Origin of the sequence: Thalassotalea sp. G20_0 (genome assembly GCF_017744175.1) — a bacterium.
In the GTDB taxonomy this organism is placed as follows: Bacteria; Pseudomonadota; Gammaproteobacteria; order Pseudomonadales; family Endozoicomonadaceae; genus Endozoicomonas.
Genome location: NZ_JAGHQV010000033.1, coordinates 1 through 57,671 on the forward strand (window position 1 = coordinate 1; position 57,671 = coordinate 57,671).

Genomic DNA, 57,671 nt, shown 5'->3' on the forward strand with positions numbered 1-57,671 from the left:
GGTTCCTGGTATCAAGGCATCGTGGGAACTGGTCGGCGATCAGCTGGAAGGTCAGCGTTCCATTGTGGGCTATCAGCGGGAGGAATGGGCGGTTCCTGAAATTGGCGAGGTCTATAAGCTGATTACATCGGATGAAAAAATCAGCCAGTTTATCCGTATTACTGCTTTCAGGTCAGGGTACGGAAACAAACGATGATTTTACGCTACAGATCCGGGGGGATGCAGACTGATGCCTGTTACTTTTTACTCTTCAGAAGATCCGGGAGCGCCACAATTTGTTTATTCAGGGTCGAGCGGCAGCTATAAAATAGGAATGATTGAAATCCTGGATGCGATTCTTGTTAATGGCTATAGCGGCAAGACAGGTCTTGGCTGGACAAAAGTAATGACCAGTGCCGTTGCAGGGAGTGATCGCACCGTTTACAGAAACCAGTCAGCTTATGAATCGGATTGTCATTTGTTAGCCGAGAGCAGTCCAACTAATGGCGGCTGTTTTAAAATGCAGATTGCTGATGTTGTATCAACTCCTGAAGATTACTCCGGCTATAGTCAGGTGATTAATACTTATATAAGTGGCTACAAATGGATGGCTGTTGGCGATAAGCGGAGTTTTATTTTCATTGCATTCCCTTCCTCATACACAACCTTTAGCAGCAGTTTCCACCTTGTTGTGCCTTTGCCGTGAAAGAAAAATTGCCACGGAGACACAGGGGCACGGAGACAAGACAAAGTTTTACCTCTGTGTCTCCGTGCCTCCGTGGCAAATCTTTCATACCAGAGGGTGACGAACAATCGTCATGAGTATTTGTGGTTAAGACAAAATATTACCGCAGGAGTATTAAGGCACTGGCCAGGTTTCTGGCTGCCCGGATCAGGTTCTCCTCACCTTTGGCCAGGGCCTCGGAAAGTGGGACTGCACCGTGAACAATCGGGAACAACGCATCAATGCCACAGTCATAGACCGCGTCAACATCGGAACCCACAGAGCCAGCCAGAGCAATCACCGGAAGATTGAACTGTTTGGCAATCCGGGCAACCCCCACGGGTGTTTTTCCCTGTGCGGTTTGTCCATCAATCCGGCCCTCTCCGGTAATCACCAGATCAGCACCGATCAGTTTCTCTGCCAGGCCGACGGCGTCCATGACGATGTTTATACCCGGTTTCAGTTCAGCGTCCAGAAACGCCAGCAGGGCAGCACCCATGCCTCCGGCAGCGCCTGCTCCGGGCTGTTGCCCAACATCTTTACCAAGGTCCCGTTGCAGAACGCTGGCATAGTGTTTCAATGCCTGGTCCAGTTGTTCGACCATCTCAGGAGTAGCCCCTTTCTGGGGACCAAACACTGCTGAGGCACCATTGGCTCCGGTAAGCGGATTGTCCACATCGCAGGCCGCAATAAACTCGATGGTCTGGAGTCGTCTATCCATCGGGCCGGTGTCAATGCGACACAGACGTGACAGCGCTGCACCACCCCGGGGCAGATCCCGGCCATCAGCATCCAGAAGTTTTACCCCCAGTGCCTGCATCATACCTGCGCCACCGTCGTTAGTGGCACTGCCGCCAATACCGACGATGATGCGTTTAATGCCCTGGTCCAGAGCGCTGAGAATCAACTCTCCACTCCCCCGGGTGGTACTGACCATCGGGTTGCGTTGATCCCCGGGTATCAGCTCAATCCCTGAAGCCCTGGCCATTTCAATGACAGCGGTTTCACCATCACCCAGCAGGCCGAAGCAGGCCTGAACGGTCTCTCCCATTGGGCCGGTTACCGCAACATCCATCAGTGTGCCACCGGTGGCGTCCACCAGTGACTGCAGCGTACCTTCGCCACCGTCGGCAACCGGAACCTTGATACACTCTGCATCCGGCAGAACCTGCTGCAAACCGGTTGCAATGGCCTTTGCTACTTTGGCTGCGGTAAGACACTCCTTAAAGGAATCGGGTGCAATAACAATTTTCATGGTCTGTTCCCTGAGTATTGAAGAGTGCCGTAAATCAGTGTGGCGGCCCCGGAAAAGCAGCAAAAATAGTGCCTGCCTGGTCCATGACATTGACATTATACAAGGGGAGAATCATAGTCCGTTGGACGATCTGTTGAGTTACAGGCTCCGTAGAGAAGTTTCTATAGAAATAATCGGTTAAACGCAACGCCATTCAGCCTGTCTGCCTGAGGCTGTCTTCTAAATAAGGTTTTCTACCCAGATATATGGAGTGCTCCATGACAGAATTGAAACTGGACTCATTTGCCGAGGGCTTGCATGTTGCCGTCATCGGAGCCTCCGGTGCCATCGGCAAAGCCATGGTCCATTGGCTGGAGCAGTTACCAACAGTCACCAGAATTTATGCCTTATCACGCAGTGAGCCTGAGTTTGACCAGGTGAATAAAACCGTTTTTCACCCCATGGATCTTCTGGATGAAAACAGTATTGCCAGGGGTGCGGAGCAAATTTCGGAGCCGTTGGACCTGGTGTTAGTCACCACCGGTATCCTCCATGAGGGGGAGAGCCTGAAGCCGGAAAAATCCATCAAGGATTTCCAGCCCGATCACTTTGCCAGAATCTTCGCCGTCAATACCACCGGACCCGCCATGGTGGCCAAATATTTTCTTCCCAAGATGGCCAGAAACCGTAAGAATGTGTTTGCCGTGTTATCCGGCAGAGTGGGCAGCATTTCTGATAATCAATTAGGCGGCTGGTATGCCTACCGGGCATCAAAGGCAGCGCTGAATATGATTATCAAAAGTCTTGCTATCGAAATTGCCAGAAAAAACAAAGCATCGATTATTGCTGCATTGCATCCGGGCACGGTGGATAGTCATTTGTCCATGCCGTTTCAGTCTGGCGTGCCTGAGGGCAAACTCTTTTCGGCGGACTATTCGGCAGAACGGCTCCTGCATGTGATTGATCAGTTGACACCAGCGGACAGTGGTCACATGTTTGCCTGGGATGGCGAAAAGCTGCCTTTTTGATGGTGCAGAACCTAAGGAGATAAGATGGTTATTATTCACTGGTTTCGTCAGGATCTCAGGTTGTCTGATAACCCCTCTCTGTTTGAGGCGGCTGGCAATGGCCAAGTGCTTCCGGTGTTTATTCTGGACGATCACTCTGCCGGTCAATGGGCTCCCGGCAGGGCCAGCCGCTGGTGGCTGCACCACTCACTGGCAGCATTAAACGACGCCCTGAATGGCCGACTGCTGGTGCTTCAGGGCGACGCAGCAAAAGTGCTCCCGGAAGTGGCGGCGGAATATAAGGTGGATGCCGTTTATTGGAACCGCTGCTATGAACCCTGGCGGATACAGCGGGATCAGCACATCAAGAAAGCCCTGCGAAATGACGGGCTGGAAGTCAAAAGCTTCAATGGTTCCCTGCTCTGGGAACCGTGGACAGTGCTGAAAAAGGATCGTACGCCCTACCGGGTATTTACGCCTTACTATCGCAAAGGGTGCCTGGTAGCTGAACCGCCCAGGGAGCCATTGCCGGTACCGAAAAAAATCCGGTGTGTTGCTACCACCTCGAAAAGTGACATCAATGACCTTGACCTATTGCCAGCCGGAGGTTTTGTTCCCTCCCAGAATCCTGAGTCTGCCGGTGAGGCAAAACAGGTGCGCTGGGACCATAATCTCTACGCCTACTGGTGTGAGCAGGGCAGAGGGGTCGGTGAGACAGCGGCAAACAACAAACTTCAGGATTTTCTGGGCGAGGGGCTGAATGGGTATAAAGTAGGGCGTGATTTCCCTGCCAGACGCAGCATTTCACAACTGTCTGCCCATCTTCATTTTGGCGAGGTATCCCCCAATCAGGTCTGGTACGCATCGGCGGCTGCAGCAACCGACAGTAATGTGGAGACAGACCTGGACTGTTTTCACTCAGAGCTGGGCTGGCGTGAGTTTTCTTACTATCTGTTATACCACTTCCCAACACTGCCGGAGCAAAATTTTCAGCCAAAGTTTGACGGCTTTCCCTGGCAGGATGATCCCGAAAAACTCAGGCGATGGCAGAAGGGACTGACCGGCATCCCCATTGTGGATGCCGGGATGCGCGAACTCCGGCAAACCGGGTTTATGCACAACCGGGTGAGAATGATTGTCGGCTCATTTCTGGTCAAAAATCTGCTGCAGCCATGGCAGCATGGGGAAGCCTGGTTCTGGGACTGCCTGGTGGACGCTGATCTGTCCAGCAACTCGGCAAGCTGGCAATGGGTGGCAGGTTCAGGTGCGGATGCGGCACCCTATTTCCGGATTTTTAATCCGGTTACCCAGGGGCAGAAGTTTGATCCTGAAGGGGAGTATATACGTCGATATGTACCTGAGCTTTCCGGGTTACCGAATAAGTATCTGTTTGCGCCCTGGGAAGCCGACGACAATGTCCTTTACCAGTCAGGTGTTATCCTGGGGGAAAATTACCCATCGCCTGTCGTTGATTTGAAAAAGTCCCGGGCTAAAGCGTTAGAAGCATGGCAGGCCATTCGCACTCAATAAGCTTGCCTTGAATAGGAGCATCTTCATTTTGAATAGCTTCTAACTCAAATGGCTTCTAACTCGTATGAACGCGTTTGTGTCTTTCCAGATTTGCCTTTCTGATAAATCCTTTATTGCAAATCTCACATTCATACGGCCTCTCCCCTGTATGAGTGCGTTTGTGTCTTGTCAAACATCCCTTTCTGATAAATCCTTTATTGCACATCTCACATTTATGCGGCTTCTTCCCTGTATGAGTGAGTTTGTGTATGTCCAGATCACTCTTCTGGATAAAGCGTTTATCGCAATTCTTACATTCAAACGGTCTCTCCCCCGTATGAATGCATTGATGTCTTTTCAGATCAGACTGATAATAAAATCTGCTATCACAACCCTCAAACCCACATTTAAATGGCCTTTGACTCAGATGAGTGAGCTGGTGTCTTTTCAGACGATTATTCCTGGTAAATGTTTTACCGCAGCCATCGAATAAACATCGATGAGTCTTGCGCTTTTCTGATGGCAGGGCTGCTTTACTGGACTGCTGGAACTGCTGTTCATTAGTTTGTGAGTTGTGACCGTAAAACCCAGTCGGGTGATAAAATTCGACATGTTGACTTGCCTGATCTGGCCCTGAAGGCTGTTGACCCTGTCCGCCAGCAACCTGGTTTTCAGGGGTGGTTAATTTGCACATTCTCTCCCTGAGGTCATGAGCGACAGACCTTTCCTCCCCCTGCTTTGGTTTTATGCCCAAGTCAAGAGGCTGGCCTTGATGAACTCTTACCTCTCTGTGAGAGGACGTTGTGCCCGATACTGGTTGCTCAGAACTGGCTCTGGTCAATAAATATGAGGCTATAACCTCAATTTTTGCACCTGAAGCATTTAAATGTGCTGAATTCATGTGTTTATCATTTGTATGATAATCCTCCCGGGAGGCTGACCAATTTAATGTCGCCGCAGTAGGGTAGTCTATTATCGGTCAGCAACCCGGCTTTGACATATTTGTAGGTTTATGGTTCCCGTTCCCAATCGTTCATTTGATTATATTCAGATACCTGTTTATATATTAAAAATGATTGCCCTGTAATTTATTACACGTCTTAAGGCGTGTATTTAGCTGGATTAGATGATCAAAGGGGCATTTGATGAGATGTCTTCACTTGGGACATCGTACTGACAGGGAAGTTTAATGAGGTGGGTGACTTTTCTATTGCTCATGGTTTGAATTTTGCCGCCAGATTACTGGCGGCCATCTTTATAGTTACAGATTATCAACGGTGTTAAATAAGGTTCTTAATTGTGCGTCAAGTTCGTTAAAGTGACCAATGTCCGCCTTAGGAACTTTTCCACCGGGTTCTGGTACATATTTGAGATTGCAAATGTCCCTGAAGTAAGGGGCATCAAATTCAAAACGACTTTCCAGTTGATGACCGCAGAGTTGCCATTTGTCCTTGTCAGCAGATTTGGTAGCAATCAGCTGATTAATTGTATGTTGTATAAGCTTAATGGGTTTAACTGAGTCATGAAGCTTATATTTTTCAGGACGAGTAGTATGGATCAATGATTCAAGCGGTTGCTTAAATTCTTTTATAATTTTGATAAACCCAGCATTGTTTGGTTGAGAATCTGGCGGAATATAAAAGAATTTATCACTAAAACCTAAATCCAGAGTTTTGTTAACTTCCTTTAAAATGATAATAGCCTTGTCAATGTTTTTCCTTTTGATTTTTGCAGGATCAACCTCAAGATTACTGGAAATGATATTTTTGGCAATAAAGATATAGTAGGCCTTTTGTTTTAACTCTTCTAAAAGATTCAAGTAAAGGTTTAGGCAGTTTGTAAATGAGGTGTGCAAATTTTCAAACACATCATCTTCTAGCTTTTCAGTTGAAACCGTACCAGTTGAAACCGTGCGTGAGTCCAGGGTTTTGTTGGGAGCTTGACTCTGTTCGGAGTTGTCTGATCTACAGGACAGGTAATTAAAGGCAGACGAAATCGCCTTTACGACCCTGCCGAAGCAATAGCCGATCAGTTTAAACGGAGCTTTAATCGCCTCAAGCAATATATTTCCGGCGGAAGCTGCAATTTCAGAAATACTTTTCATAGCTTGTTTTCCCTAAGTTATTTTCCATTGTCGTAGACTGAAATTTCAATAAATTTCATACAATGCATCGATAGAGATGCGATAGTTATATCCTTTGGACATCGTTCTGATAAGAAAGTTCCATGCAAGTTGATTCATCAGAGATTATCAATGGTGTCAAATAAGTCGCTTAATCGCGCTTCTAGATAGATAAATTGACCGCTGTCCGCCTCTGGAGCTCTCTCATCGGGTTCTGGTACATATTTGAGAGCGCAAAGTTCCCTGATGTAAGGCTCATCGAAGGCAAATTGCTCCTTCAGTCTTTCACCACAGCGTTGCCATTTATCCTTGTCGGCACAGTTTGTTTCAGTAAGCTGATCAATTTCCTGTTGCAATAACCGAACAGGATAATGAGAGTTAAAATGTGAATATTTGTCTGGTCTGTTAGTAGGGAGTAACGATTCAAGCTGCTGCTGAAATGTGGTTAGAATATTGATAAACTCAGCATTGTTTGATGGAGAATCTGGCGGAATAACAAAGAATTTATCGCTAAAACCTAAATCCAGAGTTTTGTTTACGTTCTTTAATAGGGTAATAGCCCTGTCAATGCTGTTCCTGGTGATTTTTTCAGGATCAATATCAAGACGGCTGGAGATGACGAATCTGGCAGTATGGATCTGGTAGACCTTTTTATCCAATTCTTCCATAAGATTCAAGTAAAGCTCCAGGCAGTATTCAAATGCGGTCTTCACATTATCTGGCACTCCTTCTTCCAGCTTTTCAGTTGAAATTTTGCCGGTTGAATCAGTGCCAGTTAAATCAGTATTAGTTGCAACCGTTCGTGAGCTGAGGGTTTTGCTGGCAGCCTGACTCTGTTCAGCATTGACTGATCTACCGGACAGGTAATTAATGACCGACGAAGTGACCTGTACGAGCTTGCCGAAACAACGGCCGATGAGTTTAAACGGAGCTTTAATTGCTTCGATAAACCTGGCACCGGCGGAAGCAGCTATGTCGGAAATACTATTCACAGGTTGTTTTCCCTTGGCTATTTTTCATCTGGTTAGATACATAAGTGGGTATCTGATGCAATAACTATCTATATAGCTTCATATTTTTGAATCAGGGAACTTTTGGATAACTTTTCGACTCATAATATAAGATAAATAACTAAAATAATTAACAAGTAAGGATAAACTGATGCCTCCATGCTTAAAATTACACTTAACCTTAAACATATCGCTTCCTGCAACCTCTGGCTTGTACTATGAAATGAATCAAACCGATTTCACGGGTTATTTCCCGGGACTCGGCAAAACCTGCGCTGGCCGCATTGATAATAAACTGCCAGTTATGGGTAAGCCTCCCTCTTGCGATTATTCAGGGGGTGTTAAACTTGCTGATCGAACAACGGCTGAAAACAGTAACATGACCTCCCGGCTCAAAAATGTGTTACTGCAGACAAGTCGAGGAAAAGAAACGCTCAGTAATAAAGTGCTGCTGGAAAGGATATTGCTTGCAGAAGATCCCTGCTCAGAAACTCAACTCAAAACAAGTCTTGGTTTCTTTAAGCAGTACAAGCAAGATCGATTGGTAAAAAAAGCAGTGAATGATTTCTTCAAAAATTCAACCCATTTTTCGCCTGTTGACTTAGTTTGCGATGCACTGCCACAAGCCGAACAGTTGCTGGATGCGTTTGTCCAAACGCAATCTACTCAAAGGCTGTACAGAAAAGCCGTTGCGAATAACCTGGTGAACCTTGAAAGTATTTTGAGAAAGGCGGGTGTGGATATCAATCATCAAAGCCTTAAAAGTGGTAACACACCAATAATGGCCGCAGCCCGGGCAAAACACTGGGAAATGGTTAGTTTATTGCTCGATAAAAAAACCTGCGTGGATACACACAACAAATCTGATTATCATTTATTGGAAATAATTTTTTGCGCCAGGGATAAGAAAAAGATTACCGATCAGCAGCAATATGAACTTACTTTAAAAGTGCTTCAGCGTCAGCCTGATGCCAGGATTAAGGTTGCACAAGGCAAGGAGGAAATGCTACTTGCCCTTTATGCCTTTAAATATGCAATCTCGGAAAAGAATTGGCCATTATGTGATGCTTTACTGGAACAAAACGAATGTCTGGTCACCGAATTACAACAAGAACCGATAAGATCCAAGATTATCATGGATGTAGTGACGGGCTATTATGATCGGCCAATAACAACGAAGTATCTGGCTAATTTGAAAAATAGTAAAGGGCAGCCATTGTTAAATCTCAACTGTAAGACAGCTCGTGGCGAAACGCTCCTGATGCTGGCATTAAAAAAAGGCAAAACCCAAACCGTGAGATCCCTTCTTAAGACCCCGGGTGCTTTGCAAAATATTAATGATACCGTCTATTTTCAATCAAAAAATCCTAATAGGTGGTCAGCATATACTTATGCTCATTACTACAGTAACTACTATCAAAACGGCTTTCTCCTCGATGAGCTAGAGCGTCTTGGAGCATTGCCGAGACGTGCCGGTTTTTTGAAAAAAAGACCATCAGATAATAACCATGGTCATTCCAACAGTTTCGGTGTCCTTGTCCTTGATGATGGTGATTGTGATGGCGGCGGCGGTGGCAGCTGTGATGGCGGTGGCGGTGGCGATGGAGGTTGTTAGTTTTTTTTCGAAAAACTGTGATGATACTCAGGTTATTTTGGACTGGTGATTTAGACCGTGAGTCATAAAAGCTAAGGTGCCATATCTCTTACGGAGAGAGACCTGACGCCTGATTTCATTTGGTTAACTACTCAGGCTGGTATCACCCGCGCCTACTAATTCAGACAACTCCAGGCCTGTATCAGGGTTTGCGGTGGAAAAACGCTGACTTATGGTTTCTTTGATCCGGGTAAGCGGGTAGATGGCCAACGCTTTACCTTTTAACCCTTGCCAGTAGCCCTGGTACCACTGGTACAGGGCATAAAGGGTCACACCACCGGCAATCATCCCCCCGGCCACAATGCCTCCGGTCAGGGCTGTTGGAAATTCAACGTCAACTTCCTCGCTGTTATTATGAAGGGCTGAAGCCGTGCTGTTGACGGTCCCGTTACCGGCCGCAGCAGATAATGACGGCCCATTTTGCCGGGAGGGTATTACGGTTGACGACAAGTGTTTAATGGTGCATGGTATCCGGTCACTGGTGGCTACAGTAACGATGTCGGCTCTGTCGGTTGCGGGGCAACTGGCATTATCGCAGGCAAGATTTACCGTGGTGCTGATACCATCAGCAAAACTGGTTAACTCAGTATTGCAGGCAAATGTGCCGGACAAGCAGCGATCAGGATCAACAGCTGCTATGCCGGCGCGATACCCTTTGATGGTACTGCCGCAGTCCCTGGTATCGCTGATCCTGGCAAAGTTATCCTGGCGACCGGCAGCAACACCGACCGCCGCACTTCCTGTATAACTGTTCGTGTTTTTTTTCCAGGCGAATAGTTCACAGTCAACGGCGGTTGTTCGGTGGACTGTGGTGTTAGCATTGTTAAACGCCACAACAATTGCAACGGAGCTGTTGTACGTTTCAGCAGCGATTTTCGTTCCTATGGCAGTTGTGTTATGAATGCTACAGCCTTCGGCAACAGCCGCAGCAACGGCCGCATGGCCTCCCGAACCTCCTCGAATGCTGCTGGACAACTCCAGATCAGAGTCGATGTCCAGGGTATCTTTGATAATACTATTGTGACAATCTGCGGTAACGATACCAACATGATGTGCCGGTAAGTAAGTTTTAGCGGTTGTCAGCTGCAGGTGGTTGTAGCTGGTGTTAGTATTCAGAATTGTGCAATGACGGGCATCAGCAACCACCATTGCGATGCGTCCATCAATTACTTTGGAATGATATTGAATTTTGTTTTGATTGTGGGCCTGCGTATCTTCAATACGGGCAAAATCGGCCCTGCCGGCAACACCACCGATATTGGCCGCCCAAATGCCCTCAGAGCTTTCAATTCGGTTATGAATCAACGTTGAGTTTTTAACGACCACATTGTTATGTTCGTTACCAACCATTTTCCCTGCGATCAGGCCGATGTTGATATTGGTCTCGGCCCGGGACCTCTTCAAGATAAGCCTGCCGCTGCCAAATCCTGAGAGGTCTACCTTGCAGTTTTTAACCTGGTTGCTGTCGATGGTGGCTCTATCCAGTGCTTGCCCGGCCAGCATGCCGACGTCAATACCACTGCCCTGAATAGCAATTTTGACGTTATTGATCTGGTTGTCCTTGAGTACGGCGCTGTCGTTCATCTTGCCCGCCAGCATCCCCAGCTGTCTATGTTGTTTTACATCGGGTTGTTCAGCTGTGACATTGATCTTTGAATTTTCTACGACGATGTTTTCCTGCCTTGAGCCCCCTGACATAGTACAGGCAACCAGTGCTGCACTGCCTGTGTCGTTAGCCCCGGGCAGCCCTGCACGGTCAATATGGCCATTAGTAATTGCGAGATTGCGGACTGTTCCATTACCTTCCAGGCTGTTAAACAGGCAGCCCTTGAGGTTGCTGATGGTATTGCCGTTACCGTTGTACTCACCGGTGAAGTGCGGGATAGGCGAGTGGTTGCCAGCATCAATATCAGTGGTCTGTGTGTAGTTACCACTGGCTGGATAACAGGAGTCCTTTCCGACTTTGGCCAGGACTGCGGCTCCATCAACAGGAATCGGTTCGCCCCTGCAGCCCGGTGGGGCGGTTGAGGCTGCCATGGTGGGTGCTGAACTTGTGTCAGGACTGCTGGCCCGCGTTGTTGGTTTGTTACTGCCGGAGGCTTTACCAGTGGTGTTGGCTGTGGCCGAACCATGAGTGCTGGCAGGATTGCTGCCCTCTGATGAAGCCCCGCCACAACCGGGCAGGCTGGCCAGCGCCATACAGGCCATGACGAGTTGATTAATGGTATTCAGATAGCTATTGGCCGGTATGGTTTTCTGGACCAGGCGGAAAGCCAGCTCTCTGGGTTGAATATTCAGTTGTATCCATGGGGTATCCGGCTGATCAGGCCCTTGATGGGGGTCAAAGCCCGGGTGGATGGATTTAGCTATCGACTTACTGACATTCCAGTAGCGTGACCAGCCAGAAGCCTGCTCCGGGCCGGGGTTGCTATCAGTGCCAGCCGGATCAGACGTTGGCGTCATGGTTATACAGGAAGTAAGTATAGGGGGCATTGCATGTATTCCCGGTTGACAAGATTCTGATTACAAATGTAGATAAAAATAAGAATGATTAATTTTATTTTTGCAGTTCCGGGATTGTGATAGTTCTTGCTGCCGATGTTCCGGAACTGCTAAAGAGCTGAAACGAGAAATCAGTGAAACAATTTCGTTCTTTGGCGGCAGGAGGCATGAAAGCTGTTGAAGAACTAGTTCACGGTTTCAATGCAATTGATGGATTTATTTATTAACCTCCAAACTCCGTTCGTCTTGAGCGGAGTCGAAAGGCGTAAACTCCATGCACTGAATACTGTGCCAATCACCGTGCATCCTGAGCGGAGCCGAAGGACGCTCAGGATGAACGGGGATAATAGACATCAAACTCATTGAAATGATGTATTAATGTACTATTTAGACGGTTTATTGTTTTAACAGATATTTGTTGGAAACCACTTTAAAAGAGATTCTTTCCTCCGGGTCGTTGCCGTCGAATACATAGACCAGACCTTCTCGTTTTTTCTGATTGTTTATCTTTGATTTTCCGTCAGCATCCACCAATACCTCATCAACAGTTGCAGCCAGCTCCTTGCTATTGGAAACAACAGGGCAGGTGGGTAAACCTATTTCCTGGCATATTTTTTCCATTTCATCCTTTTTTATATATGACTGTTTGTCAATATCATAGATATTAAACACAAAAAGCTGGTGTTCCTTGAGTTCGTATGGATTAGCTTCTATTTTGGGACCAACGACTTCAGCCTGTATCGCTATATTTTTTCCCAGGCTCCTGAGTTTTGATTCAATGTCATTCTTACTTGCTACCTTACCTAGTGGGTGATCTCTATCTGTTTTCAGTTCGTAGTTCTTTGAGCAAATACCGAAATCGTTATTTCTCAAATAAAATGTTGAACTTGTTCCGTTCAGTTTCTCTGAGACATAGAAATTTTTATCTTTGAGGGAATGAAAAACAGATGGCAGGTTTTGTATTCTTTTTTCATCGGTCTTTGGAATAAAAAAGGGAAAGTAACCTTTGATAAAGTCACGGTCCGATAAGCTTCCCGGCCGTTCATATTTTTTAATATTGAGATTTGCGGTTACATCATCCCCCAGATTAACAGTTACATCATTTCCTAATGTTGAAAGCGGCAGCACCAGGCCTTGTGACAGCTGACCAAGGAATTTCATGGTTTTCAGGCGAAAACCTTTACTGCCATCAGGCAAGACTATATGGGAGGTTTTCTTGAGAAACTCGAACTCCTTCCTGTCCGGCAAGACGCTATCAATTTCGCAAAAAATAACCGGTTGGCCCGGTTTAAATTCTGATTTCTCAACAACTACTTTCCAGCCATCGACCGTAGCAACTTCAATCTTATCGGCATTTTTAATAGGCTGTATGTCTGAAATGGTTCTAATGGTTGCTAACTGTCTTTCTTTATCAGGGATGCCCGTATTGGCCGATAGCTGGGGAGCGTCAGACTGACTTGCCGCAATCGATCGATCAATAATAGACGTTGACTCTTTTGGAGTGTCTGGTGCAAAACCCGGGGGCTCCGTGTTGACCGGTGGCAATTGTGGTAAAAATTCACCTTTCTGACCAGAATCAACTACGGTCTTGCCAGAAAAAGTCGAATTGTTTGCAGAAGCACTGCTATCAATATTCGATTGCACGGAATTACTGCCGGGAACAGCAAAGTTTGCAGCACCTCTGGTGAGGCTATCGGAGGGCAAGGACACTGGATAATACTCCTGATAATTAATTGATCGGGTTTTCTGACATAATTTGACCATTTGTTTTAATAAAAGTTTCCTTTCCATGCCGTTGGGATCAATTTCCGAAAGCCTTCTGGTTAATTTGTAATGCCGGTGCTTTGCCACATTGATCCAGAAATTCAGCCCAGATGGTGGTGTGGTGCCTAATGCTCTGTTCCAGCTGATACCAGGGGCTGTGAATGTTTGACGCTTGCGTGATCAGGCTGAGATAGCGTTGAATGTCATCCCGGGGTGCAGCTGGCAAGAGGGAGAGCAGACGCTTGAAGTCATTCCGGATAATGATTCCTTCCTGGTCAACCCTGGCAAGATAGGGCTGAATCTTTTCCCGATAAAACAGTCTAAAGACATTGTGAAGCCTTTCTGCTTCCGCCGGGTCAGCAGCAGGGCAAACAGGCCCTTTTTCCAGACGAAGCAGCAGTATATTGGCAGCATGGTTTAGCGTCTGACTTAACAGGGTGGCTGAGTAAATGAGTTCTCCCAGGTACCGGCTGGCGGCAACCTGTTGCAAGTGACGTTCCAGATCAGTGGAGGTGTAGGGGGGGGCAAGTAATTGATCGGGCAGTAATCGGGTGAGGTAGTTAAGTGCTTCGCGGGTTCCCTGAAAATTCGCCTGATCGTCAATGGCGAGCAACCTGCCCTGACTGTGCAACTGTTTGCTGAATTCGGTATTGGCAAATACCAGATTCCACTCAATGGCTGGAAACGTTGCCTGTTTTTCGCTGAGTATCTCTTGAAGTTTGGCAATGACTTCCCGGTTTTCATCGGTTTGTCGTAAAGAGCCGATGCATTGGGGAATCAATGATAACAGGGTTTTCTCATAGAAATAGTGTTGCGAGGGGAGCATCTGCTTGCCCAGGCTGCTGTTTCTGTAGGCCACAGACTGGCTGAGGGCAGGGCATTTGAGCAAATCCAGTGCTTCCAGTGCTTTTATACGGAGATCTGGTGCCGGGTAAGCACGTTGTCTTAATGGGGGCAGTGTGGGTATAGCGATCTCTGGTTCAGGGATATCGATACCGGTAACCCGGCTGAGTCGATGGGTGTATTCCTCAAGAAAATACTCAGGCGAGGTGTGGTCTGAGCATCCGGATAGCATCAGGGCAAAGACAAATAACAGGGTTGGAAACCGGTCTACCGTTATCTTGATCACTGGACCCTCAGGCAGGGATGCTGTTTTTGAGGCTTTCATGTTGGTATAACATAGCCAGTTTATTATTTTTAGCTTTTTTTAAGGTTCAGCGCTGGCTGTTAATGACAACAATTTTATGAAACATCGTGTATGAAAATAGTGGCTGATGAAAATATTCCCTTGCTGATGGAGTGCTTTGGGGCGATGGGGGAGGTGGTTGCTCTGCCTGGCCGGAACATTTCACCGGAGGATGTGCAGGATGCGGATGCTTTGCTGGTACGGTCGGTGACTAAAGTAAGTCGGCAACTGGTGGAAAACAGTTCACTGAAGTTCGTCGGCACTGCCACAGCAGGTTTTGATCATATCGATCGGGAGTATCTGGTCAGTCGGGGAATTGCTTTCAGTCATGCGCCGGGTTGCAATGCCACGGCAGTGGTTGAATACGTTCTGGCTGCTTTGGATATTCTGGCAGAGCGTGACGGTTTTGAACTGCATGATCGAACAGTCGGTATTATTGGCAAGGGGCAGGTGGGTGGTCGTCTGTATCAGACGATGGAGCGGCTTGGGGTAGAAGTGTGTGCCTGCGATCCCTGGCTGGCATTGGCAGAAGGCAACAGTGGTCGTTATGTCAGTGTTGATAAACTGATTGCATGTTCGGATGTCATTTGTCTGCATACCCCACTGATAATGGATGGCCCTTATCCAACCCATTATCTGATCGGTGAGCAGCAGCTCAAGGCAATGACACCGGGAACGGTGTTAATTAACGCTGGGCGGGGGCCTGTGATTGATAATGTCGCTTTAAAGCAGTGTCTGGGCGAGCGTGACGATCTGACAGTTGTGTTGGATGTCTGGGAGCATGAACCCGATGCCGACCCGGAGCTGATGGCTCGGGTCGATATTGCTACCCCACATATTGCCGGATACAGCCTGGATGGAAAGATTCGCGGTACGGAAATGATTTACAAGGCACTGTGCCAGCACTTTGGGTTTCCTGCCAGGGTTCGTCTGCCTGCGATTACGCCACTGCCGGTACTGAAACAGATGAAGTTCAGTGAGGGAATGACTTTTTCGACCACCTGTTCCAGGGCGATCCGTTCTGTTTACGACATTCGTCGTGATGATGCGGCGATGCGCAAAGGGCTGATAAGGGCTGAGGAGTCTCAACGTAAGCTGACGTTTGATTTGCTGCGTAAGGATTACCCGGAACGTCGGGAGTTCAGTACACTGCGAGTGGAGTTGAAAGACTGTGCAGCAGAATTAGTGCATATCTTTCAGGCATTGCAGTTCAAGATTGGTGATGAGCTCTGAATGGAGTTCATTCTGCCCTACTGACTTCAGCACTAAATATTCAGAAAGTCCTGCCAGCAAACCAGAAGGGTTTTAAAGTCATCCAACCCACAGTGGCTGATGGATTCATGGTCGTAATAGTCCAGGTCTTCCATCTCTTCACAGTCCATTTCGGTATCCAGCAGGGCGGCCCGAACTTCGGCGTGATCCCGGGTCAGATGAAGGCGATAGTCTGTGCCATCATCAAAATATTCCCAGCGCTGTCCTTTCTCCAGACTTTCAACCACCAGTAACAGGTGCTCCAGCTGTTGCCTGTTACTGCCCAGCTCATCGGTCAGCCAGATGCCCATTGCTTCATGGTCCATGGAGAACTGAGCTTCGGGACGACCGGAAAAGTTGCGCTGGAAATGATAGTCCATAGTTGTGTGATATCAGAGAAACCAATAAAAGCGGGAAAGCTATTTTAGAAGGCTGCGCAGGTTTGCCAATAAGTAGTTCAATCAAAGTTAATCAATATAATCTATATTTGTGACATGTTTTCATAATGACTTGCTATTGCTGCCCGGGCCTGGCCGGAAGTCCTAGGTTTCGGGTGATATCGGTCCTGGCATCCTGAAGAGCAAAAACAACCTTTCCCTGGTCACTGTGATATTTCCCCCATATATCCGCCAACTGTTGTGCTGCTTCAGTATTCCCGAGCAGAACGTGGTATGTGGTTCCAGCTTCAATCAACTCGATCAGATCCCGTGGGGAAATCGCCTGCAATGTACTACCTTCCCCGAATTTCCCGTACCGAGAGAGATGGGCTTCTACTTCGGCCAAATTTACTGTCACCTCTTCTGTAAGCCCGTTAACCGCGTCGGGTGCCAGATGCTGCAAGGCTCTGGCAAAAGCGACCGGATACCGGTCATCGCCTTTAAAGTGAAGCTGATACCATTTCGGCATACTGTCAATGAGTATTTTCTGTTTTTTGCAGGCAGTCCTAAGCTTCATGCGTACCTTGCCACACACACTGTCAAAGTCTTCGAGCACTCTTTTGCATGGCTTGCCGGGGGTAGCCGTAACTTTCCTGTCGATTATGTTCTTTACGGAAGAATCAGAGCGATAGCCCTCATCTTCAGACACCTGACTCGTGTAACGAACGAATTCAGTCGGCTTTGGAGACTCCCGCTCTTTATCAACACTATTATCACCCTGGTGCACTAATGGTTTTGGGCCAATACCCGGGGCCGAATTGGCCATGTCAACACTCCCTGTATTTTTTGCCAGCAAGCTTGCACAACACCGTATCAATCAGGTTTTGATCGACCTGAATTCCCTGAAACTTTAAAAGCCTGCCGGACAGATTCCTATGGGCCAGGTCAACTGGCAAGCGGGTGTGAGTACTGAAGCGTTCTTTTGCAGTAATGCCTCAAACCGGTGTGATGCACCAGAATTATTCCCTGAATGTCGTTCACCTGCGTTTTTGGTCTTATTTTGGTGCATGGATTATCGATGACCGGAAACCTGAGAGCATTTTGCCACCGGCAACAGGCTACCGGTCCGGCAAATCCTGTTGTGACAGCACTTTGCGTGTTTTGGCATATCCCCTGCATGTGGGGAGGAAGAATTTGGTTCATCAAAAGGGGAATTAGCCGAAATGAGCGGGAAACAAACCCTGGTAGTGGTCGGTAATGGCATGGTCGGCCATAGCTTTATGGAAAAGCTGGTGGCTGCTGGTGGATTAGAGCAATACCAGGTGGTTGTTTTTGGTGAAGAGCCCCGCCCTGCATACGACCGTGTTCATCTGTCCGAATTTTTCAGTGGTCGAAGTGCAGAAGACCTGTCCATGGTGCCTGAAGGTTTTTATCAGAAAAACGGCATTGACTTGATTCTGGATGAAGCGGTTATTGCCATTAACCGTGATACCCGGGAATTAACCACCAATAAAGAGAGAAGTATTCATTACCACAAGCTGGTGCTGGCTACCGGTTCTTATCCTTTTGTGCCGCCGGTACCGGGACATGAGCGGGATAACTGTTTTGTCTATCGCACCATTGAGGATTTGCAGGCCATTGCCAAAGCGGCTGGCAGCAGCAAGGTTGGCACCGTGGTTGGTGGCGGGCTGTTGGGGCTGGAAGCCGCCAAAGCGTTAAAGGATCTTGGCCTTGAAACCCATGTTGTTGAGTTTGCGCCCCGGTTGATGGCGGTCCAGGTGGATGATGGCGGTGGTGCCATGCTGCGACAGAAAATTGAAGCGTTGGGTGTGCAAATCCATACCGGCAAGAATACACGGCTGATTACGGATGGTGAGGGGGCTGTCCACCAAATGCAGTTTGCTGATGGTGAGGTTTTAAACACCGATATTGTGCTGTTCTCGGCAGGTATTCGCCCTCGGGATGAACTGGCAAAACAGGCCGGGCTGGTGATGGGTGAACGAGGGGGGATCGTTATCAATAATGACTGTCTGACCTCGGATGAGTCGATTTACGCCATCGGTGAGTGTGCGTTGTGGGATAACCGGATTTTTGGCCTGGTCGCTCCCGGTTACCAAATGGCCCAGGTGGCCGTTGATCATATAACCGGTAAAGGCAGCAGCCAGTTTGCCGGCGCAGATATGAGTACCAAGCTCAAATTGATGGGGGTGGATGTTGCCAGTATTGGTGATGCCCATGGCAATACGAAAGGCTCGCTCAGCTATCAGTTTATCGATGAGGAAAAACAGGTTTATAAAAAACTGGTGGTTTCCAAAACCAAAAAGCGGGTCTTGGGCGCGGTGCTGGTGGGTGATGCAGACGACTATGGCACGTTATTGCAAATGATGTTGAATGGCATTGTGCCACCGGCCAATCCGGCTGAGTTGATTTTACCTCAAAGCGATGGCAGTGCCAGTGCCGGACTGGGTGTTGCGGCACTGCCGGAGACTGCCCAGATCTGTTCCTGCTTCAATGTCAGTAAAGGCGATCTGGTCGGTGCAGTGGCCGCAGGTTGTCAGGATATTGCCAGCCTCAAAGGGTCAACCAATGCCGGAACCGGCTGCGGTGGTTGTGCGCAATTGGTAAAGCAGGTGCTCGACCATGAATTGACGCAGCTGGGTGTCGAAGTCAAAAAAGATATTTGTGAACACTTTCCCCATTCAAGACAGGAGTTGTATCACCTGGTCAGAGTGGGTGAGTTGACAACGTTCTCTCAGGTGATCGAAAAGCATGGTCGTGGAATGGGCTGTGATATCTGCAAACCAACCATTGGTTCCATACTGGCTTCCTGCTGGAACGATTACATTCTGAAGAGTGACCATGCTCCGCTGCAGGACACCAATGATTATTTCCTGGGGAATATCCAGAAAGACGGCACTTACTCCATTGTTCCACGGGTGCCCGGTGGTGAAATTACCCCTCAGAAGCTGATTGTTATTGGCGAGGTGGCCAGAGACTTTAATCTTTACACCAAAATCACCGGCGGGCAGAGAATTGATCTGTTTGGTGCCCGGGTGAATGAGTTGCCCGCTATCTGGCAGCGGCTGGTGGACGCCGGGTTTGAAACCGGACATGCCTATGGAAAATCCCTGAGAACGGTTAAATCCTGTGTCGGCAGTACCTGGTGTCGTTATGGTGTTCTGGACAGTACCAGTATGGCCATTGCCATTGAGCACCGTTATCGCGGGGTGCGTTCACCCCATAAAGTCAAAATGGCCGTTTCGGGATGCACCCGGGAATGCGCTGAAGCCCAGAGTAAGGATGTGGGCGTTATTGCCACCGAGAAAGGCTGGAATCTTTATGTCGGCGGTAATGGCGGTATGAAACCCAGGCATGCTGACCTGTTTGCCACCGAACTCGATGATGAAACCCTGGTGAAATATATTGACCGTTTCATGATGTTTTATATTCGCACCGCTGACCGGCTCCAGAGAACCTCGGTCTGGCTGGATAATCTGGAAGGCGGTCTGGATTATCTCAAGTCAGTGATCATGGATGACAGCCTTGGCATTAATCAGGCATTGGAAGATGAAATGACCCATCTGGTGGGCACCTATCAGTGTGAGTGGAAAACGACACTGGAGAGCCCTGAAAAACTCAAGCGTTTCAGCCATTTTATCAACAGTGACCAGCCAGACAGCAATGTTGTTTTTGTCGATGAAAGGCATCAGATACGACCAGCAACAAAGCAGGAAAAAATACAGCTGAAGGAGGTTATCTAATGAGCCAGTGGACGACGATCTGCCAGGATGAACAACTTTCTGCAAACCTTGGCATCTGCGCCCTGGTGGGTGCTTATCAGGTGGCGGTATTCCGGGTAAAGGATCAGGTGTTTGCCCTGGATAACTTTGATCCATTCAGTGGTGTCAATGTGATCTCCCGGGGCATTGTCGGGGATCTACGAGGGCATCTTGTTGTGGCGTCGCCTATTTACAAACAGCACTTTGATTTAACCACCGGACAATGTCTGGAAGATGATACCGTCAGCCTCAATGTATTCCCGGTGCGAGTCCATGAAGGTGCCATACAGGTGCAGCCTGCACCGCTGGTAAGACCAGTTGCTGAGCAGGTTGCCTGATGAGCCATTATCAACAGCCGGATGGTCGGCAAAAACTGGTGGTTATTGGCAATGGCATGGGCTCGGTCCGCTTTCTTGAACATCTATTTAACGGTGGTCAGTGCCCTTTTCATGTGACCGTACTTTCGGAAGAGGGCTGCCCGGGGTATAACCGGATTCAGCTGTCCAAATTGTTGGCGGGCAGTGTCGATCTGGATGGGATTCAGCTGAAAAGTGCCGCCTGGTATCAGCAGCTGGGTATCGAGCTACTGATGGGCGAGAACTACAAAGCTGTCCGGATTGATCGGTCATTAAAGCGGGTAGTCACCCACGGTGGTGATACGTTTGACTATGACCGTCTTGTTCTTGCCACTGGTTCTTTGCCCAATCAGATTCCGGTGCCAGGGGCGGACCTTCAGGGGGTTCTGGCCTTTCGCAGTCTGGCCGATGTCAATCTGATGCTGGAAGCGGGTCAGGGTCAGGCCGTGGTGATTGGCGGTGGTTTGCTGGGGCTGGAGTGTGGCAGTGGTCTGGCCAAACGGGGTATGTCGGTGACCATCGTCGATAATATGCCCATTCCCATGGCCCGTCAGCTGGATCAACATGCCGGTGGGCTTTTGCGCAAGGAACTTGAGGGCAGAGGCATTGCTTTTCGCAGCAGTGCCACGTTGCAATCTTACCAGGGCGTTGATGGTCGGGTTTGTGGTGTGCAGATTGACGGGGAATATCTACCCGCATCGCTGGTGGTGGTGACTGCCGGTGTCCGGCCTAACATACAACTGATGCAGGAGGCGGGCCTGAAATGCGACCGTGGGGTTCTGGTCAATGAACGGCTGCAGACCTCTGATCCGGATATCTTTACCGTGGGTGAATGTGCGCAGATGCAACTGACTGGCGGGCAGGAAACGCAGTCATTGTTGTTTGGTCTGGTTGCTCCGGTGTATCGGCATGCGGAAATTGTTGCTGCATCGTTGCTGGGGGACCATGGTCAAACGTTTACGCCAGTCCCCATTCCCACCAATTTGAAAGTTGATGGTATCAACCTGTTTTCCAGTGGTGAGTTCATTCCGTCTGACTCTGATCAAGTGATGACACTGGATGCTTCAGACGCTGGAATCTATCGCAAACTGGTACTTCAGAATAATCGCATCAAAGGTGTGCTCCTGTATGGTGATGTAACTGATGGCCTTTGGTACCAGGAGTTGATGGAGTCAGGCACTGATATCTCATCCATCCGGCAACAACTTATTTTCGGGCAGCGTTTTCTGGCTGCATGACGGTTCTGATTCAGGCAAACATCATGGCAGTAAATCAATTGGCAAAGGCTATCAATACAACATGTGCCTACTGTGGTGTGGGTTGCGGTATTTCCGCCAGGGTGGTTGATCCTGAGCTGCACCTGGTGGAGATTACCGGGCGGGAAGATCATCCTGCCAATTATGGTCGGCTCTGTTCCAAGGGCAGCGCCCTCGGGGAAACGGTATCACTGGACGGGCGTCTTCTTTACCCAAAAGTTCATGGTCATCAGGTAGTCTGGTCTGAAGCCCTGGATCAAGTGGCCGCACGGCTCCAGGAAACCATTGAACAGTATGGGCCGGACTCTGTGGCTATTTATGGGTCGGGTCAGCTGCTGACAGAAGACTACTATGTCGCCAATAAACTGATGAAAGGGTTTATCGGCAGTGCCAATATGGACACCAATTCGCGGCTCTGCATGGCTTCCACCGTGGCTGGCCAGAAGCGTGCGTTTGGTTCGGATACCGTACCGAATACTTATCAGGATTTGGAGCTGGCTAATCTGCTGGTGCTGGTGGGCTCCAATACGGCCTGGTGTCACCCGGTGTTATTTCAGCGTATCCGGGCGATGAAAGAGCAGCGGCCGGACATGAAAGTGGTGGTGATTGACCCGAGACGCACAGAAACCTGTGATATTGCTGATCTGCATCTGGCGATAAAACCGGGGGCGGATGTATTGCTGTTTAATGGTCTGCTTACCTGGCTTGCCGATCAGGGTGCTTTGGATCAGGACTATATTGATCAACACTGTCAGGGCTTCGATCAGGCGCTGGAAGCGGCCAGAGCCAGTGTTGGTGATATACAACAGCTGGCGGATGCCTGTAGTGTAGAGCAAAACGAACTTATCCAGTTTTATCACTGGTTTTGTACCACCGATAAAACTGTGACGGCCTGGTCGCAAGGGGTAAACCAGTCAGCAGCCGGGACGGATAAAGTGAATGCCATGATCAACTGTCATCTGGCTACCGGCCGTATCGGCCGTCCCGGTAGTGGTCCATTGTCACTGACCGGGCAGCCCAATGCCATGGGTGGCAGGGAAGTGGGTGGGCTGGCCAATCAGCTGGCTGCGCACATGGAGTTTACGCCTGATGATATCGCCAGAGTCGGGCGTTTCTGGCAGGCAGCCAATATGGCGCAGTCTCCGGGCAAGACGGCGGTTGACCTGTTCAAGTCAATGGATCGGGGTGAAATACGTTTTGTCTGGATTATGGGGACTAACCCGGTTGTCAGTTTGCCGGACAGTAATCGGGTGATAAAGGCTCTGAAAAAGTGTCCGACAGTGGTCGTTTCAGACTGCATCGAACACACGGATACGGCTGAATTTGCCGATATTTTGTTGCCAGCAGCACCCTGGAGTGAAAAGGATGGCACGGTAACCAACTCTGAGCGGCGAATTTCCAGACAGCGCGCGTTATTTCCCACGGCCGGAGAAGCCAGGCCGGACTGGTGGATGATCAGTGAAGTGGCAGGCCGTCTGGGGTTTGCCGAGGCGTTTAACTATTCCGGCAGTGCCGATATTTTCCGTGAGCATGCGGCACTGTCAGGCTATGAAAATAACCGGGAAGGAAAAGTCCGGGATTTTACCATTGCCCCCCTGGCCAATATCACTGACTCAGAATATGACGCTTTGGAACCGTTTCAATGGCCATTCTCAGCGGTTCAGGGTGATGGTTCCGGGGCGCTGTCTGATACGCAGCCAGTAATATCAACAACAGCAAGCAAGGCACGATTTTTTAAGGATGGCGGTTTCTTCACCGGGAATGGTCGGGCCAATTTTATTGCCACTGATGTTCTGCGCCCCCTGAATGCTCCCGGAAAGTCTTATCCACTGTTGCTGAATACCGGACGGGTGCGTGATCACTGGCATACGATGACCCGATCCGGGCTTTCAGCCCGGTTGAATCAGCATACCGATGAGCCGTTTCTGGCCATACATCCGAAAGATGCTGAAAATTACCAGTTGCGTGATCAGGCGTTATGTCAGATTTCATCGGAATTTGGCAAAGCGGCGGTGCGAGTGCAGGTTTCTGAAGCTCAACGGCCTGGTGAAGTGTTTATGCCCATGCACTGGACACGCCAGCACAGTGAGACGGGCTTTTCCGGGGTGCTGGTGAATCCGGTGCTTGATCCTGTGTCCAAACAGCCGGACCTGAAGTATACGCCGGTGGCTGTTGAACCTTACCACACTGAGCAGTATGGCGTGCTTATCACTCGGGAGAGAGTAGCTTTTGGCGACATTGGTTATATGACTGAGGTCCGTATTGAAAATGGCTATCGCTATGAAATGGCGGGTAGCAACCTGGACCAGTTATCACTGTTCTCAGGGCTCAAGGGCTATCAAAAGGTTGAATTTACCGACAATACCGTTGGTGAGCGTCGGATGGCCTGGTTCAGTGATGCTCAGCTTCAGGCTATTTGGGTATCAAGTCAGGCGATATCTTCCTGTGATCGGCAGTGGTTACAGTCTTGGTTTTGTCAGGCGGCCTCAATTGAGGAAGCCTGGTGGGTTCTGTCCGGCAAGCCTCCCCGGGGAGAAGATGCCGGCAGGCAGGTTTGTGCCTGCTTTGGAGTTGGTGAGAAGACCATCTGCCGGGCCATTGCTGAACATGGGTTGACCGATCCTGTGCAAGTGGGAAGTCATTTGCAGGCGGGAACGAACTGTGGGTCCTGTATTCCTGAAATCAGAGGGTTAATCAAGAGAGGTTGATAATAGCCTTTTCCACTTGTTTTACATCCGGCAAAATCCCTGGGCACCCCTGGTATTGCCGTACCGGTTATTACAGTCGACTGAGCCAGTATCCTCACGTCGCGTATTAGCCTTGGAATTCCGGACATAGGTGCAACAACAAAACAGGTAACAGGGCATGGAACTAAAAGACCTTTGGTTAGTCTCATAGCAATAAGGATAATCCGCAACAGGATTGCGCTATTGAGAGAACTCAAGAGGTTTATAATTATGAGTAACCCTTTAAATAACCCACCATCACTATACATTGGGAGTGCATCGCCACGTCCACCGGGACCGGGCCGACCTGATGGCGCGGCAAGAGGAGCAGACCCCGGATTCCCCGATAGAGCCCAAGATGGTATTCCCCGAAATTTTCGCGGCAGAGGTATTACCATCGCCGAGCAACACCCATCATCGGTAAAGCGAGGGAAATTGACAATCGGTAATGAGGGAGGTAGTTACATTGGTACTCATTTACCAACCGGCCCTATGGCGTTCTTTCCACCAGATCGCGTCATCCGTGAAATTAACAACCCTTCTTGGCTGACCAATTCTCCCAGTGCCGTTTATACACCAGAATCTGGAGCAATGGCTGGACCTTCCCGTAACCCTGATGCCCCCGGCTTCAGTTCTGAGATTCAGGTGCCGGATCATTGGGTGAATCCGGGGGGTATGCAACCGTTTGCGCCTCCTTCCGATGGTCCCAAATTACCAAAACCCAGAACTCTTTAGAAAAGTTACAAGCCCTGCCATGCTCAATTCTAATAGCTGTCGGTGTTTTTAACACCAATTGCATTTTCTAAATATCTGTTGGTTTATGACTTGTCAGACAGTGATAGAATAAATGGTACGGGCTAAAAACAAATAAAAATACGGATATTCCTGTGCCTGAATGGGCATGGAAAAACTATAAAAATGAAAATTTACTTGGAAACAATCCAGGATATAAAAGTACTTGTTGAACAGAATGAAATCAGAGACAAGCAGGATATTGCACAATATCTGGACCGCTGTTCAGAGCTTGATCCTGTGGCAGAGGGTGTTTATGCCACGGTTTATAACCTGCCCGATGAGCCGGATAAGGTGGTCAAGGTGTGCCCTGACAAAAAAGATGGCTATTACCTTTTTGCCCGATGGTGCATGACACCGGAAAACCAGAGCAACCCACACCTGCCTGTTATTCATCGTGAAGATGTCATTACCTTACCCTGCGGGATGGTGGTTCGGGTTTACGTGGTGGAGCGTCTGTCAGACTTTATGGATGATGGGTCGCGGGCAACAGAACCCCGGCACTTTCATGACTATGACTTTGGCCTTTTATGGGGTTCCTGTAAGGCGGTCATGCAGTCTTTTGGTGTGGATAACAGTGAGTTTCCCGAGGAAATCAAAACTCTGGAAGTGTTTGTTGAAAAGATAAAAGTATCCAGTTCTGATTTGGTGCAACGAGCAGGCAACAATATCTCCGATGTGGTTGATGACGGTATCATTGAATCCCATGAAGACTTTCTGCAAACACTCTTTGATGTATTGACCCAACTGTCAACGGTGGGCTCAATGGACCTTCATGGCGGTAACTTTATGCTTCGTGGTGATACGGTTGTGATTACTGACCCAATTGCCCACAGGTATTAAGTGCTGTTCTGAAAACTGAAGCTGAACTGAAGACGATAATATTGACATATTGAGCTGATAGCGTGTTCTGCTTTAGCCCTGATACTCTCAAACTCCTCTTTAGTTGGCAAAGTATCGTTATGAATGGTTATCTCTACATTGACCCATAACCATCTGCCGAGCCAGATCATGCTGATATTGATTTGCTGAGCGTCCCACTGCGCTGCAATGACTTTTTTTGTCGATTCTAACAACTCTGGTGTTACCACATCTTTTAACAGCAATTGTTTAAAGTTTTTGTGCAGTGTCTTGAGGGGGAGCCCGACCAGAAACAGCAGTAGCGCTATGGTGAGTATGGAGTCAATAAAGGGGGTGATCGGGTGACTATTTCCTAACCGGTAAGCTATGGCAAACGCTGCCGTAGCCGCTGCACTGACGGCAGAGTCAACCAGCCACTCCTGACATTCAAAATAGATCAGCGGGGAAGGTTTTGAACGATGAAGCAGAAAAAACAGTGTGGCTGTGGCTCCCCCGATGATCATTGAAAAAATCTCATAAGCCAGGGCAAGGTCAAACTCCGGTATATACCCACCCGTAATAAGTTTGCAGATGGAAAAAGACAGTAAGGCAAGGCAAAGTCCCAGTAAAATAATGCCTTCAAAAAATAGCATTAATGGCTCAAGGGTTGGATAGCCATAAGGGCTTTCAGGGGATGGCGGCAGCTTGACGATCTGGGATATCCTGACATTTGCCATCATGGTCAAAGTACAAAGCAGGGAATAACAGCCATCCAGCAGTACAGCGTTTGAGCGGCTGTAGAAGGCTACGAGAATACCGGTCACTCCAAAAAAAAGCTCCAGCACGACAGAATAGCGCAGGATGTTGAGCTCATTTAGCTGTAGCCAGTGATACATATTGTGCTCATCGTACATCTTTCAGGAGCGTTAGAATCTGCTCTTTACCATCTTTGTCGATGACTAAGCTATGAGACATTGCGCAGTCTCGAATGAAGGCATTCCTTCTCAGATTTTTAATTTGGTAATTACCAGGATTCGCTTAAAGGTAATCATGGCAAATCAGGTATGATTTATAGCAAATCACAGAGCCACGTGTGCTTTAATCTGTGCCGAAAAGCAGGGAGTTACATTATCCCTTCAGGTGTCTCAGCTTCAGGGATTAAGGGATAACTCTCCACGTTGGGTAGCTGGTAGTGCCACCACTCGGTTACCAGGGGCTTAAAACCGGCAATATTCATTACGCCTGCCAGCATAAGTCGGTTGCGCTGTGCTTCTTCTGAAACCAGAGCGTTACCATGATGGGCCAGCGGACGAAAATCATCAAATTGGCTGCCCATATCAAGTTCTTTGCCAAAACGGTCGGTGATGGTGAGATCTACCGCAACGCCTCTGCAATGAGGGCAGGGGTCGGATTCCGGGTTGCCAACATAGTCAGGGTTCGGCATATGTTGAAACAGGATTTGCTGTGCCGACAGTGGACGAAAGGCATCCCAGATTTTGAGCCGGAGATTCAGTGGTCTGAGCAGCTCGGTCGCTTTCAGCAGGCAAGTCAGTGCGTCAATATGCAGAAAGCATTGGCTGCTTTGGTAAATGGGCTTGCCGGTAAAGTTGTTGCTACTGGCGTAGGTAATATCAAGGGTAACGGGGTGGTGCTTTTCGCTAAGTAGAACCAGATTGCCATTACTATTTATTGTCGTCACTGGAGTCTCCATACCAAGGCAAATAGCAAGCATAGTCACTGTTTCACAGGTTTCCTGTATTTTTAACGGGATATGGGGATCTGTTCGTCCTGAGCCTGTGGAAAGGGGAGAACTCCGGCCCCTCATCTTGCCACTACCAGATAAACCAAACATATGAACTATCAGTAAATAAATCTGTCTTGTATGCAAAACCCTTTATTCAGGTCAGCATGTTTATGGAAAGTCTTCACCAGTCAATTCCCAGGTGTACGCCACTGACTCGTTGCGAGCAGAACTTTGATTTGCAATGGGGTCCACAGTGCAAGGTTTATGCCCTGGCCGTTGTGCACCATGTTTTATGTGCCTGCGGCCAGCTGCTGCCCTACAAAAATGGTGATGCGAGTGCATTAAGCGCACGTAAAATTGCCAAGTCCTGCGGTTCGGCCATCGGTGAGATTACCTCGCCCGAGCTGTTCCAGAAAGTGGCCTGCCGGATGGGAATGGCCACCAGTTTACGTGAATATAAAGACTCGGTTGAGATGGTGTCGCTGCTTGACCATGCCTTTCGAGCGGGACGCCATGTCATCGTTTTTGTCCAGATGGACCAGGATACCTACAGTCGCCCGGCCTCGTCCGACTGCCACAGTCAGTGGCTTGAGCACGCCATTGTGGTTGTCGGTTGGAGTTCAGACACTCTGACAACGCTTAAAGCCGAGGGTGGTGTCAGTAAAGTGGAGTACAAAACGCTCAGCGTGACCTGTTTTAACCGATCCGGTGGTATAGAAGACATCAGCCTGTCCGAGATCTACAACAGCTCCTGTCAGGTGGCGGAACAGAGAAAGCCTGAGCGTTTCTACAAACATTTGACTGTCAAGGATCATGTGCCAGATCGTACTATCAAGGACTCCTGGCTTGGCATCTGCGATTCATATCGCAAAGGTAGGGGGTCTTGCTACTGGCACGATTTTGATTCCAGTTACCATCTTTGCCTCAAGCTTCATCGCGAAAAGTATCCGGATTTGTACATATCCTACGACTCGGATGCCTTGTTCGACAGGGCTGCATCCGGTCTTATTCCTGAAATTGTTACCCGCGAATCGTTTTCGGACAACGGCAGTTTCAGAAAGAAACTGGTCGTTGTCTCCTTGAAGACGACAGATGATACCCATCGTGCGTTCTGACTCCCGTGATGGGCATCGGATAACTTTGACGCTTGGCCGGGCTTTTGGCGTGCGTTATTAAGCTTGTATCGATTATCAGCTGCGCTGGTCGAAAAAAAACTGAAGATATACAAGATCTTCAGGTGCCTTTATGGATGGCGTATCCGGGAATGGGAGCAATCGGCCTGTGGATGTTGCCGGTCAGGATAACAAACCGATTTCATCGGGACAGCAAGTTGGGAGCGTGGTGGATAATGCTGAAAAGGCATTACCTGAGTCTGAGCTCCATCACCATGAAACGGGTTTACTGGCACGAAGCGTAGCCGGGACGGATCTCTCTGTGGGTTGGTCTAGCGCAGATGAAGATGCCTCCAGCGGGGATGAGGGCAACTCTAGCGGGGGTGAGGACAGCGCAGACAGTGTCAACGGTGATGAAGGTTTTGCTGATGTTGAGATTCCCGGTCTCAACAGTGGTCTGGATTCATCTCCCCAGGCAGATGACGACGATAACGATATCATCTTCAGAGATGACAACTCATCCGGGATTGGAAGTGCACCAACGACTCCCAGCGAGAAACCTGAAGCCCCCTGGCCGGTGCCTGCCAGCGCCAAAGAAAAGTTACCCGGGCCGGTCTCCCTGGGGGAAAATCCAGATAAGTCCAACGCTACTGCCAGTGAAATCAGCTGCGATAATAATGCTGAACCTCCAGCCTGCGAGACGCTCGTGGTCAGGTACTCACCCCGTGCCCCGGCAAAGAAGCCATGGATAATCCGAAGTCGCAGTATTGATGCCAGTGATGAAGAGGCTAGGGCGGTTTATGAGGCCGATCATCATGAGGCTCTGTTGCTTAGGTCGCTGAGCAGTGATTTTATTATCGGTTTTATTGGCTTTAACGGAATCATTGACACGAAGGACTACACCACGGAGCTGGTTCTCCAGGATGGCGGACTCAATATGGCCCGGGCGATCACTCAGGTGCTTCCGGATGAACGCGTCCCGACCATCGTTTCCTGGCTGTATGATCTGGCTCGTGGTCTGACAGTACTGAAACAGAACCGCATTTTACACCGGGATATCAAACCGGAGAATCTGCTGGTTGATATGACTGCGAACCGTCTGCGGATCGCCGATTTTGGAAATGCCCACCGGGTGGTTGAGGACCGCTTTCCCCGCGATGCCTCCGGTTCTGCCCGCTATTCTGCGCCAGAAGTGAAAGAGTGCAAGCGACAGAATTACAGTGCTGATATTTACTCCGCTGGCATCTCATTTGTTGAGATTATGATGGATGCAGACTTGTTAACCATGCATACCTGGCAGGAATTTTACCGGCAGAACTTACCGGTAACACTTGCTGAACCTCATTGTCAGCATCGGTCAGCTCCCGAGCTGACGAAATTGGTCAACAGGATGATTGAAAAAAATCCCAATCGGCGACCCTGGGCGGAAACGATTGTGCACACACTGCAGGAGCATGGTTTGCAACCATAAGTAGTCAGTAAATGAAACCGTGTTTTCTGATTAAGTGAGGATGAGGTTACGTCAGTGTCGATGGTTTCTACTCCGGTTTAATAATCGGGTAGCTTTTAGCCTCCGGCAGTTGATAGTGCCACCATTCGGTATCTAAAGGGTCAAAGCCGGCAAGATTCATGACACCTGCCAGAAGCAAACGGTTGCGCTGCGCCTCAGCAGAAATCTGGTCATTGCCATGGTGTGCCAGGGGGCGGAAGTCATCAAATGGGGTTCCCATCTCAAGCTCATGACCAAAATGGTCAATAATAGTGAGGTCGATTGCTATCCCACGGCAGTGGCTGCACAGGCCGCTCTCCGGGTCGGAAACGTAATCAGGATCAGGAAAAAAACGGAATAACTCTGCCTGAGCCGTTATTGGCCTGAAAGCATCCCATACTTTCAGTTTCAAATTCAGTGGACGTAACAGCTCTGAAGCTCGTTTGATGCCTTGCGCAGCCAGTGGGTGAAGATAACAGTCGTGGCTTTTATAAATCGGATGTCCGGTAAAATTATTGTTGGTCGCATACGCCATGTCGATATCAATACCAAACTGTTCTGCAGTAATGAGTTTCAGTTCTGTGGGCGCTTTCATTAAGACGATCTCACGTTTAATAACAGGAGAATTGGCTGTGACCAGATAGAAAGAATGTATTGAACTCAGTATTGGTTTTATACCGCAGGAGTTATTATTTATCTGAGTTTAGACGATGGGCTGAAGGGGAATAAGGTGTATAAGCCCGGTATCACTTTGCGAGAAATACCGGGATAGAAAAGCAGCTGAGGATTAACTGCGATCAGCTACAGCTATGTAGTCACGTTTCGTCTCACCGGTGTATAGCTGACGAGGACGCCCAATACGGTAATCACCGCTGATCATCTCATGCCAGTGGGCAATCCAGCCCGGAGTTCGACCGGTAGCAAAGATTACTGTGAACATCTCGGTTGGAATACCCAGGGCCTTGAGAATAATCCCGGAATAGAAGTCCACATTGGGGTAGAGCTTCTTCTTGATAAAGTACTCATCCTCCAGGGCGATTTTCTCCAGACGCTTGGCAATCCGGAACAGAGGGTCATCTTCAAGGCCCAGTTCCGTAAGCACTTCATCGCAGGTTTGCTTCATTACTTTGGCGCGAGGGTCAAAGTTCTTGTAAACACGGTGTCCAAAGCCCATCAGGCGGAATGGGTCGTCTTTGTCTTTTGCCTTGGCAATGTATTCATCGATATTGGCTTCATCCCCAATCTCGTTCAGCATAACCAGCACAGCTTCATTAGCACCGCCATGAGCAGGGCCCCAGAGGGCAGCGATACCGGCAGCAATACAGGCAAATGGGTTGGCTCCGGAAGAGCCTGCAAGACGAACGGTGGATGTGGAGGCATTCTGTTCATGGTCCGCATGGAGCAGGAAAATGCGATCCATTGCCTTGGCCAGAACAGGCTTGACTTCGTACTCTTCACAGGGCGTGGCAAACATCATGTGCAGGAAGTTGCCACCGTAGCTCAGGTCATTTCGTGGATAAACAAACGGCTGACCAATGGAGTATTTGTAGGCCATGGCAGCAAGCGTAGGCATTTTGGAAATCAGGCGATAGGCGCAGATTTCGCGATGCACTTCATTGGTGATGTCCAGTGAGTCGTGATAGAACGCAGACAGGGCTCCGACAACACCACACATAACCGCCATTGGGTGGGCATCACGACGGAATCCGGAGAACAGGTCGCTCATCTGTTCATGCAGCATTGTGTGACGCATGATGGTGTTTTCGAACTTTTCCTTTTCCTGACGGTTTGGGAGGTCTCCGTAAAGCAGCAGGTAGCAGGTTTCCAGATAATCAGACTGCTCGGCCAGCTGTTCTATTGGATAGCCACGATGCAGGAGGATACCTTTGTCGCCATCGATGTAAGTGATTTTTGACTCACAGGATGCAGTGGAAACAAAGCCCGGATCGTAGGTAAACAGACCGTTGGAAGTCAGCCCCCTGACATCAACAACATCAGGCCCGAGAGAGCCTGAATAAATGGGTAACTCCAGTGTCTGGTCCGTGCCGTCAATGGAGAGTAGAGCTTTCTTGTCAGCCATTTATGGCCTCCTGTCATGCCGTTTGGTCTCGTTATAGTTACTTTAGATGGATGCTTTTTACAAAATGAAGCCGGAAAAAATCACAAATAAAGCCGGGAGTCTGTTTAAAAAATATTCAAATTCGTTGTAAGTAGCTCCCTTTTACGGTTTGACCACTATAGAGACATAAATTTTTTTGTCAAACGAACTGGTTATGAATGTAATCCGTAACAAAGGTATGAAAAACGGCTTGGTTTTTAGGGGTAATTGCTTAATAAGGTGAGCAATTGTAATTACCTGTTAGAGTGTATATACTCCGATCCGAAGCCGTATGGGTTGGTTCTTCGGTCCACCGGCTTTAATTTGAGGGGAAATCGTATATTTCGCATTTAGCATTTCTCCACTTGCTTGTCGTAGGGTCCAGAGAACCTGGATGTTCTTGCTGATTCTGCTGTGTACGCCACCGAGCGTTGGGGCAAAAGAGTGAATAGCAAAAGACCTGTCAATCTCGATATAACAACAATCAAATTACCCCTGCCTGCATACACTTCGATCTTGCATCGCATATCGGGTGTCATCCTGTTTATTGGTCTGGGTTTTCTTCTGTATGGGCTGGAATTGTCGCTTGCTTCCGAGGAGTCATTTGACGCCCTCAAAGCCTTGCTGTCAGCTCCCCTGGCAAAATTCATAATCTGGGGCATTCTGTCTGCCCTGATTTATCATTTGATTGCCGGAGTGAAACATCTGTTGATGGATGTGGATGTGGGTGATGGTAAGGAGTCAGGAAGCCTTGGAGCTATTGTGACTCTTGTTCTGTCAACAGTGCTGATTATCCTTGCGGGGGTTTGGGTATGGTAACCAATATCACCAATTTGTCCCGCAGTGGGCTTTATGACTGGATGCTGCAAAGGCTGACGGCAGTAGTTCTTGGTGTCTATTCGGTGTTCCTTTTGGGCTATCTGGTCATCAATCCCGGTCTCCAGTTTGGCCAGTGGGCTGAGCTCTTTGATGAAACCTGGATGCGGATTTTTACCCTGCTGGCGCTGATTTCTATCCTGGCTCATGCCTGGATTGGTATGTGGACGATTACTACTGACTATTTTAATGACCGCGCTTTTGGCAGTAAGTCGGTTCTTATCCGTTTTCCTTTGCAGATAGTGTGCTTTATTGCCCTGTTCAGTTATGTGATCTGGGGCGTGCAAATTCTTTGGGGGCTTTAACCGATGTCAGCACTTCGTACCCTGACCTATGATGCCATCGTTATAGGTGGTGGGGGAGCAGGCATGCGTGCCGCGCTCCAGCTTACCCAGGCCGGAATTAAAACGGCCTGTGTCAGTAAGGTATTTCCTACCCGTTCTCACACGGTATCCGCTCAGGGTGGTATTACCTGTGCAATTGCCAGCGCAGACCCAAAAGATGACTGGCGCTGGCATATGTTCGATACGGTGAAAGGCTCCGACTATATTGGTGACCAGGACGCAATTGAGTATATGTGCTCGGTGGGTCCGCAGGCGGTTTTCGAGCTGGAGCATATGGGCTTGCCATTTTCCCGGACTGAAGAGGGTCGAATTTACCAGCGTCCGTTCGGAGGCCAGTCCAAGGATTTTGGCAAAGGAGGTCAGGCTGCCAGAACCTGTGCAGCGGCAGACCGGACTGGTCACGCACTTCTTCACACGTTGTATCAGGCTAACCTGAAGGGCGGCACCACCTTCCTTAATGAGTGGTATGCCGTTGATCTGGTGAAGAATCAGAAAGGTCAGGTTGCCGGTGTTATCGCCATTGATATTGAAAGTGGCGAAACCGTTTATATCAAGGCAAAAGCCACCGTTATGGCCACCGGCGGTGCAGGCCGTATTTACGCTTCCACTACCAATGCCCTGATCAATACCGGTGACGGTATCGGTATGGCTTTGCGTGCCGGATATCCAATGCAGGATATGGAAATGTGGCAGTTCCATCCTACAGGCATTCATGGTGCGGGCGTGCTGGTGACAGAGGGTTGCCGTGGCGAAGGTGGTTACCTGATTAACAGTGAAGGTGAACGCTTCATGGAGCGTTATGCACCTAACGCCAAAGACCTTGCTGGTCGCGATGTTGTTGCCCGTTCTATGGTTATCGAGATTCTCGAAGGACGTGGTTGTGGTCCCAACAAGGACCACGTACTGCTGAAGCTGGATCATCTGGGTGAAGAGACGCTGAACCTGCGTCTGCCTGGTATCTGTGAGCTGTCTAAAACCTTTGCTCATGCAGACCCTGTGAAAGTGCCGGTACCTGTGGTGCCCACCTGCCATTATATGATGGGAGGGATTCCCACCAATGTTGGCGGACAGGCTCTGCGTCAGGATGGGGCCGGTAATGATGAAGTGATTGAAGGCCTTTATGCCTGTGGTGAAGCGGCCTGTGTTTCTGTTCATGGTGCCAACCGTCTGGGTGGTAATTCTCTGCTGGATCTGGTGGTCTTTGGTCGCGCTGCAGGCCTGCAGATTGAGAAAAACCTGAAAGATGGCTTTGACTCTGTGGACGCCTCAGACAGTGATGTGGAAGCAGCCTTGTCACGACTTGATCGCCTGAACAAATCAAGCAGTGGTGAAAGCGTTGCCAAAGTGCGTGCTGATCTGCAGAACACCATGCAGCTCTATTTTGGTGTGTTCCGTGAAGGTGAGAGCATGCAGAAAGGTCTCAAGCTTCTGGATGAGCTGGGTGAGCGGCTGGCCAATCTTCATCTGGAAGACAAGAGCCAGGCATTCAACACCGCCAGGGTTGAAGCACTTGAGTTGGAAAACCTGTATCAGGTGGCTTATGCAACAGCTGTTTCCGCCGAAGTCAGAACAGAGTCCCGTGGTGCTCATGCCCGTAATGATTACCAGGAACGGGATGATGAAAACTGGCTGGCACACTCGCTATACTCACCGACTGATCAATCAGTAAGTAAGCGTGCTGTTAACTTTGCCCCGGCAACCATGGAGGCATTTCCTCCCAAGGCAAGAAGCTACTGAGGGAGAGAGGCTTATGAAGGTAAGTATCTATCGCTATAACCCGGAAGCCGACAAAAAGCCCTATATGATGGACTTTGATGTCGATATCCCGGAAGGCCGGGACCTGATGGTTCTGGACGTTCTGAATCTGATTAAAGAGCAGGATCCAACGCTGGTTTACCGACGTTCCTGCCGAGAGGGTGTTTGTGGCTCCGATGGCTTGAGTATTGGCGGTACCAATGGTTTGGCCTGCATTACCCCTTTGTCAGAAGCTGTCAGGGGAAATAAACTGGTGATTCGTCCGCTGCCCGGGTTGCCAGTAATCAGGGACCTGGTCGTTGATATGAGTCTGTTCTACAAACAGTACGAAAAGATCAAGCCATACCTGATTAACGATACGCCAGCGCCAGCCATTGAACGGCTCCAGTCCCCGGAAGACAGGGAGAAATTGGACGGGCTTTATGAGTGTATTCTTTGCGCCTGTTGCTCAACAGCCTGCCCTTCCTTCTGGTGGAACCCTGATAAATTTGTTGGCCCCTCCGGCCTGCTGCAAGCTTATCGTTTCCTTGCCGATAGCAGGGATACAGCGACAGAGGAGCGTCTGGCAGATCTTGATGACCCGTTCAGTGTTTTCCGTTGCCGGGGGATCATGAATTGTGTCAATGTCTGCCCTAAAGGCTTAAACCCGACACGGGCTATTGGTCATATCAGGCAGATGTTGTTTAAGAGTGCAACATAGTATAGCTGTGGGTCATTCCAACCTGTCGTTGCTGTTTGGTGGTAAAAAAAGTGCCCCTGTGAAGTCTTTTTTCGGGGTACTCAAGATCCATAGAGCTGAAAAGTCAGCTATGCTCTGTCAGGAGAGTGCAGGCGACCTCTGACAATACAAAGCCTGTAACTAAATATATTTTTAGACTTAATAAATTGTGCTGCTGCCATCCGGAATTATGGGGCCGCAATAGCTTGAACCAGCAGGGGCGGTCGGAAAACATCCGACCCTATCTGAGGGGGATTGTTCACTGACTGGCTATCGACATCATCAGTGATCTTTGTTTTTCAGCCATTCAGGGTTGTAAAAGCAGATTTCCCGGGATAAGCCCCAGACTCACGGGGTAAAGATCATGCAAGAAGGTGTAATGCAGCGGATGTGGAGTTCTTCCCACATTGCAGGGGGAAATGCTGCATACGTCGAGGATATGTACGAACGCTATCTGCGCGATCCCAACAGCGTAGAAGTACAGTGGCGTGACTATTTTGAAAAGCTGCCCCCGGTTAGTGGTAGCGGAGCTGACGTTCCACATTCTACCATCCAGGAAAATTTCATTCTTATGGCGCGTCAGCGTCAGACTACCCGCCCGATTCAGACTTCCTCGGTTTCCAGTGATCATGAACGCAAGCAGGTTCAGGTTTTGCGTTTGATCAGCGCTTTCCGGATTCGTGGTCATCAGCAGGCTGTTATCGATCCTCTTGGTGTGATGAAACGGGAAGAGTTTCCTGATTTATCCCTTGCATACCACGGTCTCAGTGAAGCGGATCTGGATATCGAGTTTCAGACTTCAACGCTGTTTATTGGCAAGGAACACGCTTCTTTGCGGGAAATATACGATGCCTTAAAAGCCACCTATTGCCAGTCAATTGGTGTTGAGTATATGCACATTCCCCAGACAGAAGAACGTCGCTGGTTTCAGAGTCGTATGGAAAGTGTTCGCAGCCGCCCGGAAGTAGGAGTTGAAGCCAAGCTGCACTTGCTGGAACGATTGACCGCAGCGGAAGGTCTGGAAAAATACCTGGGGACCAAGTTTCCCGGCACCAAACGGTTTGGTCTGGAAGGTGGTGAGTCTCTGATCCCCATGCTGGATGAGATTATTCAGCGCTCCGGCTCCTATGGTTCAAAGGAGCTGGTGATCGGCATGGCTCACCGTGGCCGCTTGAACGTGCTGGTCAATATTCTGGGTAAGAAGCCCGGTGATCTGTTTGACGAATTTGAAGGCAAGAAGCTGGTTGAACGAGGCTCCGGTGATGTGAAATACCATCAGGGCTTCTCTTCCAATGTGATGACGCCGGGTGGCGAGGTGCATCTTGCCCTGATGTTTAACCCATCCCATCTGGAAATTGTTACCCCGGTGGTTGAGGGGTCGGTCCGAGCCCGTCAGGACCGCCGAAAGGATTCAGTGGGCAACAAGGTGGTCCCTATTGCCATTCACGGTGATGCCGCTTTTGCGGGGCAGGGGGTTGTGATGGAAACCCTGCAGATGTCCCAGACCCGTGCCTATAAAACCGGTGGCACCATACATATCATCATTAACAACCAGGTTGGCTTTACCACCAGTTTTCGCGAAGATGCCCGTTCGACGGAATACTGCACCGATGTTGCCAAGATTGTCGGGGCACCGATCCTTCATGTTAACGGTGATGACCCTGAAGCGGTTCAGTTTGCCACTAAACTGGCCCTTGATTACCGGATGGAGTTCCATAAAGACATTGTTGTAGACCTCGTCTGCTACCGTCGTCGCGGGCACAATGAGGCGGATGAGCCATCCGCCACTCAGCCGATGATGTACAGCAAGATTAAATCCCATATGACTACCCGGGATCTTTATGCCAAGGTTTTGCTGGGCGAAGGTGTGATCAGTGAGGCGGCTGATAAAGAGCTGGTAGAGAGTTTCCGTAACGCCCTCGACAATGGTGAGCATGTGGTCAAGGCCCTGGTAAAAGAGCCTAATAAAGAGCTCTTTGTGGACTGGACACCCTATCTTGGTCACGAATGGACTGCTCGCCATGATACCCGTGTCGCCGTGGGAACACTGCAATCATTAGGCCAGAAACTGTGTGAAATTCCCGAAGGCTTTTTGCTGCAGCGTCAGGTCAGCAAGATCGTTGAGGATCGCCGCAAGATGGCAGCAGGTGCCCTGCCGATTAACTGGGGGTGTGCTGAACTGCTGGCCTATGCGTCACTGCTAATGGAAGGCAGTGAAGTTCGAATTACTGGGCAGGATGTCGGACGTGGAACATTTTCTCACCGCCATGCGGTATTCCATAACCAGAAAGATGGCTCGACTTTGGTGAACCTGACCAAACTTTCCCCGGAGCAGCCACGATTCCAGATCTGGGACTCATTTCTGTCCGAGGAAGCGGTTCTTGCTTTTGAGTACGGCTATGCAGCAACGACGCCCAATGCACTGGTTATCTGGGAAGCTCAGTTTGGTGATTTTGCCAACGGTGCCCAGGTGGTTATTGATCAGTTTATTTCCAGTGGCGAGCACAAGTGGGGGCGTCTGTCAGGCCTCACCATGTTGCTGCCCCATGGTTATGAGGGCCAGGGACCGGAGCACTCATCGGCCAGGCTTGAGCGATTTTTACAGTTGTGTGCGGAACACAATATTCAGGTCTGCGTTCCGACAACGCCAGCCCAGGTGTTCCACATGTTGAGACGGCAGATGCTGCGTCCGTTGCGCAAGCCGTTGGTGGCATTTACCCCCAAGAGTTTGCTCCGTCACAAACAGGCCACCTCCTCTCTGGAAGAGCTGGCAGAGGGTAGTTTCCAGACGATTATCCCTGAGGTTGACGGCCATGAACCATCAGCAATCACCCGGATGATTATGTGCTCAGGCAAGGTCTACTATGACCTGTTGGAAAAGAAAAGAACGGAAGGGCTGACTGATACGGTGATTATCCGTATCGAACAGCTCTACCCATTCCCTCAGGACGACCTGGATGAGCTGATTACCAGCTATCCAAACCTGAAAGATGTGGTCTGGTGTCAGGAAGAGCCAATGAACCAGGGTGCGTGGTATTGTAGTCAGCATCATATGCGTCGCTCAGTTGCCGTTCATCCGAATAAAACAATGAGTCTCAAGTACGCAGGGCGCGAAGCATCAGCCGCTCCGGCATGTGGCTATATGTCTACACATGCTCAGGAGCAGCAGAAGTTGGTAAATGATGCTTTCAGCATTTGAATAATGATAATTTACTGCTCAAGCTGAGCAGTGATATTGGTTAAACGGCCAGCAGGTATTTCTTATCGATCTGGCCAGAGCGTTTTACACAGTTTCTGTGGATAACGCTCAAAGGGGCGAAGACGCAAAGGATCAATAATGGCCACAGAAATTAAAGCACCTACCTTTCCTGAATCCGTTGCTGATGGCACTGTAGCAACCTGGCACAAGCAGCCCGGTGAGCAATGCCATCGGGATGAACTGCTGGTTGATATCGAAACCGATAAAGTGGTTCTTGAAGTTGTTGCACCGGCAGATGGTGTTTTGAGTGAAATTATCAAGCCTGAAGGTGAAGTTGTTCTCAGCAGTGAAGTGGTTGGAATCTTTCAGGAGGGTGCTTCTGCTGGCACCGCCCCGGCGGCTGCTGAAGCTTCAGCTACTCCGGCAGCTTCACCGGAAGCCATTAAGGAAGAGCCCATTCTCAATCCTGCAGCACGCCGGATGGCTGATGAGAAAGGCCTTGATCCAGCAGCCATTACCGGTACCGGTAAAGGTGGTCGTGTCACCAAGGAAGATGTGGTTCGTCATGTTGAAGGTGGTGCTCAGGTATCACCTGCTCCGGCTGTAGCTGCCACTCCGGCAGTGCCCGCTGCTGCCGCACCAGCACCTCAGGTCGAGGCAACCGCACCGGTGTTTTCCGGTGAGCGTGTAGAGAAACGGGTGCCCATGACCCGGCTACGTGCCAAAGTTGCCGAGCGTCTGGTTCAGGCTCAGCAGAATGCAGCCATGTTGACTACTTTCAACGAGATCAATATGAAGCCGGTTATGGAGCTTCGTGCCCAGTACAAAGATGTCTTTGAGAAACGTCATGGCGTACGACTCGGTTTCATGTCTTTCTTTGTCAAGGCCTGTGTTGAAGCGCTCCGCCGCCATCCGGTGGTCAATGCTTCTATTGATGGCAATGATATTGTCTACCATGGTTACCAGGATATTGGTGTTGCCGTTTCCAGTGATCGCGGGCTGGTTGTGCCAGTGCTTCGTAACACTGAAGACATGAGTCTTGCCGATATTGAGGCAAAAATCCGTGAGTTCGGTAAAAAGGCAATGGATGGAAAGCTTGGCATTGATGAAATGACCGGTGGCACGTTCACCATTTCCAATGGCGGTGTATTCGGTTCACTGTTGTCAACGCCCATCCTGAATCCACCACAGTCGGCAATTCTGGGAATGCATAAAATTCAGGAGCGTCCTATGGCGGTTAACGGCAAGGTTGAAATTTTACCCATGATGTACCTTGCCCTGTCCTATGATCACCGACTACTGGATGGCAAGGACGCAGTCACCTTTCTCGTGACCATCAAGGAACTACTGGAAGATCCGGCCAGAATGCTTCTGGATGTTTGATTCCGGATTGTATCGGGCAGCCTTATTTTTTCTATCAAGTTTTGCTGCCCATTGATTGACTTGACCCGTATACCTTGTTTTATAAACCGTTTTGGAAATAACTTATGGCAAATCAGTTCGACGTGGTAGTTATTGGCGCAGGCCCTGCCGGTTACGTCTGCGCTATTCGCGCAGCCCAGCTGGGGCTGAAAACTGCCTGTATCGAGAAGTGGTCCGATGATAAGGGCAAGGCAAAGCTTGGCGGTACCTGCCTGAATGTTGGCTGTATCCCTTCCAAGGCACTTCTGGATAGCTCTCACAAATATATTGAAGCCAGGGAAGATTTTGCCAAACATGGCATTAAGCACAGTGGCGTAGACATCGATGTACCTGCAATGCTTGCCCGTAAGGACAATATTGTGAACCAGCTGACTACCGGTGTGACCGGCCTGTTCAAGGCAAATGGTGTGACCTTGCTTGAAGGGGCCGGTAAAGTGCTGTCTGGCAAGCAGGTTGAATTAACCAGGGCTGACGGTTCTGTCGAAGTGGTTGATGCTGCAAACGTGGTGATTGCCACCGGCTCCCGTCCCATTGAAATTCCACCCACACCACTCACTGAAGGCCTTATTGTTGACTCCACCGGTGCGCTTGAGTTTCAGGAAGTTCCGAAGCGCCTCGGGGTTATTGGTGCCGGTGTTATTGGTCTGGAACTGGGCTCTGTCTGGGGACGGCTGGGTGCCGAAGTGGTTGTCCTTGAAGCCCAGGATAAATTCCTGGCCCTGGCTGATCAGCAAATCGCCAAAGAAACCCAGAAAATTTTCAGGAAACAGGGACTGGATATTCGCCTGGGTGCACGGGTGACCGGCTCTGAACTCAAGGGTAGCGAAGTTGAGGTTACCTATCAGGATGCCAATGGTGATGAGCAGAAGCTGACCTTTGATAAATTGATTGTTGCTGTCGGTCGTCGTCCCTATACAGAAAACCTGCTGGCTACAGACTCCGGTGTCAATCTGGATGAGCGTGGTTTCATTTTCGTTGATGATAACTGCGCAACTGACGTTCCCGGCGTTTATGCGGTTGGGGATGTGGTTCGGGGCCCGATGCTCGCTCATAAAGGCAGTGAAGAAGGCATTATGGTGGCGGAAATCATTGCTGGTCAGAAAGCACAGATGAACTATGACCTGATTCCTTCGGTTATTTATACTCACCCTGAAGTGGCCTGGGTCGGTAAAACGGAAGAAGAAGTCAAGGCCAGTGGTGATGAGTACAAAGTGGGTACCTTCCCGTTTGCCGCCAGTGGTCGTGCGCTGGCTGCCAATGATACCCATGGCATGGTCAAGGTGATTGCTGACAAGGTAACTGACCGTATTCTTGGCGTTCATGTTGTGGGCCCAAGTGCGGCTGAGCTGGTGCAACAGGGGGTTATTGCCATGGAGTTCGCTGCCAGCAGTGAAGATCTTGCATTGACCATCTTCTCACACCCAACCCTGAGTGAAGCGCTGCACGAAGCGGTTCTGGCAGTTGATGGCCACGCTATCCATATTGCCAATCGCAAACGTCGTTAAACGTATCTTAAGGGGAGCGGTCAGGGCCGACTTGCTCCTTTCTTCATAGACAATATCCAGGGATATGGTTTGACGAGAAACTTAAAAACAACGCTCAAATAAAAAAGAGGGCCGCGTCAGAATGAATCTTCATGAATATCAGGGCAAACAACTCTTTGCCAAATATGGTCTGCCTGTATCTCAGGGCGTCGCTGCGGATACGCCAGAGCAGGCCGCTGCTGCTGCCGATGAAATCGGTGGTAATCAGTGGGTGGTTAAGGCCCAGGTTCACGCCGGTGGTCGTGGTAAGGCGGGTGGTGTGAAATTGGTCTCCAGCAAAGACGAAATCCGCGCGTTCGCCGAGCAGTGGTTAGGGAAAAACCTGGTCACTTATCAGACCGATGAAAATGGCCAGCCGGTCAGCAAGATACTGGTTGAAAGCTGCACTGATATTGATCAAGAGCTTTATCTTGGCGCTGTTGTTGATCGCGCAACCCGTCGCATCGTGTTTATGGCCTCCACTGAAGGTGGGGTTGAAATTGAGAAGGTGGCGGAAGAAACGCCGGAAAAAATCCTTAAGGCGACCATTGATCCCTTGACCGGTGCCCAACCTTATCAGGCCCGTGAACTGGCCTTCAAACTGGGTCTGGAAGGAAAACAGATCAAGCAGTTTACTCAGATTTTCCTCGGTTTGGCGAAACTCTTCCAGGAGTGCGATCTTGCCCTGCTGGAGATCAACCCGCTGGTTATCACTAAAGAGGGTGACCTGCACTGTCTGGATGCGAAAATCAACATTGACAGCAACGCACTGTACCGTCAGCCACAGTTGAAAGCCATGCATGACCCTTCCCAGGAAGATGCCCGTGAAGCCCATGCTGCTGAGTGGGAGCTGAACTACGTCGCACTGGATGGCAACATTGGCTGTATGGTAAATGGTGCAGGCCTTGCCATGGGTACCATGGATATTGTCAAGCTGCATGGCGGTGCGCCTGCCAACTTCCTGGATGTTGGTGGTGGTGCAACCAAAGAGCGTGTCACCGAAGCCTTCAAGATCATTCTTTCCGATGACAGTGTGAAAGCCGTTCTGGTCAATATCTTTGGTGGTATTGTCCGCTGTGACCTGATTGCTGAAGGTATTATCGGTGCGGTGAAAGAAGTCGGGGTTGAAGTCCCTGTGGTGGTTCGCCTGGAAGGCAACAATGCTGATCTGGGTGCGCAGACCCTTGCCAATAGTGGACTTGATATCATCGCGGCCAACAGTTTGACCGAGGCTGCCCAGCAGGTAGTTAAGGCAGCGGGGAACCAGTAATGAGCATTTTAATTAATAAAGACACCAAAGTTATCTGCCAGGGGTTCACCGGTTCCCAGGGTACTTTTCACTCCGAACAGGCCATTGCTTACGGTACCCGGATGGTGGGTGGTGTAACACCGGGTAAAGGTGGTCAGACTCACCTGGGTCTGCCCGTATTCAATACAGTGGCTGAAGCGGTTGATCAGACCGGTGCTGAAGCTTCGGTTATCTACGTTCCTGCTCCTTTCTGTAAGGACTCCATTCTTGAAGCTGCTTATGCTGGCATCAAGCTGATTGTCTGCATCACTGAAGGTATTCCTACGCTGGATATGCTGGAATGCAAAGTTAAGTGTGATGAGTTGGGGGTTTGTCTTATCGGTCCAAACTGTCCGGGTGTTATCACGCCGGGTGAGTGTAAGATCGGTATTATGCCCGGCCATATCCATCTGCCGGGCAAGGTGGGTATTGTTTCCCGTTCCGGTACATTGACATATGAAGCGGTCAAACAGACCACCGATTATGGCTTTGGCCAGTCTACCTGTGTTGGTATTGGTGGTGACCCTATTCCCGGTTCCAACTTTATCGATATTCTGGAACTGTTCCAGAATGATGATAAGACCGAAGCCATCGTGATGATTGGTGAAATCGGTGGTTCTGCCGAAGAAGAAGCGGCTGCTTATATCAAGGAACATGTCACCAAACCCGTCGTCTCTTACATTGCCGGTGTAACAGCGCCTCCTGGCAAGCGTATGGGGCATGCCGGTGCGATTATCGCTGGTGGCAAGGGGACTGCCGATGAGAAGTTTGCGGCACTTGAATCAGCAGGTGTCAAGACGGTTCGAAGTCTGGCGGATATCGGTGAAGCTCTGAAAGAAGTGACCGGTTGGTAAAACAATCGGTTCAGGTAACACTAAAAAGGCCGGATTTATTTCTGGCCTTTTTGTGATGGAAAATACTGAATCAGTGCTCAGGCTGCGTAAGCATCTTCAAGGATTTCACGGGAAGTATTGAGATCCTGGTCACCGGTCTCTGACAGAGCCGTCATGCCATGGGCCTCCAGAGCCTTGATCACGTTCTCAATCTGGTTATGCTCAACACCATACTGTGACAGTCGTGTTTTCACACCCAGTGATTCAAAGAAATCGCGGGTTTTCTCAATAGCGAGATCAATCTTCTCATCGTCGCTACCTTCTCTGATATCCCAAACGCGTTCTGCATACTGCACCAATTTTGCCCGCTTCTTATCTTTGCGCAGCTTCCACAGGGACGGCAGAACCACCGCCAGACTCTGGGCGTGGTCCAGACCAAACAGGTCAGTTAGCTCGTGGCCAATCATATGGGTGCCCCAGTCCTGGGGAACGCCGACACCAATATAGCCATTCAGTGCTGAAGTAGCGCTCCACATCAGGTTGGCTCGGGCATCGTAGTTTTCTGGCTCAGCCAGTGTTACCGGGCCCACTTCAATCAGCGTTTTCAGAATACCTTCCGCCATACGATCCTGAATCTGGGCGTCAACAGGGTAGGTAGCATACTGCTCAAGCACATGAACGAATGCATCAACTATGCCATTAGCAATTTGAACTGGTGGCAGGGTGAAGGTCAGTGATGGATCCAGAATGGAAAACTGAGGGTAGAGCAGTGGACTCATAACCGGCAGTTTACCAATGTCGTGAGAAATAACGGCACCCATGTTCATTTCGGAACCCGTGGCTGGTAAGGTCGCAACCGTAGCCAGTGGAATGGCAGTGGTGATCGGCGCACCGGCAAAACCTGCCTTAAGCAGATCCACCTCGTCACCTTCATAAGGTGCAGCTGCAGCAACAAACTTGGTGCCATCCATGACAGAGCCGCCACCAACCGCCAGCAGGAAGTCGATATTTTCAGCGCGGACGATCTCAACAGCTTTCATCAGGGTAGTGAATTTCGGGTTTGGCTCGATACCGCTGAACTCAAGGACCTCACGGTTACCTAAGCCGGCCAGCACTTTTTCCAGGGTGCCAAATTTCTTGACACTGCCACCGCCGTATAGGACCAGTACTTTGGCATTAGCCGGTACCAGTTGATCCAGTTCCTGCAGACGGTCCTGGCCAAACACAATGTGGGTTGGGTTTTGATAATTAAAATTCATCATTGCGATTCTTCCTCATGAATGGTCTAGCGTAGAGTATCGTTTCTGTGCAGGAATAGAATGACCATAACTGGCAAAGTCATGCCTAAAACGATCAGGGGTGGTTTTTTTATGTATTGGGTGAAGCTATGCTGTGCCGAAGTAAATTACCGATCAGAAGATAACTCATGACGCCATTAGTTCAGACCCTCTCTCTTTTGGCCAAAGAAGAGGGCTATAACAAAACCCATATACCCGGCGTTGGCGTTCTTAAAGCCAGCGAATCCAGAGAGCGTGAGCCATTGTGTTATAGCCAGGGCATTTTTATTGTTGCCCAGAGTGCAAAACGGATTTATCTGGAGCAGCAGACTTATGAATATAATCCGGATAACTATCTGGTACTGACCTTGCCTATTCCTGCGGAATGCGAAACCATCGTTGTAGAAGATAAGCCGTTGTTATCCATACTGGTGGATATCGATATCAGCCTGTTGCATCCGCTGGTGCGGTTGTTCGACCATCATCAACAGGCGACAGACACCATGGAAGATCTGTTAGAGGCACGAAGCAGCCTATATGTCAGCCCGGTGACGGATTCTTTCTCAGCAACGGTGTTAAGGCTGGCTCAGTGCCTTCACTCGCCGCTGGAGAGTGAAGCGTTAGGAAAAGGGCTGGTGCAAGAGTTGCTTTTTCATGTTCTTAACGGGGAGCAGGCCGCGCCATTATTTGCCCTGGCCAGACACAATACGCATATTGCCCGTCTTGAGCGGGCAATGAAGTATATGCATGAGCATTATGATCAGTCCCTTGATGTTGGGTGCCTGGCCTCTATGGCTAATATGAGCCCATCAACCTTCCATCGTAATTTCCGGCATATGACATCATCGTCGCCTATTCAGTACCTGAAGAAACTGCGCCTGAGTCGGGCCAGAGAGTTGTTGCAGGATCATGGGGTCAGAGTAAAGCAGGCAGCTGCCGAGGTTGGTTATGAGAGCCCAACGCAATTCAGCAGGGAATTTAAACGTTACTTTGGGTTAACGCCTCAGGCATGTGCGGCAGCCTGATTTTTTCAGGCGGTGGCAGGGCTTATTAGCCACTGCCTGAAGTAAGGGAGCTGCTTTCCATTTCCACTGCTGCCTTTTTGTGGCGTTCTTATAGCCATTGCTGTGAAATTTCCTTATTCTCCCGCTTTTTTCTCAGGAGCTTGCCAGTGGATGCCCTTGATCTGAATCCGGACAAATATCGACTTGCCAGAGCTCTACGCCCTTTCTCTTATTCTGTCGCCCTCGTCACCTGTGGCCTTGGCGTGGTATTGGCTTATCAGCAGGGTGTTGGTGACTGGCGCAGAGCACTGCTGGTCATGTTGGCTGGCCTATTACTTCAGACAGCCAGCAATCTTGCCAATGATCATGCTGATCTGGTGTTGTGGAAAAAACGTTCTGGCGAGTTGGCAAGGCAGGTGGTTAAGCAGATCCATCGAAACTTTATACTGGCGGGTGTATGCGCCCTGATTGCCTGCATGGTGGGACTATTATTGGTGATCGATGTTGGCTGGCCGTTATTGTTGCTTGGTGTCTTTGGTGTTGTCGGTGGCTATTTTTATACCGGTGAACCCATTGTCTACAAACATCGCGGCTGGGGAGTGCCCGCAGTATTTCTGTTCACTGGCGTGCTGATGGTCAGTGGTGCCTTTTATGCCGTTGGGGGGTACTGGAATAATGAAGTGGTCTGGATGTCGATTCCGGTGAGCTTGCTGGCTTCTGCGCTGTTGCTATCCAATGAGATCCGGGATTACCTGGATGATATCAGTCACAATATCCGTACGTTAACCGTTCGTATGGGATTGGTTCAAGCGAAATGCCTTTATGTCGTGCTTTTGCTGGCAGGGTTTCCTGTCAGTTTTATGTTGTACTATTTGGGAGAGCTGGATAACCCTCTTTATCTACTGATAGCGCTGCCTTTTGCCATTGCGCCTATCAAATTGCTTGCCAACCATTCAAGTGATGCTGAAATGGTCCGTTTGCCTCCTCTGACGGGACGTTTTTTTATCATCTTTGGCTTGGGCTTTATGCTTTCAATTGTTTTTTAGAGGAGAAGAGAGCCTTGATATACAAAACACCCGATGTCGTTTATCGGGTATCTTAAAAACTGCTTTAGTCTGGGCATAATACAGGCCAGTACCGTCAGTCCTTGTTTCTCAGGTCATAGGTTTCCGCATCAAATAACTCCTCGGGTCGGTTCGGGAGGTTAATACCTTTTCTGGTGTTGCCATTACCGATAAGCTTCAGTTTGGTGAATCGATCCCGGGTCGCTTTTACCAGTGTTTCCGAGTTACGCATGATGGTGGGCCTGATAAACAACATCAGGTTCTTTTTTTCATCGCCGCTCTGATTGTAACGGAAGAGGTTGCCCAAAATCGGGATGCTCCCAAGCAGCGGCACTTTTTTCCTGGTTTTGGATTTGATGTCTTCAATCAGTCCACCAATAACGACGGTCTGACCATCGTCCACCAGTACCGAGGTCTTCAGGGAGCGGGTATTGAACAGCAGGTCATTGCTGTCGGAGCCAAGCAGCTGTTTGGTGGTGCCCACATCCAGTGAAGAAACCTCCTGCTCCAGCATCAGTCTCAGGCTGTTACCTTCGTTGATATGGGGTGTGATCTTGAGTTTTAGCCCCACATCCTTGCGCTCAGTGGTGGTAAAAGGGTTATTACTATTGCCACTGGATGACGTCTGGTATGAGCCGGTTTTTATGGGAATATTTTTGCCGATAATCAGCTCTGCCTCTTCATTGTCCAGGGTCAGCATACTGGGGGTAGACAGGATATTGTTATTGGACTTTGCGCTTAACGCACTGACCAGAACACCGAAGTTATCAGCGCGCAGCGCCAGAGATCCGAGGGCAATACCGGTGTTATCCAGAATATGCCCGGTTATGCTGCTTTTAATACTGTTACCTGAATCGGAGCTGGTTGATGTACCACGAATCGTGTCAGTTCCATCAATGCCCCACTGAATACCTAAGGCATCATTAATCCCACCAGACACTTCAACAATAACGGCCTCCAGCAACACCTGGGCCCTGGGAACATCAAGCTGCCTGACAATCTTCTCCATTTCCTGAAGGGTTTCCGGGTCGGCGATCATAACCAGGGCATTCTGGGTTTCATCCGCTTTTACAAACGCTGTTGTTGCTGCGGACTTGCTTTTAGCTCCAGACTTGGTGGAGGCTTGGGAAGAGGACTGATTTGATGAGTTACCAGGAGAGGCTGAGCCTGATGTAACCGGTGACGATGGCGTTGCAGTGCTTCTCTTTCCCTGGCTGTCTTGAATAATGCCTGAGGCTTCCGAAAGAATTTCCGCAATGTTTTTGGCATCGGCAAAACTCAGGAACATGACTTTGGTGGTTGATTTTCGAATACCTTCCTTATCAAGGGTGTCAGCCAGTTTTCTGACCCGTGCCCGTTTGCTGGCATTGCCCTTAACCACCAGACGATTGCTTCGCTCATCGGCGATCACCTGGAGCCCGCTGGGTAGCTGTCCCTTGCCGGTGACCAAGGTATCAGAGATTATTTTTGAGACATCTCCCACCCAGGCGTGTTTCAGCTGGATGACCTCATAGTCGTTATTGCCAGCATCATCCAGCTCCCGTATCAGTTTGGTGATGCGCTCTACATTATCGGCAAGGTCACTGATGATGACCGCATTACTGGAAGCAGATGCTGCAGCGTGTCCATACTGGGCAATCAGGGGGCGAATAATCGGGATGACTTCGACAGCGGATACGCTGTGCAGATCAACAACTCTGGTGGTCATCACGCCATCAATGGGCTTCTGAGTGTCTCCGGGGCTGCTGGTCTTTGCTGTGGCTGTGGGGACAACATTAATAATATGGCCATCGGCTTTGGGAATGACGGTATAACCATTAGCGGACAGGACTTCCAGGAAAACATCATAGACCTCATCCCGGCTCAATGGCTTGCTGGAAATGACGGTAACGGTATTGCCACCCTTAATCCGAGGATCGATAACAAATGTCTCTCCGGTTATTTTGGCAACCTGGGTGATAAATTCACGGATATCGGCATTCTGCTGATTCAGTGTCCAGAGCTTATCATCGGGTGTCGGTAAGGTGTTATTGGCAGCAGGCTGTAAGCCGGTGTTTACCTTGCTGGCAAACAGCGGTGTGACAGCCATCATCAGCACCAGAGGAATGGCTCTGATTAACTTTCTGTTATGAGAGTGTGGTAAACGTGGTAACAAGAGTAGCGCTCTGGTGTTCATGATATGACCATTAACTCAGCAGTTTGTCATTGTTGTCATTACAGTTCCTGACTGGCGTCCTGCAGCTTCTCCCTGAGGTCCTGCATTCGCTGTTCAAGAGACATATCATCCGGATAATCATGGTTGCCCGGACGCTGTTCCATTGACTCGGGGATGTCTTCCGCCACAGGCCTGAATTCCTGAAAGGCTCTGGAATCTCTGGCTGTTTCCGGAAAGTATAGTTTTTCAAGCTGGTCACCCCGTTTAATGACAATGTGATCGGAATAAACCTGATTCAGAATGGCACCTCCGGGAAGAGCGTCACCAATTTCATATAACTTGTCCTGGTTGGCTATTTGAATAATTGCACTTGCGTACTTTTTGGTTTCAATGCCTGAGAGCGCCCCTCTGAGAATCAGGTTCATTTTTGTTATGGGGATCTCTTTATTGTTTTGAGTTATTTCCTGATTGTCACTAAAACCAAAAATCAGCTCAAAGTCTTCATGTTTGATGGTTGAGGAGTTTTTCAAAACGATAGTTTTATTATTAACACTATTTTTCAAGGGTTCGCTGCTGACGATTTGATAAAAGTGAAATGCTTGAAAACTGAGGCTAAGGATCATGATGATGAAAATAATCAGAATGATAAGGTTCCGATTATTTTTATGCCCCCATTGCAGAAATGTGGTGAAAACCACTGGTTTCATGGTCATATCTTCTGAAGTTAACGAATAGGCTATTCTTTACTCTAAATAAAAGCATAAGAGTTTTGTTTTTTAAAGAAATAAGTTTTTTCAAAAAGGAAAGGCCTAACCGCCTCCCGGGTGCTTCCTTTTTGATTTAAGGAGTTCATGATATTGGCTACACTTCTGACCGCTGACTATGACACCGAAGATGATGCTGAAAGTGAAGCCAGCGTTTTACCAAGACTGCCTTTTAGTTTTGCCAAAAGGCACGGCGTTGTGCTCATTGAGAATGATAATGGGATAGCCACACTCTATTTTCACAACACACCATCGGCTGACCTGATTGCCGAGATCAGTCGCTTTTCCGGCGTTTTTCCTGCCTATGAGCGGGTCGATGCCGAAAAACTGTCAGAGGTGCTGGCTCACTGTTATCACAATGACAGTTCAGAAGCATTGCAGGATGCGGCTGGCATCAGTGATCACCCGGACCTGACCAGTCTGGCGGATGCCGTTCCGATCACGGAAGACCTGCTTGAGCAAAGTGACGATGCCCCGGTTATCCGTTTAATTAATGCGTTGCTCACTGAGGCGATCAAGGAAGGTGCTTCCGATGTGCATATTGAAACCTTTGAGTCGGCACTTGTGGTTCGGCTGCGGGTGGATGGTGTGTTAAGGGAAGTACTGTCTCTGAAGAGAACCATTGCCTCTTTGCTGGTTTCCCGTATCAAGGTGATGGCCCGGCTGGATATTGCTGAGAAACGGGTACCCCAGGATGGCCGGATTTCGCTGAGGGTGGCCGGCAAGGAAGTGGATGTCCGGGTTTCCACGCTGCCTTCCAGTAATGGCGAGCGGGTAGTACTCCGGCTGCTGGACAAAGCAGCAGGCCGTCTTGAACTCAGGCACCTTGGCATGACGGAGCGGAACCGTTCACTGATCGAGGGGCTGCTGAAAAAACCTTATGGCATTATTCTGGTGACAGGGCCAACCGGATCCGGCAAGACAACATCCCTATATGCCAGCCTTACCCTTCTGAATGACCAGACCCGAAATATTCTCACCGTTGAAGACCCCATTGAGTATCACCTGGAAGGAATTGGCCAGACCCAGGTAAACACAAAAGTCGATATGACCTTTGCCCGGGGATTGAGAGCTATTCTGAGACAGGACCCCGATGTGGTGATGGTCGGAGAGATCCGTGACCGGGAAACCGCTGAAATAGCGGTACAGGCCAGTTTGACCGGGCACCTGGTGCTTTCCACGCTTCATACCAATACGGCGGTTGGTGCCCTGACCCGTCTTCAGGATATGGGCATTGAACCTTTTCTGATGTCGTCCAGTCTACTTGGGGTGATTGCCCAACGTCTGGTCAGGGTGCTATGCAGTGACTGTAAAGTGCCATACACCCCTGATGATGCCGAATGCCAGCAGTTAGGCATTGATGCTTCTGATGGCGTAACGCTGTATCACGCTGCAGGGTGTAAGGGCTGTAATTTCAGTGGCTATCGTGGCCGTACCGGAATTTATGAAGTTGTCGTTATTAATGAGCAGGTCCGGCGAATGATCCATGGGCTCAAAGGGGAGCAGGAGATTACGGACTGTGTTCGTGAGTCCAGTCCCGGCATCCGTGAAGATGGCAGCAGAAAAGTGCTGGAAGGGGTTACAACTCTTGAAGAGGTACTTCGGGTTACCCAGAAGGACTGATTATGGCTGCTGAAGAAAAGGCTCAGGATAATGGCCGCGTTTGAATACATAGCCCTGGACCATCAGGGCAAACAGCATAAGGGTACCCTGGAAGCGGACAGTGGGCGTCAGGTTCGCCAGATGCTGCGGGATAAACAGTGGACACCACTGTCAGTTAATACACTTGCCGATCGCAAACAGCAGGGAGAGGAGGGAAGAAGCTTCTTTCTACGCCGGGGCATTTCAGCCGTTGAGCTGGCTACGGTAACCCGGCAGCTGGCTACGCTGATCCAGGCGGCAATGCCTATAGAGGAAGCACTCAATGGTGTGGCAGCCCAGCAGGAAAAACGACGGATAAAAAATATGCTGCTGGCGGTTCGTTCCAGGGTGCTTGAAGGCTATACCCTGGCCAAAAGCCTGGAAGCCTTCCCGGAAGTCTTCCCCCAGATGTATCGGGCAACGGTTGCCGCAGGGGAGCATGCCGGTTATCTCGACCGTGTTCTCAATCGTCTGGCCGACTACACTGAGGCCAGAATGCGTTCTGGCCAGAAAATACAGCAGGCGCTGGTCTATCCGGTCATACTGATGTTGGCTTCCATTGGCATTGTCAGCTTTCTGTTGGGATTTGTGGTGCCGGATGTTATCAAGGTCTTTCTGGATTCCGGTCAGGAGCTGCCATTAATCACAGAGCTATTGATCAATGCCAGTGAGGGGTTTCAGACATGGTGGCCTTTGATCTTTGGTGTAATTGTTGCGGCTATTGTGGTTGTCCGGCATTTACTGAAAAAGGCCTCCATACGACTTTCCTGGCATCGGGTTCAGTTAACGTTGCCGTTGGTTGGGCGATTTGTCCGAACGGCCAATGCAGCCCGTTTTGCCAGTACATTGAGCATGTTAACCCGCAGCGGGGTTGCGCTGGTAGAGGCCCTGATGATTGCTGCCCAGGTGGTTAATAACGATGCCATCAAACATGCCGTTCAGGATGTTGCCCGGCGAGTCAGTGAAGGAACCAGTCTTAACAGGGCGCTGGCAGAAACCGGCTACTTTCCACCCCTGATGCTCCACATGATCGCCAGTGGCGAGGCAACCGGAGAGCTGGATCAGATGCTGGAACGAACTGCACAGAATCAGCAGATGGAGCTGGAAGGGCGAATAACCGTCATGCTTGGACTGTTTGAACCTTTGATGCTGGTCCTGATGGGGGGAGTGGTCATGATGATTGTTCTGGCTATCCTGTTGCCGATACTCAATATGAACCAGCTGTTGAATTGAGGTGACAACCTGGGAGTGAAACAGCGTTAAACCGTCCTGGATGAAATGCTGAACGGCCTATTCACAGAAAATCGAGGTCAACCAATATGATAAAAAACCGGCTTAGAAGAAGAGGGCCTGATGCAGCTAATTCAGTGCAAGCTGAACAGGGCTTTACACTGATTGAAATTATGGTGGTGGTGGTCATTTTGGGAATTCTGGCAGCTATGGTGGTTCCCAAAATTCTTTCCCGGCCTGATCAGGCAAAGGTCACCGTTGCCCGTGCGGATATTGAAGCGATTTCTCAGGCGCTGGAGCTTTTCAGGCTTGATAATGGTTTTTATCCCACCCTGGACCAGGGGCTTGAAGCACTTATTAAAAAACCATCGTCTCCACCAGAGCCCAGAAACTGGAATCCTGAAGGGTACCTGAAAAAAGTGCCATTGGACCCGTGGGGAAACCCCTACATGTATTTACAGCCCGGTAATCATGGCAAGTACGACCTTTATTCCTTCGGAGCGAATGGCCGTGAGGGCGGCGAAGGTCTCGATGCTGATATCGGTAACTGGGATAACTAGGCTTTTTTGGCAGACTGGAAAAGGAAATGGCATCACCTCAACAGCGAGGATTTACCCTGATCGAAATGCTGGTGGTGGTGGTCATCATCGGTGTTCTTCTGGGTATTACCCTGCTAAGCCCGATAACCGGCAGTATTCACAAGGTGGTGCAAAAAGAAGCGACACGATTGCAGGCATTATTTACTCAGGTTCGTGACAAAGCGCTGCTGGAAAATACTCACTACGGCTTCTCAATTGATAACGAGGGGTATTACCGCTGGTGGGTATTACCGGCAGATACTCAGGAGTGGGCTGAATTGGAGCAATCCCCTTTTCAGCCAAGGTTGCTGCCAGACACATTAAGCCTGAGCCTGGAGTCCAGTGAGAATTCCATGCCTTTTGATGTGGATGAACAGTATCCATCCATTGTTTTCTATTCAGACTACCAGGTAACCCCGTTCAGGCTCGGCATTGTTCCGGTTGCCAACAGCAAACAGTCACTCTATCTGCGCACAGACGGATTGTCAGATATTGAATGGGTCAGGGAGTAACGGGCGTTGCTATGAGTTATCGGGATTTCAGGCTAAACCGGCTTTTTCTACCTGACAGAAACCTGAGTCGCAGTCAGGGTTTTACGCTGCTGGAAGTTATGGTAGCTCTGGCCGTATTTGCCCTGGCCGCCTCTATGCTGATTCTTTCTGATGGCAACAGCATTCGCCAGACCCGATATCAGAAGGAAAAAATACTGGCTTCGCAGATTGCCGACCACTATCTCAATACACTTTATGCCGAGGGGCGCTGGAGTGGTTCAGCAGTTCGGCCCCAAATTGAAAGCTATGCCGGTTTTCAGTGGTATGTTCGGGAAACATCCGCATCCACCGGGTCACCCGATTTCAGAAAGGTGCAGGTCGAAGTATTTATCGGTGAGTCTGAACCAGAAAAAGGTGCTGTTCCCCTGGCAAGGTTATCTACCTGGCTGAGGAGGCCCCGACAATAATGTTTTGTAAAGCATCTCTTGTTGCCGGAGGCTTGCTCTGGAGTCAGGTCCAAATATTAGCTGGACTGTTCAAGGTCGTATCCTGCCACCTGTTGCCCGCTAACCATAAAAAATGGGAGTACCGGTGCTTTTTCGGGCAACGGGCAACGGGTAGCGGGCAGCGTCCATCACTCATTCCCAATGGCTTTACCCTTCTCGAGCTAATGGTTGCTATCGTACTGTTCAGTATGATCAGTACGGCAGCCTATAAGCTGTTTATGTCAGTAACCCGTGCGCAGGAAGCAACGCAGTTGGTGCTGGATGACATGGATAAATTACAACGGGCCGAAATCATTCTGGAAAAAGACGTGTTGCAAATAACCCGAAGACCGGTCAGGGATGAACAAGGCTTGCAGCAGGCTGCCGTGAAAGCACCGGGTCCGGGCCGGACGTTAATGGAGTTTACCCGTTCAGGATGGCAAAACCCCCTTAAGGCAGCACGAAGTACACTTCAGCGTGTGTCTTATGCCGTGGAGGATCATCAATTAATCCGTTATTACTGGCCTACTTTGGACAGGGTGCCGGAATCTACTCGTATTCGTCAGGTTGTGCTGTCTGGTGTGAACAGCGTGAAAGTACGATTCCGCAATGATCACAAGGAATGGGTAAGCAGCTGGCCTCCAAAACAGAACCTTCAGTCAGCTGCTAATGTGGGGCGCGTAGATCAAGTACCGACGGCCGTGGAGCTGACCATTGTTCATGAGACGATGGGGACCATGGTCACCTTGGTTCCGCTGATCACCTACAAACCTGATCAGGGCAATAAAGAGGGAGAACCATCTCAGGAGAACAGGAATAACGCGCCGGGTAACATACGGCCACATCCCAGAGGCCGCTCCGGAGATAGTGTCGATGGTTATTGAGTCTGCTGAAAACCGTCAGCCAGTTATGGCTTCGCCCGGTAAATTCCCGTCATGGCACCAATCAGGGATTGCTCTTATTTATGTGCTGTTGATTTTTTTGCTGATCACAACGGTCGCTTCTGAGATCGTTATGAATCTCTGGCTGCACACTGAGAAGAATGCCCGATATCTGGAAAGAACCCAGGCAAAACACTATGCGCTGGGCGCTGAACAGTACGTCGCATGGCTGCTGGAACAAGATTTTCAACAGGATAAAAAGAATAACCGAATGGTGGATCATGAAAATGAGCTGTGGAATGTTGAAACCATCAACTATGACGTTGAACAGGGTGTTATCGAATTACAGGTTCAGGATGAGCAGAGCCGGTTTAATTTGAACTGGCTTGCTGATGACAGTAAGCCCTCAGGTGAGCAGCGGGCTGAAAGAGGTGGTTCACCGGCTGTGCAAATGTTTGAGAATCTGCTGACAGCTCAGTCCATGGACCCACAACTGGCCGACAAAATAGCTCGCTGGATGAGCAAAGAGCAGAAAAGTGTATCCCGGGGAACGGAAGATCAGGTCTATCTATCGCTTGTTCCTCCAAGACGAACCGGACAGACTGAAATGACGTCAGTTTCGGAATTGATGTTAATTGATGGTTTTAATAACGAGGAAGTTGAAAAACTGTTGCCATATATTACGGTTATACCCAGATCATCAAAAATGAATATGAACACTGCCCTTCCAGAGGTTATCCGCTCGTTAAACAAGAATATCTCCGATGGGGATGCCTTAATGATTATTAACCGCCGGGGCGATGCCGGGTTATCCAATATTGAAGAATTGAATCAGCTTGTCGCTCTATCTGGAAAGGCCGGGATTTTTAATGAGAGAAATCAAAATGAACGGGTGGTATTCGACAGTCAGTATTTCAGTGCCCGGATTAAGGCAACGTACAGAGAGACTACCTTTTACTTGAAAACGATTTTTTACCGAAGCAGTGAGGGGTATGTGCAGGTTATCGGGAGAGAAATCGGGCCGGGTCAATATTGGGCTCCTGCTAATAAAGCCGATTTAACAGAGAGCTCAGGGACTATGTAATGAAAAAAATACTATTGGTTCGAATACCTGCTCCAGTCAGCTCTGTTGATGCCAATACCGTTGTTCAGTGGGGAAAATTCACATCAACAGGCTCACTCCCTGGAGAACTCCATTTAACAGCGATCGATCAGCTCAGGGCAGCATGGTGTGCTGACGAGCCTGAAGATCGAGAGGACGTTGACCGTCTGCCGGATGAGGTGATTCTGCTCCTGGGGGGATCGCTTTGTTTGTATAAACACCTGACGATTAATGCTGGCCAGAAAAAGCACCTGGCAACCGCACTCCCTTATCTGGTGGAGGAGCACCTGGCCCAGGATATTGAAACCATGCATATTGTTCATGGTTTTCCTGACAGGGACTTGCAGGTTTCTGTCGCCGGTATTCCCCATTCAACCCTACAGGCCATGCTGGCCCTCTTTGAGGAACATCAGTTACACCTGACCAGCATCCTGGCTGAAATGCAGTTTCTGAAGGCTGAGCCGGGATATTCCTGCCTGATAATGGACAATGATGCTGTGATGATGGCCTCACCCGGTCGTGAAGGCGTT

The 57,671-nt window shown here is 49.4% G+C and carries 48 protein-coding genes (1 of these 48 running past the window's edge); 33 read left to right on the top strand and 15 right to left on the bottom strand.

What is annotated here, in order from left to right:
- Together J7438_RS17700 and J7438_RS17705 are read left to right on the top strand one after the other, a co-directional pair.
- Positions 1–196 (top strand): hypothetical protein (locus J7438_RS17700; RefSeq protein ID WP_209277600.1); only part of this gene is annotated, 196 nt, incomplete at its 5' end.
- A 33-nt stretch (positions 197–229) separates the two neighbouring features.
- Positions 230–685: a hypothetical protein gene (locus J7438_RS17705; protein WP_209277601.1), complete on the top strand. Its 456-nt coding sequence runs from the start codon at positions 230–232 to the stop codon at positions 683–685.
- Positions 686–824: 139 nt separating this feature from the next.
- On the opposite strand, the gene J7438_RS17710 is transcribed toward J7438_RS17705, so the two are convergent.
- Positions 825–1,958: a glycerate kinase gene (locus J7438_RS17710; RefSeq protein ID WP_209277602.1), complete on the bottom strand. Its 1,134-nt coding sequence runs from the start codon at positions 1,956–1,958 to the stop codon at positions 825–827.
- Positions 1,959–2,215: 257 nt separating this feature from the next.
- Between J7438_RS17710 and J7438_RS17720 the strand changes: the two genes are divergently transcribed.
- Both J7438_RS17720 and J7438_RS17725 read left to right on the top strand, forming a co-directional pair.
- A complete protein-coding gene (locus tag J7438_RS17720) occupies positions 2,216–2,965 on the top strand; it encodes an SDR family NAD(P)-dependent oxidoreductase (RefSeq protein ID WP_209277603.1) in 750 nt (249 codons plus the stop codon).
- A 24-nt stretch (positions 2,966–2,989) separates the two neighbouring features.
- On the top strand, positions 2,990–4,474 hold the full coding sequence (locus J7438_RS17725) for a cryptochrome/photolyase family protein (RefSeq protein WP_209277604.1): 1,485 nt from the start codon (positions 2,990–2,992) through the stop codon (positions 4,472–4,474).
- Positions 4,475–5,714: 1,240 nt separating this feature from the next.
- Here the strand turns inward: J7438_RS17725 and J7438_RS17735 are convergent.
- Both J7438_RS17735 and J7438_RS17740 read right to left on the bottom strand, forming a co-directional pair.
- Positions 5,715–6,557 (bottom strand): hypothetical protein, encoded by an 843-nt coding sequence (locus J7438_RS17735; protein ID WP_209277606.1) that lies wholly within the window; start codon positions 6,555–6,557, stop codon positions 5,715–5,717.
- Between the two features lie 137 nt (positions 6,558–6,694).
- Positions 6,695–7,567 carry a hypothetical protein gene (locus J7438_RS17740; protein WP_209277607.1) on the bottom strand — a complete coding sequence of 291 codons (873 nt, stop codon included), beginning with the start codon at positions 7,565–7,567 and terminating at the stop codon, positions 6,695–6,697.
- A gap of 241 nt (positions 7,568–7,808) precedes the next feature.
- Between J7438_RS17740 and J7438_RS17745 the strand changes: the two genes are divergently transcribed.
- A complete protein-coding gene (locus tag J7438_RS17745; protein WP_209277608.1) occupies positions 7,809–9,200 on the top strand; it encodes an ankyrin repeat domain-containing protein in 1,392 nt (463 codons plus the stop codon).
- Between the two features lie 123 nt (positions 9,201–9,323).
- On the opposite strand, the gene J7438_RS17750 is transcribed toward J7438_RS17745, so the two are convergent.
- The 3 genes from J7438_RS17750 to J7438_RS17760 form a co-directional block, all read right to left on the bottom strand.
- Positions 9,324–11,732, bottom strand: coding sequence for a M26 family metallopeptidase (locus J7438_RS17750; RefSeq protein ID WP_209277609.1), 2,409 nt, complete (start codon positions 11,730–11,732; stop codon positions 9,324–9,326).
- Between the two features lie 405 nt (positions 11,733–12,137).
- Positions 12,138–13,592, bottom strand: a complete 1,455-nt coding sequence (locus J7438_RS17755) for an RNA ligase (ATP) (RefSeq protein WP_209277610.1) — start codon at positions 13,590–13,592, stop codon at positions 12,138–12,140.
- A complete protein-coding gene (locus J7438_RS17760; RefSeq protein ID WP_209277611.1) occupies positions 13,543–14,634 on the bottom strand; it encodes a DUF3080 family protein in 1,092 nt (363 codons plus the stop codon). The genes J7438_RS17755 and J7438_RS17760 overlap by 50 nt, the downstream gene beginning before the upstream one ends.
- Before the next feature lie 129 nt (positions 14,635–14,763).
- On the opposite strand from J7438_RS17760, the gene pdxB reads away from it, so the two are divergent.
- Positions 14,764–15,924, top strand: a complete 1,161-nt coding sequence (gene pdxB / locus J7438_RS17765; protein ID WP_209277612.1) for a 4-phosphoerythronate dehydrogenase PdxB — start codon at positions 14,764–14,766, stop codon at positions 15,922–15,924.
- 32 nt (positions 15,925–15,956) lie between these two features.
- Here the strand turns inward: pdxB and J7438_RS17770 are convergent, their stop codons facing one another.
- Positions 15,957–16,322, bottom strand: a complete 366-nt coding sequence (locus J7438_RS17770) for a YacL family protein (RefSeq protein WP_101746855.1) — start codon at positions 16,320–16,322, stop codon at positions 15,957–15,959.
- A gap of 133 nt (positions 16,323–16,455) precedes the next feature.
- A complete protein-coding gene (locus J7438_RS17775; protein WP_209277613.1) occupies positions 16,456–17,145 on the bottom strand; it encodes a hypothetical protein in 690 nt (229 codons plus the stop codon).
- Positions 17,146–17,542: 397 nt separating this feature from the next.
- Here J7438_RS17775 and nirB point away from each other — a divergent pair, with 397 nt between their 5' ends.
- The 6 genes from nirB to J7438_RS17805 all read left to right on the top strand — a co-directional run bounded on the left by nirB (position 17,543) and on the right by J7438_RS17805 (position 26,071).
- Complete coding sequence (nirB, locus tag J7438_RS17780; RefSeq protein WP_209277614.1) at positions 17,543–20,080, top strand: nitrite reductase large subunit NirB; 2,538 nt, start codon at positions 17,543–17,545, stop codon at positions 20,078–20,080.
- Positions 20,080–20,436, top strand: a complete 357-nt coding sequence (gene nirD, locus J7438_RS17785; RefSeq protein ID WP_101746857.1) for a nitrite reductase small subunit NirD — start codon at positions 20,080–20,082, stop codon at positions 20,434–20,436. Before nirB ends, nirD begins: the two co-directional genes overlap by 1 nt.
- Entirely contained in the window at positions 20,436–21,692 is a 1,257-nt protein-coding gene (locus J7438_RS17790; RefSeq protein WP_209277615.1) for an NAD(P)/FAD-dependent oxidoreductase, read from the top strand. The genes nirD and J7438_RS17790 overlap by 1 nt, the downstream gene beginning before the upstream one ends.
- 23 nt (positions 21,693–21,715) lie before the next feature.
- Positions 21,716–24,418, top strand: coding sequence for a nitrate reductase (locus tag J7438_RS17795; RefSeq protein ID WP_209277616.1), 2,703 nt, complete (start codon positions 21,716–21,718; stop codon positions 24,416–24,418).
- A gap of 249 nt (positions 24,419–24,667) precedes the next feature.
- On the top strand, positions 24,668–25,171 hold the full coding sequence (locus tag J7438_RS17800) for a hypothetical protein (protein WP_209277617.1): 504 nt from the start codon (positions 24,668–24,670) through the stop codon (positions 25,169–25,171).
- A gap of 195 nt (positions 25,172–25,366) precedes the next feature.
- Complete coding sequence (locus J7438_RS17805; RefSeq protein WP_209202260.1) at positions 25,367–26,071, top strand: hypothetical protein; 705 nt, start codon at positions 25,367–25,369, stop codon at positions 26,069–26,071.
- On the opposite strand, the gene J7438_RS17810 is transcribed toward J7438_RS17805, so the two are convergent.
- Together J7438_RS17810 and ddpX (J7438_RS17815) are read right to left on the bottom strand one after the other, a co-directional pair.
- Entirely contained in the window at positions 26,068–26,982 is a 915-nt protein-coding gene (locus tag J7438_RS17810) for a cation efflux transmembrane domain-containing protein (RefSeq protein ID WP_209277619.1), read from the bottom strand. The genes J7438_RS17805 and J7438_RS17810 overlap by 4 nt on opposite strands.
- Before the next feature lie 209 nt (positions 26,983–27,191).
- Entirely contained in the window at positions 27,192–27,920 is a 729-nt protein-coding gene (gene ddpX, locus J7438_RS17815) for a D-alanyl-D-alanine dipeptidase (protein ID WP_209277620.1), read from the bottom strand.
- 62 nt (positions 27,921–27,982) lie between these two features.
- Here ddpX (J7438_RS17815) and J7438_RS17820 point away from each other — a divergent pair, with 62 nt between their 5' ends.
- Positions 27,983–28,927 carry a hypothetical protein gene (locus tag J7438_RS17820; RefSeq protein ID WP_209277621.1) on the top strand — a complete coding sequence of 315 codons (945 nt, stop codon included), beginning with the start codon at positions 27,983–27,985 and terminating at the stop codon, positions 28,925–28,927.
- 130 nt (positions 28,928–29,057) lie between these two features.
- Positions 29,058–30,395, top strand: coding sequence for a protein kinase domain-containing protein (locus J7438_RS17825; RefSeq protein ID WP_209277622.1), 1,338 nt, complete (start codon positions 29,058–29,060; stop codon positions 30,393–30,395).
- Between the two features lie 67 nt (positions 30,396–30,462).
- On the opposite strand, the gene ddpX (J7438_RS17830) is transcribed toward J7438_RS17825, so the two are convergent.
- Together ddpX (J7438_RS17830) and gltA are read right to left on the bottom strand one after the other, a co-directional pair.
- Positions 30,463–31,008 (bottom strand): D-alanyl-D-alanine dipeptidase, encoded by a 546-nt coding sequence (ddpX, locus tag J7438_RS17830; RefSeq protein ID WP_209277623.1) that lies wholly within the window; start codon positions 31,006–31,008, stop codon positions 30,463–30,465.
- A gap of 192 nt (positions 31,009–31,200) precedes the next feature.
- Entirely contained in the window at positions 31,201–32,493 is a 1,293-nt protein-coding gene (gltA, locus tag J7438_RS17835; protein ID WP_209277624.1) for a citrate synthase, read from the bottom strand.
- Between the two features lie 462 nt (positions 32,494–32,955).
- Here gltA and sdhC point away from each other — a divergent pair, with 462 nt between their 5' ends.
- The 9 genes from sdhC (at position 32,956) to sucD (ending at position 44,490) form a co-directional block, all read left to right on the top strand.
- The gene (sdhC, locus tag J7438_RS17840; protein ID WP_209202274.1) at positions 32,956–33,330 is read left to right on the top strand and encodes a succinate dehydrogenase, cytochrome b556 subunit; all 375 of its coding nucleotides are present in this window, start codon (positions 32,956–32,958) and stop codon (positions 33,328–33,330) included.
- Positions 33,324–33,692, top strand: a complete 369-nt coding sequence (sdhD, locus tag J7438_RS17845) for a succinate dehydrogenase, hydrophobic membrane anchor protein (protein ID WP_209202276.1) — start codon at positions 33,324–33,326, stop codon at positions 33,690–33,692. The genes sdhC and sdhD overlap by 7 nt, the downstream gene beginning before the upstream one ends.
- Positions 33,693–33,695: 3 nt before the next feature.
- The gene (gene sdhA, locus J7438_RS17850; protein WP_209202278.1) at positions 33,696–35,468 is read left to right on the top strand and encodes a succinate dehydrogenase flavoprotein subunit; all 1,773 of its coding nucleotides are present in this window, start codon (positions 33,696–33,698) and stop codon (positions 35,466–35,468) included.
- Positions 35,469–35,481: 13 nt separating this feature from the next.
- Positions 35,482–36,186: a succinate dehydrogenase iron-sulfur subunit gene (locus J7438_RS17855; protein ID WP_101746869.1), complete on the top strand. Its 705-nt coding sequence runs from the start codon at positions 35,482–35,484 to the stop codon at positions 36,184–36,186.
- A 382-nt stretch (positions 36,187–36,568) separates the two neighbouring features.
- Positions 36,569–39,403 carry a 2-oxoglutarate dehydrogenase E1 component gene (locus tag J7438_RS17860; RefSeq protein ID WP_209202280.1) on the top strand — a complete coding sequence of 945 codons (2,835 nt, stop codon included), beginning with the start codon at positions 36,569–36,571 and terminating at the stop codon, positions 39,401–39,403.
- Positions 39,404–39,541: 138 nt separating this feature from the next.
- The gene (odhB, locus tag J7438_RS17865) at positions 39,542–40,786 is read left to right on the top strand and encodes a 2-oxoglutarate dehydrogenase complex dihydrolipoyllysine-residue succinyltransferase (RefSeq protein ID WP_209277625.1); all 1,245 of its coding nucleotides are present in this window, start codon (positions 39,542–39,544) and stop codon (positions 40,784–40,786) included.
- 104 nt (positions 40,787–40,890) lie between these two features.
- Positions 40,891–42,330 carry a dihydrolipoyl dehydrogenase gene (lpdA, locus tag J7438_RS17870; protein ID WP_209277626.1) on the top strand — a complete coding sequence of 480 codons (1,440 nt, stop codon included), beginning with the start codon at positions 40,891–40,893 and terminating at the stop codon, positions 42,328–42,330.
- A 121-nt stretch (positions 42,331–42,451) separates the two neighbouring features.
- On the top strand, positions 42,452–43,618 hold the full coding sequence (gene sucC / locus J7438_RS17875; RefSeq protein ID WP_163370820.1) for an ADP-forming succinate--CoA ligase subunit beta: 1,167 nt from the start codon (positions 42,452–42,454) through the stop codon (positions 43,616–43,618).
- Positions 43,618–44,490, top strand: coding sequence for a succinate--CoA ligase subunit alpha (gene sucD / locus J7438_RS17880; RefSeq protein WP_209277627.1), 873 nt, complete (start codon positions 43,618–43,620; stop codon positions 44,488–44,490). Before sucC ends, sucD begins: the two co-directional genes overlap by 1 nt.
- 77 nt (positions 44,491–44,567) lie before the next feature.
- On the opposite strand, the gene J7438_RS17885 is transcribed toward sucD, so the two are convergent.
- Positions 44,568–45,731 (bottom strand): iron-containing alcohol dehydrogenase, encoded by a 1,164-nt coding sequence (locus J7438_RS17885; RefSeq protein WP_209202288.1) that lies wholly within the window; start codon positions 45,729–45,731, stop codon positions 44,568–44,570.
- Positions 45,732–45,895: 164 nt separating this feature from the next.
- Here J7438_RS17885 and J7438_RS17890 point away from each other — a divergent pair, with 164 nt between their 5' ends.
- Together J7438_RS17890 and J7438_RS17895 are read left to right on the top strand one after the other, a co-directional pair.
- Complete coding sequence (locus tag J7438_RS17890) at positions 45,896–46,771, top strand: AraC family transcriptional regulator (protein WP_209277628.1); 876 nt, start codon at positions 45,896–45,898, stop codon at positions 46,769–46,771.
- A gap of 146 nt (positions 46,772–46,917) precedes the next feature.
- Positions 46,918–47,796 (top strand): prenyltransferase, encoded by an 879-nt coding sequence (locus tag J7438_RS17895; RefSeq protein ID WP_209277629.1) that lies wholly within the window; start codon positions 46,918–46,920, stop codon positions 47,794–47,796.
- Positions 47,797–47,890: 94 nt separating this feature from the next.
- On the opposite strand, the gene gspD is transcribed toward J7438_RS17895, so the two are convergent.
- Entirely contained in the window at positions 47,891–49,990 is a 2,100-nt protein-coding gene (gspD, locus tag J7438_RS17900; RefSeq protein WP_209277630.1) for a type II secretion system secretin GspD, read from the bottom strand.
- 38 nt (positions 49,991–50,028) lie between these two features.
- Entirely contained in the window at positions 50,029–50,676 is a 648-nt protein-coding gene (locus J7438_RS17905) for a type II secretion system protein N (protein WP_209202296.1), read from the bottom strand.
- Between the two features lie 144 nt (positions 50,677–50,820).
- Between J7438_RS17905 and gspE the strand changes: the two genes are divergently transcribed.
- From gspE to gspL, 8 genes are all read left to right on the top strand, one after another.
- A complete protein-coding gene (gene gspE / locus J7438_RS17910) occupies positions 50,821–52,356 on the top strand; it encodes a type II secretion system ATPase GspE (protein WP_209202298.1) in 1,536 nt (511 codons plus the stop codon).
- 30 nt (positions 52,357–52,386) lie between these two features.
- Positions 52,387–53,607 carry a type II secretion system inner membrane protein GspF gene (gene gspF / locus J7438_RS17915; RefSeq protein WP_209277631.1) on the top strand — a complete coding sequence of 407 codons (1,221 nt, stop codon included), beginning with the start codon at positions 52,387–52,389 and terminating at the stop codon, positions 53,605–53,607.
- 134 nt (positions 53,608–53,741) lie between these two features.
- Entirely contained in the window at positions 53,742–54,164 is a 423-nt protein-coding gene (gene gspG / locus J7438_RS17920; protein WP_353620155.1) for a type II secretion system major pseudopilin GspG, read from the top strand.
- Positions 54,165–54,190: 26 nt separating this feature from the next.
- Complete coding sequence (gspH, locus tag J7438_RS17925; protein WP_209202305.1) at positions 54,191–54,694, top strand: type II secretion system minor pseudopilin GspH; 504 nt, start codon at positions 54,191–54,193, stop codon at positions 54,692–54,694.
- Positions 54,679–55,140 carry a type II secretion system minor pseudopilin GspI gene (gene gspI, locus J7438_RS17930; protein WP_209202307.1) on the top strand — a complete coding sequence of 154 codons (462 nt, stop codon included), beginning with the start codon at positions 54,679–54,681 and terminating at the stop codon, positions 55,138–55,140. Before gspH ends, gspI begins: the two co-directional genes overlap by 16 nt.
- A complete protein-coding gene (gene gspJ / locus J7438_RS17935; RefSeq protein ID WP_209277633.1) occupies positions 55,140–56,042 on the top strand; it encodes a type II secretion system minor pseudopilin GspJ in 903 nt (300 codons plus the stop codon). Before gspI ends, gspJ begins: the two co-directional genes overlap by 1 nt.
- A complete protein-coding gene (gene gspK / locus J7438_RS17940; protein WP_209277634.1) occupies positions 56,032–57,123 on the top strand; it encodes a type II secretion system minor pseudopilin GspK in 1,092 nt (363 codons plus the stop codon). Before gspJ ends, gspK begins: the two co-directional genes overlap by 11 nt.
- Positions 57,123–57,671, top strand: the start of a protein-coding gene (gspL, locus tag J7438_RS17945) for a type II secretion system protein GspL (RefSeq protein WP_209277635.1). Its footprint extends 858 nt past the window's final position; 549 of the gene's 1,407 nt are visible here — the first part of the coding sequence; its start codon is at positions 57,123–57,125; the stop codon falls past the right edge of the window. The genes gspK and gspL overlap by 1 nt, the downstream gene beginning before the upstream one ends.

Coding starts and splice junctions, on each gene's coding strand:
- J7438_RS17705 (WP_209277601.1), top strand. CDS start 230: ATGCCTGTTACTTTTTACTCTTCAGAAGATCCGGGAGCGCCACAATTT.
- J7438_RS17710 (WP_209277602.1), bottom strand. CDS start 1,958: ATGAAAATTGTTATTGCACCCGATTCCTTTAAGGAGTGTCTTACCGCA.
- J7438_RS17720 (WP_209277603.1), top strand. CDS start 2,216: ATGACAGAATTGAAACTGGACTCATTTGCCGAGGGCTTGCATGTTGCC.
- J7438_RS17725 (WP_209277604.1), top strand. CDS start 2,990: ATGGTTATTATTCACTGGTTTCGTCAGGATCTCAGGTTGTCTGATAAC.
- J7438_RS17735 (WP_209277606.1), bottom strand. CDS start 6,557: ATGAAAAGTATTTCTGAAATTGCAGCTTCCGCCGGAAATATATTGCTT.
- J7438_RS17745 (WP_209277608.1), top strand. CDS start 7,809: ATGAATCAAACCGATTTCACGGGTTATTTCCCGGGACTCGGCAAAACC.
- J7438_RS17750 (WP_209277609.1), bottom strand. CDS start 11,732: ATGCCCCCTATACTTACTTCCTGTATAACCATGACGCCAACGTCTGAT.
- pdxB (WP_209277612.1), top strand. CDS start 14,764: ATGAAAATAGTGGCTGATGAAAATATTCCCTTGCTGATGGAGTGCTTT.
- J7438_RS17770 (WP_101746855.1), bottom strand. CDS start 16,322: ATGGACTATCATTTCCAGCGCAACTTTTCCGGTCGTCCCGAAGCTCAG.
- J7438_RS17775 (WP_209277613.1), bottom strand. CDS start 17,145: ATGGCCAATTCGGCCCCGGGTATTGGCCCAAAACCATTAGTGCACCAG.
- nirB (WP_209277614.1), top strand. CDS start 17,543: ATGAGCGGGAAACAAACCCTGGTAGTGGTCGGTAATGGCATGGTCGGC.
- nirD (WP_101746857.1), top strand. CDS start 20,080: ATGAGCCAGTGGACGACGATCTGCCAGGATGAACAACTTTCTGCAAAC.
- J7438_RS17790 (WP_209277615.1), top strand. CDS start 20,436: ATGAGCCATTATCAACAGCCGGATGGTCGGCAAAAACTGGTGGTTATT.
- J7438_RS17795 (WP_209277616.1), top strand. CDS start 21,716: ATGGCAGTAAATCAATTGGCAAAGGCTATCAATACAACATGTGCCTAC.
- J7438_RS17800 (WP_209277617.1), top strand. CDS start 24,668: ATGAGTAACCCTTTAAATAACCCACCATCACTATACATTGGGAGTGCA.
- J7438_RS17810 (WP_209277619.1), bottom strand. CDS start 26,982: ATGTACGATGAGCACAATATGTATCACTGGCTACAGCTAAATGAGCTC.
- ddpX (WP_209277620.1), bottom strand. CDS start 27,920: ATGTTTGGTTTATCTGGTAGTGGCAAGATGAGGGGCCGGAGTTCTCCC.
- J7438_RS17820 (WP_209277621.1), top strand. CDS start 27,983: ATGGAAAGTCTTCACCAGTCAATTCCCAGGTGTACGCCACTGACTCGT.
- J7438_RS17825 (WP_209277622.1), top strand. CDS start 29,058: ATGGATGGCGTATCCGGGAATGGGAGCAATCGGCCTGTGGATGTTGCC.
- ddpX (WP_209277623.1), bottom strand. CDS start 31,008: ATGAAAGCGCCCACAGAACTGAAACTCATTACTGCAGAACAGTTTGGT.
- gltA (WP_209277624.1), bottom strand. CDS start 32,493: ATGGCTGACAAGAAAGCTCTACTCTCCATTGACGGCACGGACCAGACA.
- sdhD (WP_209202276.1), top strand. CDS start 33,324: ATGGTAACCAATATCACCAATTTGTCCCGCAGTGGGCTTTATGACTGG.
- sdhA (WP_209202278.1), top strand. CDS start 33,696: ATGTCAGCACTTCGTACCCTGACCTATGATGCCATCGTTATAGGTGGT.
- J7438_RS17855 (WP_101746869.1), top strand. CDS start 35,482: ATGAAGGTAAGTATCTATCGCTATAACCCGGAAGCCGACAAAAAGCCC.
- J7438_RS17860 (WP_209202280.1), top strand. CDS start 36,569: ATGCAAGAAGGTGTAATGCAGCGGATGTGGAGTTCTTCCCACATTGCA.
- odhB (WP_209277625.1), top strand. CDS start 39,542: ATGGCCACAGAAATTAAAGCACCTACCTTTCCTGAATCCGTTGCTGAT.
- lpdA (WP_209277626.1), top strand. CDS start 40,891: ATGGCAAATCAGTTCGACGTGGTAGTTATTGGCGCAGGCCCTGCCGGT.
- sucC (WP_163370820.1), top strand. CDS start 42,452: ATGAATCTTCATGAATATCAGGGCAAACAACTCTTTGCCAAATATGGT.
- sucD (WP_209277627.1), top strand. CDS start 43,618: ATGAGCATTTTAATTAATAAAGACACCAAAGTTATCTGCCAGGGGTTC.
- J7438_RS17885 (WP_209202288.1), bottom strand. CDS start 45,731: ATGATGAATTTTAATTATCAAAACCCAACCCACATTGTGTTTGGCCAG.
- J7438_RS17890 (WP_209277628.1), top strand. CDS start 45,896: ATGACGCCATTAGTTCAGACCCTCTCTCTTTTGGCCAAAGAAGAGGGC.
- gspD (WP_209277630.1), bottom strand. CDS start 49,990: ATGAACACCAGAGCGCTACTCTTGTTACCACGTTTACCACACTCTCAT.
- J7438_RS17905 (WP_209202296.1), bottom strand. CDS start 50,676: ATGAAACCAGTGGTTTTCACCACATTTCTGCAATGGGGGCATAAAAAT.
- gspE (WP_209202298.1), top strand. CDS start 50,821: ATGATATTGGCTACACTTCTGACCGCTGACTATGACACCGAAGATGAT.
- gspF (WP_209277631.1), top strand. CDS start 52,387: ATGGCCGCGTTTGAATACATAGCCCTGGACCATCAGGGCAAACAGCAT.
- gspH (WP_209202305.1), top strand. CDS start 54,191: ATGGCATCACCTCAACAGCGAGGATTTACCCTGATCGAAATGCTGGTG.
- gspI (WP_209202307.1), top strand. CDS start 54,679: ATGGGTCAGGGAGTAACGGGCGTTGCTATGAGTTATCGGGATTTCAGG.
- gspJ (WP_209277633.1), top strand. CDS start 55,140: ATGTTTTGTAAAGCATCTCTTGTTGCCGGAGGCTTGCTCTGGAGTCAG.
- gspK (WP_209277634.1), top strand. CDS start 56,032: ATGGTTATTGAGTCTGCTGAAAACCGTCAGCCAGTTATGGCTTCGCCC.